Here is a 53,933-nt window from a genome sequence, read left to right as displayed (position 1 = left end):
ATGGCCCATTCATCCTCGGCTTCGGCCGGCAGGGTGCCGTCGAGCAGGGCTTCGGTGACCGCCTTGGCGATACCGGCCTGGGACGCGCCCCAGGTGGCGTTGGCGTGCAGGTCGCCGCCGATCACCGCCTTGTTGACGTACAGGGTCATGGGTTTGACCGGGATGTTCGGCTGGGCGATGACCATGAACGGGCAGTGGCCCTGGCTGGGAGAGGCCAGGCTGTTGGCGAAGGCCTGGCCGGCCGGGCCGTTGCGTGGCCCCATCATGATGTTGATGTGCGCGGCGTTGACGCCGGGGCCTTCGAAACCTTCGCCGATGTACAGGGCAAGTTGCTTCATGAAAAAACCTCGATCACTCACAGGAGAACGAAGCCTCGGCGGCACCTGCCGCGCGAGGCGCGAAATCAGGTGCTCGTTACGCAACAAGGGCGAAGGGGTATCTGCAATGCAGGCATGGTGCGACGCTCTTTGTTGTTGTTGGGCGAGCCGTGCTGGCGGGGCCAGTCGTGAGGATTTGTATCAGGCGGGGAGCGCGGGGCAGTAGGGAGAAGAAATCAAGGGGGTATGAGGGCAAGTCATAGCGCCGGTTTTACTGGCACGAGGGCAACGGCAAGTGATCGATGCCGAGGTGAATTCAGCTGGCGCTGAGGCTGACGCGGTTGCGGCCGCTGTGCTTGGCCGCATACAGGGCGCGGTCGGCCTTGCTCAAGGCGTCTGTTGGGTCGTCCTCGCCGCCAGGCCAGCAGGCGACACCGAGCGAGATGGTCACGGCACCGACCGGTTCGAAGGGGGTGTCCTGCACCACCCGGCGCAGGCGTTCGGCAACGCTTTGCGCGACCTCCAGGCTGGCACTGGGCAGCAGCATGAGAAACTCCTCGCCACCGGTGCGGCACAGCACATCGCCTTCGCGGCAACAGGTGCGCATCAGCTCGGCCAGCGAGCGCAGCACCTGGTCGCCAACATCGTGACCGTATTGATCGTTGATGCGCTTGAAGTGATCGATATCCAGGACGATGACACAGAAGGTGCGATTATCGGCCTGCAGCAGCGACAGGCTCAGGTCCAGGCGGCGACGGTTGCCAAGGCCGGTGAGCGGGTCGGTCTGCGCATCGCGGTTCAGGCGCCCGATGCGCTCCTGCAACAGGTTCAACCCGAACAGCAGGGCGCGCTTGAGCTCGGCAGCCTCGAAATACCAGGCTCGCACGGCATGGATGCGTTCGTGGGTGTCGGCCTTGTCCAGGCCGCGGGCGCCGGCAGCCAGTTGCCAGAGTGGCCGGGTGATGGTCAGCGCGAGCGACCACAGGGCAAGGCCGCCGAGCAAGGCGAGGGGGACGGAAATGCCGACCACGTTGAGGATCAGCCGTTGCGACGGTTGCACGGTCTTGGTCAGCGGCTGCTGGGCGACGATGGTCCAGCCGCTGACTGGCACCGTGGCGAAACCTGCGACCATCTCGACCCCCAGGCTGTTGGTGAACTGCTGGGTGCCGCTGTCTTTGTTGTGCAGTTGATCGATCATGGGGTTGTCCTTAACCACCGTGCCTACCCGTTCGGCGTCCGGGTGATAGAGCAGGCGGCGGTTGTGATCGACCACGTAGAGATAGGAGCCATCCTGGTAGAAGTGTTCGCCCAGCAGGCTGTTGAGGATGTTGTGTTGGCGCAGGTAGAGGCTGCCGCCGACATACCCGAGGTAGCGGCCGTCCTCGGCGAAGATCGGCTGCGAGGCGACCACCACGAGGTTGTTGGCCTTGGAAATGAACGGCGTCGAGATCAGCGCCCGGCGTTCGCGCAGCGCTTCCAATGCCCCCGGCGTCTCCATGCGCTGTCCGAGCATGGTGCGCAGGGGCGCGGGCGAGACCGCTCGCAGGATACCTTCACTGTCGACGAAGAAGGTGGAGTTGAAGGCATTGCTCTGGGCCAGCAGGCGTTCACTTTCGCGTTGCAGGCGGGCCGTGTCGTCAAGCATCCCTTCGCTGTTCTCGGCACTGAACGCAAGCTGCTTGAGCGCGCCTTCCAGGAACAGTTCGGTGATCGATGCCAGCTTGGCCGCATACACCCAGTTCGATTCCAGCGAGTGATCGATCAGCAGTTGGCGCTGCACCCGGTAGCTGGCGAAATAGCTGGTCAGCAGCATTACCACGGCGGTGAGTGTCGACAACAGGAGGATGAGCGTGCGCAGGTCCAGGCGCAGGCCTTTCTTGGCGTGTGGCAATCTGGAGCTCACTGGCAGGTCGGTTGCAATAACCTTACTCGGAATGTGCGCAGTCAGCTACGGGGCGAAACGATTGGTACAGTTGCCGGCGTCAGCTGCCTGGTGGGCTCAGCGCCGACAGATCGTCTTCTACCTGCTGCATGCGCTCTTCAGCCAATGCCTGCACGTGCTTGTCCTGCGCTGTGGCACGCATCAAACCGGTAAGTTTCTCGCTCAGGCGCTTGCCTTCCTCGCTCTCACCCAGTTGCCGGGCTTTCTGCGGGTCCTGGGTGGCCGCCACGATGGTGTCGAACTCGGCATCGCTGAAGTTCTTCTCGCTGTAGAGCTTGAACAGGTCCTTGCGTTGGTCCTCGACGGTCAGGTGCTTGTGCAGCACCTCCTTGATCTTGTCCTGCGGCACCTGCGGGTGAGTCATCGCCAGCAGTTGGGCCATGCGCTCGATGTTGTGGTCGTAGGCTTCCTGCAGCGGCAGGTTGGCCAGGATCCGCTCCTCGCGGGTGGGTTTCTGATCGCAGGCAGCGAGGGTGGTGAGCAACAGCAAGGGCAGCAGCAGTTTCGGCAGGCGAGGCATGGAGGGTGGCTCTGGAGGTTCGAGGGAATGAGTTTACTGCAAGGCCTGCGGGCACGGCAGTGTAGGAAATGGCCTAGGCAAGCGTCCTGCGGTGTCACGTTGAGGCTCAACACAGCGTTTTTGACGCGGGGCCTGCTGCACTCGGTTAATACGGGGCGGACCTACCAAGGAGACCTCCATGCATATCGACCATCTGATTGGCGACATCGTCCCAAGACTGCCCTTCGCCTCGTCCGAAGACGCCCAGGCATTTTTGTCGAACTTGGCGGCCGAGGATCAGATTGCCCTGATCTCGGCGCTGTACTTCGGCCGCTCGCATCTTCACAGCGATACTGTCAACGAAGACTACCTGCCGTACCTGCTTTCCGGTGACATGAATCGGTTCTGGGAGCAGGGCAATATTTCACCGAGCGACTTTGCCACCATCCTCTATGAAAAGGGTAGTAACCTGGTCAGCTACTACGACGCGTTCATCCGCGCAACTGACGGATCGGGCTACGACCGTTCGAACTACTGAGCCCTGGGTTGCCCGGGATCAGCTTTTCATCGGATTGCGCAAGCGCACCCAGACGATCGCGGGCAACGCCATCAACAACCATTTGAGGTACTGGTTCACGCCAAAGTGTTCGCAGAGCGTGCCGATGGCCGTGCAGAGCACGACCACCACCACGAACTGAATCATCCTGTTCATCTCGGGGGTTTCCGTCGTTGGGAAGGGCGATGGTAAACGATTCGGGCGCTTTCGCTCACAGATACTTGAGCCAACGAATGTCTCGGCGGCGGGCCTTGAATCCGGCGAACTTTCGCACCGGCCAGTACAGGGCCGCCGCCAGCAATGTGGCGACCAACCACAGTGCGCCGACGCTATCGAAACCGAAATACTCGCCCTGGTTGTGCCCGAACAGGCCGACGCTGGCCAGATAGAAGACTTTCAGCGCGTACAGGTGCAGCAGGTAGAAGAACATCGGCGCGCTGCCGAACACGATCAGCACGCCGATCCAGCGTGCCTGGTCGGCGCGTTCGAAGGCGCGCAGCAGCAACAGGCCGACACCCAGGGTCAGCAGCAGGAACAGCAGCGACGGTGGATACTTGGTGATGTTGAGCAGGCTCATCAGGGTCTGGGTCAGGTCAGGGTAGAGCTGCCACTGGGCCTCGCCATAGCCGTTGACCAGGCGCAGAGCCAGGAAACCAAGCAGCGAGCCGGTGCCGGCGAACAGCAACCGGCGTTGGCGCTGTGCGGTATCGCTACCTTGCGCGAACCATGGCCCCAAGGCGTAGCCCAGGGCGATCACACCGATCCAGGGCAGCAGCGGGTAGGAGGTTCGCAACCGCAGGTTCTGTGACACCTCCAGCCAACCGCGGTCATGCAGGATCGCCCAAGGGGCGTGCATCATTGTGCCGGGTGCGAAGTGCAGGCTGTCGAGCAGGTTGTGGCCAGCGATGATGGCCATACCCAGCGCCATCAACAGCGGGCGCGGCAGCCACACCAGCAGCGACAGCACGATCATGCTCAGGCCGATGGCCCAGATCACTTGCAGGTAGATCACGCTGGGCGGCAGTTGGAAGGTCCAGGCGAAGTTGACCAGGGTGAACTCCAGCACCACGAGAAACAGGCCGCGCTTGAGCAGGAACGCCGAGACATCGCCACGGCCCTGGTGTTTTTCGCCGTAGAGCCAGGCGCTCAGCCCGGTCAGCATGACGAACACCGGGGCGCACAGGTGGGCGAGGGCGCGGCTGGCGAACAGGGCGGGCTCGGTGGTGTCGATGGTCATCGGGTCGCTGACCTGACGATGCAGGAAGAAGGTTTCGCGCACGTGGTCCAGCAGCATGAACAGGATGACCAGGCCGCGCAGGGCGTCGATGCTGTGCAGGCGGGGAGAGGGTGGTGTGGATGGCATGGGTCTGGGACAGAGTTGAGTAAGATTTGGAATGTTATCTTATATCTTTGTTGTTGTGGTGATGTTGATGGCCCTATCGCGGGACAGGTCGCAGCGGCGAACCGCCGCTCCCACGGGTGCTCCACCAGTCTTCAGGAGGGTGATTACCTGAGGGAGCGGGCTGGTCCCGCGATAGGGCCGGCGAGGCCTACGGCATCAGAAGCTGTAGTCCACCGTCGCGAAGTACGAGCGCGGCGCGCCCAGCAGCCATTGTTCGCCACTGTGCGCGGCAACCACGTAGTCGCGGTTGAACAGGTTGTTCAACTGCAGGCCAAGGCGTACGTCGGGCAGTACCTGCCAGCCGAGATTGGCATCGACCACGGTGTAGCCAGGGACGCTGTAGGCGTTGGCGGTGTCGGCATAGCGCTGGTCGACGTAGCGCAGGCCAATGCCGGCGTCGACGGTCTGGCCGAAGCCTTTGTTGAGCCAGAGGTTGGCGGTACGGCGCGGGACGTTGACGGGGCGGTTGCCGGCGCGGTCCTGGGCGATGCTGCCGACGATCTCGTCGAAATCATCGTACTTGGCGCGGACCACCGAGGCGTTTGCCGATACCTGCCATTGGTGGCCCAGATCCAGCTCCAGCGCGGCTTCCAGGCCGTCGGAGGTCTGCTGGCCTGCCTGTTGTTTCTCATGGCTGATCGGGTTGTCGACCAACAGCTTCTTCTTGACGATGTGATAGGCGGCCAGGGTCCATTCACCGCGCCCATCCCAGAAGCGCTGCTTGAGCCCCAGCTCGGTCTGCTTCGATTCGGTCAGGTCGTAGTTGATCTGGCTCGGGCTGAGGCTGATGAGGTTGTTCACGCCGTCTTCGCTGGTGGAGTACTGGCCGTACAGCGACAGGTTGTCGGTTACCGCGAACACCAGGCCGGCGCGCCAGTTCCCGCCTTGCAGGCTGCGGTCGACGCGAGTGTCGTTGGTCAGGTTGTCACGGTCAATGTGGTTCTGGTCGCGGCGGATACCGGTCACCAGCGACAGGCGATCGGTCAGTTGGGTGCGGTTCTCGGCGAACAGGGCGAAGGTGTGGGTCGTCGAGAGGGTCTGCGCACGTGTGACGTTCCGACTGTGGAACCAGCCCGGTGCCGGATTCCAGGGATCGACGTAGTCGCCGCCGAGATCGCTGTACGGCGAGTTGCTGTCGACATTGAAGCGGATCTTGTTGTACTCCGCGCCGAGCACGGTCTTGCTGTTCAGCCCGAACAACGAGTGATCGATGGTGAAGCTCTGGCGGTCGCCGATCTGCTCCTGGTTGTGCTTGATCTCCAGGTAGCTCGCGCGCTCCAGCTGCTCGCGGCTCGGATCCCAGGTGTAGTCCTCGGCATTGCGCCAATGCCGGCGGCTCTTGATGTAGTACAGCTGGTTGCTGGCAGTGACGCTGTCGCTGAGGGTCCAGTCGGTGTTGAAGCGGGTCCATTCGTCATGGTAGCGCTGCACGTCGTTCTGGATGTTGTAGTTCTTCTTGCGCAGGCTGTCGCGCAGGTGGCCGTCGATCAGCGGCGTGCCGAAGTAGTTCGATGGCTGTGCGTCGCCACGTTCATGGGCCAACGTGAAGCTAAGGTCGTCGGTGGCATCGAAGCGCAACGCAGCACTCAAGGCCAGGCTGCGAGAGTCGGTGCGGTCGACCCAGCCATTGCCTTCCTGCTTGTTCAGGGTCAGGCGGTAGCTCAGGCGTTCGCTCAGGCTGCCGCCGCTGTCCAGGCCCAGTTGCTGGCGATCCCATGAGCCATAGCCCAGGCGCAGGTGATTGCGGATCTCGCCGTCGAAGGGCTTTTTCGGGATCACGTTGATCACCGCGCCCGTGGCCCCTTCGCCATAAAGTACCGAGGCGGGGCCTCGGATCACGTCGATGCGCTCGACCATCCACGGGTCCACCGGAAAGGTCTGGGTGCCAGCGCCGGTGTACAGGCGCGAACCGTCGAACAAGGTCATCACCGAAGAGTGTCCGCTGAAACCACGGGCGGAGAGCGCAGTGTTGCCGTTGCCCGGGGTGCCGACGGAGGTGATGCCGGGCGAGCGGGTCACTGCATCCTGCACCGTGAGGTTGGCGCGCTGCTGGATCTGCTCGGCGGTGATGCTGGTGGTGCTGGCCGGGGTTTCCAGGGCGCTGAGGTTCAGGCGCGAACCGGCTTGGGTAGGGGTTGCCAGGTCGACGATCTGTTCGTCGCGGGTCTCGGTGATCGCCGTCGAGGGCAGGTCGAGGACCTTGCCTTGCGGCTGCTCGGCCAGCGCCGGCAGGGACACGGCCATGCAGGCGGCCAGGGTGTGAAGCTTGAAGTGTCGGGACATGTCGTTCCAGGGGTTCAGGAATGAATGGATCCCGGTGGAAACAACGCAAAGACGAGCAGACACGCACGCAGGCGCGCACGCGAACACCGGCCTGCGCCCGCCCACCGCGGGTTTGCCAACAGAAGCGTCAGGCCGGTCTCCGGGCTTGCGAGGGTCGTGAAGCCTTCACCTTCCCATGCATGAGCACAGTGGTGTGTCGAAGGATTCGCTCGCTTACCGTTGCGGGGGCAGCGCCGGACTTGTCTGCAAAGACGCACCGGCTTCCCGTTTCACCCTGCGCACGGCGGCGCAGGACACCTGAAACTGGCGCGCATCTGATCATCGAACGCAGAGGGAGTCAATCGTTTGGATGGGCGAAAAAACGTGATGGGTTGCAGGGTTGCGCGTTTTTATTGGATTTTTTTCGAACTTTTCCTACTGACGTTGTCTCGAACCGCTCGTTCGCCCTTTTTTATTCAACGTCATGGAGACTTTTGCGAATGTTCACTGGAAAACTGCTGCGTCACACTTGCGCCCTGGCTCTCCTCGGCGCGCCGCTGGCAGCGATGGCAGCTCCCAGCACCGAGCCCCTGTTCACCTTCGGCCTGCTCGGTTCCTACGACAAGTTCAAGTTCGAAGGCGGCGGCGACTCCGACAAGGAGCACCTGGGCCAAGGCGGTGTGTTCGCCAACTTCGGCAACAAGATGACGGCCGAGTCCGGCTTCATCTACCAGATCGGTGCCGAAGCCAAGTACGGCAAGAAGAACGACAACAAGCTCAAGGAGGCACAAGCCGACCTCGACCTTGGCTGGCGTGCCGCGCTGGATGCGCGCAACTTCGTCGATGTGATCGTCGGTGGTGGCTACAGCTGGACCCGTTTCGAGCCCGAGATCAACGACCTGGATACCAAGCTGACCTACAAGTCGCCGTTCGCCAAGGCGGCGCTGGGTTACAACCACCAGTTCGACGCCTCGACCCTGCGTGTCGAGGTCGGCGCCCGTCATACCATCGATGGCCGTGCACGCCTGAAGGTCGACGACTTTGGCAGCGACAGTGTCGACATGAAGGACCGCACCAACCCGTATGCCGAAGTCACACTGCTGATGAACCAGCAGGGCGGCATGCCGATCCAGGCCGGCGTGTACTACACCCGTACCGAGTACAAGATCGACGAGGACTCGCCGGTTGCCGACAACAACAAGCTCAAGCGTGACGAGTTTGGTGTGAAGGTCGGCCTGGCGTTCTGACGCCTTCTATGGTTGTACGCCGTTTGTAAGGGCAGCCTCGTGCCGCGGTTGCGGCACGAGGCTGCCCCTGCAGGCTCAAGGGCGCCTAGCGGCCCCGGCGCCGCGACACCCGCGCCTCGATGTTCTTGCGTCCGATCAGCAGCGCCGGTTTCTCGGTCACTGGCTCATCGGCCAGCCACTTGTACATCACCAGGCAGTCCACCAGCCCCAGTGCTGCATGACGAAATGCCTTGGGCAGGCGCCCGACGGTCTCGAAACCGAGCTTATGCCACAGCGCCACGGCCACCTCGTTGCTCGCCACTACCGAATTGAACTGCAAGGCCAGAAAACCCTCCTGGCGCGCCAGCTTCTGCGAGTGCTCGCACATCAGCCGTGCCACGCCACGTCCGCGTGAACGGGGTGTGACCATGTATCCGCAATTGCCCACGTGCGCGCCCGGGCCTGCGGCATTGGCCTTGAGGTAGTAGGAACCGAGCAGCTCGCCATCCTCTTCGGCCACCAGGGTGTGCAACGGAAACTCCAGCCACAGCGTGCGCGCCTGCTCCTGCGACATCTGCGGGTCGTATGCGTAGGTCTCGCGCGCCTGGACGATGGCCTGGAAGGTCGGCCAGAAACGTTCGAAGTCTTCCGGGGTCATGGGGCGAATGTGGATCATGTCGGTTCCTGCTCGGGCTGGGCCGGCAAGTCTGGGTGTATGGGCGCCGTCATGCAAGTGCTGCGGCGCCCGAGCGCCTCAACTGCCGGCCTTGCCGACCGCATCCAGCGCCCGTGCCGAATACACCAGGGCAGCGCCCGCGTTCATGGCCACGGCCACGCCCAGGGCTTCTGCGATTTCCTCGCGGGTGGCACCGTGCTTGACCGCCTGCTGCGAGTGCACGGCGATGCAGCCGTCGCAGCGGGTGGTCACTGCCACGGCCAGGGAAATCAGCTCGCGGGTCTTGGCGTCGAGGTGGTTGGTCTTGGCGCCGGCAGCGCTGGCGGTGGCGTAGCCGGCCACGGTGTCGGGGGAAAGCTGCTTGAGATCGCCGATGCCGGCCATCAACTGCTTACGGTAGGCGTCCCAGTCCATCATGCTCATCGTCTTCACCTTGTCAGGTTGGCAACAGGAGCTTTCAGGCTAGTCGAAGATGGGGGGAAGGGCGGGCCTCTTCGCCGAGGGGCTAGGAGGCCGCAGGAAGTGTCAGATGTAGATGAACAGCAGCACCAGTGCTGCCACCACGGCCCACTTCTCGAGGTAGTAGCGGGTGCGGTTGCGTTTCTTCATGGCCTTGCCACGTTCGCGGATCTTGTAGATGCGCGTGAACAGACGGTTGATGCCGCCTGTCTTGTCGTTGGCATCGTTGGGTGCGGCAGCTGCGGCCATGACGTTGCGGCTGAACCAGCGGTTGAAGGCGCTTGCCCAGCGGTATTTCAACGGGCGCTCGACGTCGCAGAACAGGATGATACGGTTGTGCTCGGTGGTATTGGCCGCGTAGTGGATGTAGGTCTCGTCGAAGATCACCGCCTCGCCGTCGCGCCAGGAATACTTCTCGCCGTCCACGTCGATGTAGCAGCCATCGTCGTTCGGCGTGTCCAGGCCCAGGTGGTAACGGTACGAGCCGGCATAGGGGTCACGGTGGCGAACCAGCTTGGCTCCCGGCGGCAGGGTGGCGAACATCGCCGCCTTGACCGTGCCGATGCCTTGCAGCAGTTCGGTGGTGCGTGGGCACAGGGTCATCGCCGAGGGATGGCTCTCGCCGTACCACTTCAGGTAGAAGCGCTTCCAGCCGGTCTTGAAGAAGGAATTGAAACCGACATCATCGTAGTTGTCGGATTTCTTGATCTCGCCAGCGTGCAGCAACTGCTGGGCTTCTTCGCGGATTTCCTGCCAATGGTCCTTGAGCGGCTGCAGTTCGGGGAACGATTCCACGGGCAGGTAGGGCTTTGCCGGGTGCTTGGAAAACAGGTACAGGAAACTGTTGACCGGGGCGAGGAAGCTCGAGTGGTCGCCCAACTGACGAGTCAGCTTGTGGCGAACGCGACCGCGCAGGTGAACATAGGCGATCGAGAGGACGAAGATCAGTACGAGTGCGATTTTCATGGACGGTTACTTGTCGAATAAAAATGGCCATGCGCCATGGCTGTAGCCCGCCAGCATAAACAATCGAGTCGCCAGTTTGTACATAATGTTGTTACATCGCTTTGGACCAAGGTGGAATGGTCGGCAGTCTGCGCAAACGATTCAACCCGGCGGCTTGGTGAATCGACACGTCACCCGGTTCTTTGGCTTATCAAGGAGTTTCCGATGGTTCAGGATGCACGCCCAAGCGGTGCGCCCTTCAAGCGCCTTTTCTTTGCCCTGGATTTGCCCGAGGCTCAGCGCCGGGCCGTTGCCCAGTGGCGCCGTGAGTTGGGGTTGCGGGCCGGCAAGCCGGTACCGGCCGAGAATTTTCATGTGACGTTGCTGTTCCTGGGCGATGTGGATGCCGCCCTGGTGCCGGCGCTGTGCGCTGCGGTAGACGGCATGACGCCCCGTGGGACCGGGGCGCCGATACGCCTGCTGCTCGACCGTCTGCAGGTGTGGCGACGTGCTGGTGCACTGGTGCTCGAACCTGGCGAGACACCCGCCAGCCTGCGCCAGCTGGTCTACGGCCTGGAGCAGCGGGTACTGCCGCTGGGCATCGCCGGGCAGGCCCGTGACTATCGTGCGCACCTGACCTTGTCGCGGGACTTCCAGGGGCCGCCGCCCGAGGCTGGCCAGGCGCCGGAGTTTCTTCTCGATGCCCGCCGGTTCGGTCTTTATGAATCGCGCAAGGGGCGTTACTGGCCGCTGGCAGAGTGGCCCTTGGGCGCCGCCGAGGCATTGTCACAGGCAGCGGCCTCGGGGAGGTCGAGCCAGGGCTGGCCAAAGCGGAACTGAGCGCCGGCATCGTGGCGATGGTCCGTCGCCAGGCCTGAGAGCCGGGTCATACCGGCAGGCTGCGGTAGGGCAGTTCGTCACCTGGGCTGCGGGCGAATTCGCGCTTGTACTCGCGGCTGAACTGCGACGTGCTCTGATAGCCTACGCGGTGCGCCACCTGGGCCACACCCAGGCTCTCGCCGATCAGCATCTGCTGCGCCTTGAGCAGCCGCAGGCGCTTGAGGTACTGCATCGGCGCCAGTTCGGTGCAGCGCTTGAAGTGTTCGTGGAAAGTCGAAACGCTCATGTTGGCGCGGCTGGCCAGCGCTTCGACACTCAATGGCTCGGCGTAATGGTCGCGCAGGTAGGCGAGCACGACGCCGATGCGGGCAAAGTGCCCCTGCTGTTCGACCAGTGCCCGCAACACGCCGGCCTGCGGGCCGCGCAGGGCGGTGTACAGCACCTCGCGCACCCGTGTCGCCCCCAGCATTCTGGCATCCAGTGGGTCCTGCAGGCATTCGAGCAGCCGCTCGACGCTGGCGCGCATCGGTTTATCCAGCGCCGCCGAACTCATCGACTGCGGCGTCTGCGCCTGTACTGCCGGGTCTGGTGGCAGGGCCATGTTCTGCACCAGTTCGCTGAGCACGTTGCGGTCGATGCTCACGGCCACGCCGAGCATGGGTGCCTGGGGTGTGGCGAAGGTTTCGCACATGAAGGGCACTGAAAGCGCCTGGATCAGGTAATGCCCGGCACCGTACTCCAGCGTGCGCGGCCCCAGGCGTGCGAGCTTGCTGCCCTGGGCGATGATGATCAGGCTCGGCTCGTAGATCTGCGGGCTGCTGGCCACGTAGTGGTCCCACGACAACACCTGGACCTGGGGCAGGTAGGTGTCGACGAATCCGGGGCGCGGGGCGAGGGCGCGAATCAGCGAGCAGAGGGGGGCATTGGCGTCGACGTGTTGGGTCAGTTGCATGGCAAACCAGTGACAGAGAATCAGACACTGGCATCTTCGCAGATTGACAGTCCAGCGCCAGATTGCTTCGACCAACTCCGGAGAATCAGGCACGAATGCCGGAGGATCGGCTGTGGGCCTGGCCCGTTTCGATGCGCAGAATGCGTGGCCTGAATCGTTTCAACATTGCGAGGTCCAGAGCATGTACACCGCCATCGGTTATGCCGCCCAGTCTTCCACCGCGCCCCTGGCGCCCATGACCTTCCAACGCCGCGGCCTGCGCCCGGACGACGTCGCCATCGAGATCCTCTACTGCGGCGTATGCCACTCCGATATTCACCAGGCTCGCAATGAGTGGGGCATTGCCGTCTACCCACTGATGCCCGGCCACGAGATCGTCGGCCGCGTCACCGCTGTGGGTGAGAAGGCCGGCAAGTACCAGGTCGGTGACCTCGTCGGTGTCGGCTGCATGGTCGACTCCTGCCGCCATTGCGAGGCTTGCCGACAGGACCTGGAGCAGTATTGCCTGGAAGGGCCGACCCAGACCTACGCCACTCCCGACCGTATCGACGGCAGCAATACCCTGGGTGGCTACTCCAGCAGCATCGTGGTCAGCGAGCACTTCGTTCTGCGTATCCCCCAAGGGATGGACCTGCCGAGCGCCGCGCCGATCCTCTGCGCGGGCATCACCACTTACTCACCGCTCAAGCACCACGGTGTGGGGCCTGGGCACAAGGTCGGCGTGCTGGGCATGGGCGGCCTGGGCCACATGGGCATCAAGTTCGCCAAGGCCCTGGGCGCCGAGGTGACACTGTTCACCCGCTCCCCGGCCAAGGCCGAGGAAGCCCGCCGCCAGGGCGCCGATCATGTCATCGTCTCCACCGACGAGGCGCAGATGCGCGAGGCAGCAGGTCGTTTCGACTTCCTGCTCGACACCATTCCGGTGCAACACGACCTGAATCCCTACCTGGAAACCCTGAAGTTCGACGGTGTGCACATCCTGGTCGGCCTGATCGAGCCGGTCGATCCGCCCGTGCATGCGGCCAACCTGGTACTCAAGCGTCGGGTGCTGGCCGGCTCCTTGATCGGCGGCATCGCCGAAACCCAGGAAGTGCTGGATTTCTGCGCCGAACATGGGATCAGCTGCGATATCGAGATGCTGGATATCCGCGATATCAACGAGGCGTTCGAGCGGATGATCAAGGGTGATGTGAAGTACCGCTTCGTGATCGACATGGCGACCTTGCAGGCCTGATCCGGGCGGTTATCCCCATCGCGGGACGAGTCGCAGCGGCGAACCGTCCCGCGATTGCGGCCACTACCGGGGCTACCAGACCATTGCCTTCTCCCACCCTTTCCAGAACAGCCAGCGGCGCAATTCGGCATGTTCGCCGGTGCCGATCTGCCAGGCAGGTCGTTTGCTGTCCAAAGCGATCAGCGAGATGAAGCCGGCATGGCTGGCCGCGACCAGGGTGCTGCCATCGGCGCTGATGTCCATGGCGCTGATGGCCGACCCCAGGTAATGCTGCCAGTGTGCACCACCGTCTTCGCCGAAGCCGCGCAGATAGCCTTGGGCATCGCCGACGATGTACTCACCTTCGCGTGCGACGCCAGCATGAATCTGCACGCCTTCCTGCAGCATCGAGATCTGTGGGTCGGTTGCAAGATTGGCGAGCGTTACGCCAAGGCTGGCCCCGCCGTCGCCCTGGCAGGCATTGAGCAGCAACTGGTCGCCGCGGTGGTTGAACAGGGCAAAGTGCGGATACTCGCCCGCCGGGACGATCTCGGCCAGCGGCTCCAGGTGCTCGTCGAGTAGCTGGTGGTTGCCGCGTTGCTCGCCCAGCACGATCCTTCGGCCATCCGGCGACAGTGCCGCATGGGCCAGGGTCAGGGTGAGCGCGATGTCGTCAGGGTCGGTGCCCTCGGCCAGTTGCGCCAGGATATCTGCTTCGCGGCGCAGCAGGCGGGTGGCACCTTGAGGTGCGAGCAGGAAGATGCCCTCGCGGCTGACCAGCAGCACCCGTTGGCCATCCGGCAGGGGGAGAAGCTGGGTTGGGGCGGGTGGCAGGTCGAAGGGATCGAACGGGTAGCCAGGTGGCAGGCCTTCCAAACCATGGGGCCAGGACAGCCGGGCGACCTGCGGGCCGCCCCAGCCGTCGGTGATGCGTACGCCCTCGGCATTGGCCAGGGCGAAGTAGCGTCGTCGCGGGCAGCGACCGAAATACTCGACGCTGATCATCGGGGTCACCCCGTTGCGGTCGATCTGCACCACCTGGCCCTTGTCGTGGGGCATGCCGATGCGTGCCAGCAAGCGGCCGTCATCGAGCAGCAGCACATTGGCGATACCTTGGCCATGGCTCTGGAGCAGTGGCAGCAAGGGATCATGGGCGGGCGGCCAGGCTTCGCGAAACAACTGACGCTGGTGCTCGTCGATGCCAGGCCTGTTGATCGCGTGCAGGGCGAGCTGCCAGGCCTCGAGCAGGTGGTCGATGGCCGGTGGGCAGGGCGCTTGTGCTGGGTCGTGCCCTGGTGCGCGACCTTGCGCAACATGGCGGTTGACGGCCTCGGCGTAGGCGGTGATCGCCTGTTGCCACTGCTGCTGAGGGTGTTGCTTGTCCATGAGCGGATCGAACTCCTTGTTCCGCAGGTTGCTACAGTGCGTCATGGTACTCCGTGCGCGCGCGGTTGTGAGGCCCGGCCTTGACGCGTACCATGCCGAGTACTCCTATCAATAACAAACCGTGCATCCGCGTCCTTAACCTGGGCACGTGGGGCGCGTCCTATCGCTTTGCCTGCGGAGATTGCATTGGCCTCGATGAATGGACCCCTACCTGATTCCCTTCCTGCACCGGCAGGCGGCGGCAGCTGGCTGAGCGTGATCGCGCTGGCACTGGCGGCCTTCATCTTCAATACCACCGAGTTCGTGCCGGTGGCACTGCTCAGCGACATCGGTCGCAGCTTCGACATGACCACCGCGCAGGTGGGCCTCATGCTGACCATCTACGCCTGGGTAGTGGCGCTGGCTTCGCTGCCGATGATGCTGATGACCCGTAACATCGAGCGGCGGCGCCTGCTGTTGTTCGTGTTCCTGGTGTTCGTCGTCAGCCATCTGCTGTCGTGGATGGCACAGAGTTTCGCCATGTTGCTGGTCAGCCGCATCGGCATCGCCTTGTCGCACGCGGTGTTCTGGGCGATCACCGCGTCGCTGGCGGTGCGCGTGGCGCCGGCCGGCAAGCAGGCCAAGGCGCTCGGGTTGCTGGCCACCGGAACTACCCTGGCGATGGTTTTGGGCATCCCGCTCGGGCGGGTGGTGGGCGAGGCGCTGGGTTGGCGCATCACCTTCCTCAGCATCGCGGGTGTGGCGCTGGCGACCATGCTGTGCCTGATGAAGTCGCTGCCCTTGCTGCCGAGCCAGAACTCCGGTTCGTTGCGCAGCCTGCCGATTCTGTTCCGCAGGCGCGCCCTGGTCATCACCTATCTTTTGGTCACGCTGGTGATCACCGCACAGTTCACCGCCTACAGCTACATCGAACCGTTCGCCCTGCATGTGGCGCAGATCAGTGGCGAGCACACCACCTTGATCCTGTTGCTGTTCGGCGGGGCGGGGGTGCTCGGTTCGGTGCTGTTCAGCCGTTACAGCGACCGCTTCCCGCATGGTTTCCTGGTTGGGTCGATCGGTTGTCTGGCCGCTTGCCTGTTGCTGCTGTTGCCGCTGTCGGGGAGCTTCGCCGCCTTCGCCGTGTTGAGCATGTTCTGGGGCGTGGCGATCCTGAGCTTCAGCCTGTCGCTGCAATCGAAGACGCTCAAGTTGGCGTCCGACGCCACCGATGTGGCCATGGCGCTGTTCTCGGGGATCTACAACATCGGTATCGGCGGTGGGGCGTTGCTGGGCAGTATCGTAAGCAGCCAGATCGGCGTGGCCAATATTGGCCTGGTCGGCGGCGTTGTGGCGGTGCTGGGCTTGGGCCTGGCCTTGGCCAGCAGCCAGCGCTTTCGCGATGCTCTGGCGACACCCCCGGCGCCTTGAAGCTTCACGCCAGCAAAGCCGACCACGCTGACACCAGCAGCAACAGTGCCAGCAACTGGTTGAAGCGCTGCAGGTGCCGGGGTGAGCGCAACCAGCGGGCACTGCCGATCCCCAGCAGCGCCCAGGCGCCCATGCAGGGCAGGGCGACGATCAGAAACACCAGCGCCAAGTGCCACACCGGCGCTCCTGGCGCGGCAAACACCCCGATCACCGCCACCGCCATCAGCCAGACCTTGGGATTGACCAGTTGCAGCGATGCCGCGCTGACAACCCCGAAGCGCTGCCGTGCCGTTGCATGCAAGGGCTCACCAGCGGCGCGGAACAACTGCCAGGCCAGGCGGCTCAACCACAGCACGCCCAGCCCGCTCATCACTTGCTGCGCCAGCGGGTGGCGCAGCAGCACCTCTCCCAGCCCCAGGCCTACCACCCAGACGATCGCTGCCGCCGCTGCGCAAGCCGCGAAGATTGGCGCCAGGCTGGCACGCAGGCCGTTGTGTGCACCGTGGGCGAGAATCAGCAGGTTGGTCGGCCCGGGGCTGATGCTGGCGACCAGGGCAAAAAGGATGAAGGGCAACAGCGATGACGACATGGTGAGGCTCCTGTGGTTCGGAGCACCATGGTCAGGCTTGGGGGCGGTTCAGTCTGGAAGCTTTGAGCAGCGTCGGCGGTAGTCGGCCGGTGTCAGCCGGTAGGCACGACGGAACCACCGGCCCAGGTGGCTCTGGTCGGCAAAGCCCAAGGCCATGGCCACTGCGCTGGGTGTGTCGCCGCGAGCCAGCAGGCGCCGGGCGCGGGCCAGGCGCAACTGAATCAGGTAGGCGTGCGGCGCCAGGCCGAACGCGGCCTTGAAGGCGCGGGTCAGGCGAAAGCGATCGACGCCGCAGGCCTGTGCCACTTCGTTCAAGCTGATGTCCTGGTCGATGTGGGCGTGCAGGTAGTCGCGCGCGCGCTGGGCGCACAGTGGCAGGCGTGGATCGGGGTCAAGGCGCTTGCGCCAGTGCAGGTGCCGGGTCAGGCAGGCGAGCAGGTCGTCCATGGCGGTCTGGCGCACGATTCGCATTTCGCCGCCGTGCATGGCCTGGAAGGCGCGCAAGGTGGTGCCCGCCAGTTGCGGGTCGGCACACAGGGTGTCGGCGAAGGCCGGCAGGCTGCCGGTCGGGGCCTGTTCGAACAGTGCATGCAGCTCATTTTCCAGCCACTTCGAGTCCAGGTACAGCGTGGAATAGGTGAAACCTTCGTGGGTGGGGGCGTCGCCATCGTGAAGGTCGCCCGGCTCCAGCAGGAACACCTGGCCCGGTGTGCTCTGGTGCCGAACCCGGCGGCAATTGAACTGCTGCACACCCTGTTCGGTGACCCCGACCAGAAAGCTGTCGTGCCAGTGCGGGTCGTAGGCATGGCCGACGAAATGGGCGCGGACCGACTCGATGCCGGTGTCGGCGTCCTGCTTGAGGTCGATCCAGTTGGACATGGGCGGGGCCTGCGAAAGGGAGTCTTCACCTTAGCTCAAAAGCGCTGCGGATTTTAGAACGAATGTGCACGGGATGGGCTGGGTAGTGGCACTGAGCCGGTATACTGGGTGTTTTTGCAGGAAGCTGTTGCTCTGATGAAAGACATATCTAAAAAATGGTTGCGGGCGCTACTGGTCATAATCGTCACTGCGATGGTTGCCCAAGTGGCAGCGATCTTGATACTGGTTCCCCTGGTCCAGAACATGGGCGCCACGGGCGACTGGCTGTTGGACGCCTACCTGGCGTTCGTCGGCTTATGCACCCTGGTGTGCGTTGGCATATCCTTGCGAGCGTCTACGGTGGGGTTTGCTCATGACTGGAAATTCTTCTCGCTGATTGCCTCCAGCAAACTCATGCTTCTGGTGACGGTGGCCCTGAGCGTCGTACCGCTGGCGGTCGAAGTGTTCAAGCTGGCGGGATATATCCAGCAAATGCCCTTCAGCTTGTTCATGTATTGGTTGAGCGGTTTGAGCCTGCTGGTGTTTTCCATTCTTTATCACCTGTGCGCGCCCGGCGCGTATCGGTATCCGACCTTTGAAGACCTGATCAGGCGTGAAGGCAGTGCCAGGGTGCTACGTGGCGAGGCTGGCAAGGCATTGGAGGGCTTGCGCGCCGGGAAACCGGCGAGCGGGGCTGCTGGTGCGACGCCCTTCACGAGCCAGGACGAGCATGTTCTGGAAGTGCTCGCCCAGGGCCGCGTCATTGACGATGCCCAGTGTTATTTCGTCATGCGCGAGCATAGCGCCAACGACAATTGGAAGGTGCGTTGGGCGTTGACGCTGGCGTTGCTGATTCCCGCCTATGTCATTCCCACCGTGACCGTGGGCAAGATGTTCGCGGTCGTGGACACCGCTCGACAGCAGGTGCATGACCGGGGTGGCTGGTTGTGCGCCATCTATGGCGGCGTACTGACGCTTGGCAAGGAGCCGGCCGAGTCTTCCTGCAAAGCGCACTAACCAGGGTTGGGCTGCAACTGTGCAAACTTGCCCTGCAACCACTGGTGCAAGCGCGCCACCGCCGGCGACAGCTGCTTGCGGTGCGGGCACACCAGGGTCAGAGGGCGCAGGTCGCCGGGGAAGTCCGGCATCAGCACCTCGAGCTCGCCGACGGCAACATTGGCACGCACGTCCAGCCATGACTTGAAGGCGATGCCTTCGCCAGCCAGTGCCCAACGCCGTACCACGTCGGCGTCGTCGCAGAACAGCGGCCCGCTGACCTGCACCGTCTGCTCGCCCAGTTGCCAGCGGTCGAACACCCGCGACTGCTGCAGGTACAGCAGGCAGTCGTGCTGTTGCAGGTCTTGCGGGGTGTGCGGTCGGCCGCGGCGGGCGAGGTAGGCGGGGGCGGCGACCAGCACCCGGCGGTTCCACGGCGCCAGTGGCAGCGAGATGTAGTTGGCGGTGTCGTCGATGCCATAGCGGATGCCGACGTCCACCGGGTCGCGGTACAGGTCGGCGAGTTCGTCGGACAGGAAGAAGCGTAGGCTCAAGCCCGAGTGTTCTCGGCGAAACTCGGTGAGCCAGGGCAGCACCAGGTTGCGTCCGACATCCGAAGGCGCCGACACCTGTAGTACACCGCGCAGTTCACTGTGGTCGCCATGCAGGCTTTCGCTCCCTTGACGCAGGGTCTCCAGCACGCTGTGGGCGGTGGGCAAATACAGCTCACCCTCGGCGGTCAGGCGCAGGCTACGGGTGGTGCGGGCAAACAGACGCACGTCCAGCTCACGCTCCAGGCGCTTGATCGCTGCTGCCACCTGGCCCGGTAGCAGGCCGGCTTCCAGGGCGGCGGCGGTAAAGCTGCCCAAGGCGCTGGAGCGAATGAACAGGTTTAAATCGTCAAGGCGCAGCATTTTCACTCCTGGAATGAAAGTGTTGCTGCATTGTGCTGCTTTTTCTTTCCTGTAGGAAAGATAAGATACGCGCCATCACCTTCCCTGACAGGAGCAGTTCCGATGGATACCGTCACCCTGGCCAAGCGCCGCTATACCACCAAGGCCTACGATGCCAGCCGCAAGATTGAGCAAGCCACCATCGATGCACTGCTGGAGCAATTGCGTCATAGCCCGTCGTCGGTCAATTCGCAGCCTTGGCACTTCATCGTCGCCGGCAGTGCCGAAGGCAAGGCACGCCTGACCAAGGGCACCGAAGCCTTCGCCTACAACACACCCAAGATTCTCAATGCCTCGCACGTGATCGTGTTCGCGACCCGCACCGAAATGACCGAGGCGCACCTGAACGCCGTGCTGGACCAGGAAGCCGCCGATGGCCGTTTTCGCGATGACCAGGCCCGTGCCGGCCAGGACCTGACCCGCCGCAGCTTTGTGAACCTGCATCGCTACGACTTCAAGGACACGCAGCACTGGATGGAAAAGCAGACCTACCTGGCCCTGGGTACCGCATTGCTCGGCGCTGCCGCCCTCGGGCTCGATGCGACCCCGATCGAGGGCTTCGACAGCAAGGCGCTGGACGCTGAGCTGGGCCTGCGCGAGCGTGGCTTTACCAGCGTCGTGCTGCTGAGCCTTGGGTATCGCAGCGAAGATGACTTCAATGCCGGCCTGAACAAGTCGCGGCTGCCGGCCGAGACGGTGTTTACCTTCCTCTGAAAAAAGCGGGGCAGGCCATTACGGTCTGCCCCGGTTTTCAATTTTCCTCCAGCGCCCGCTCGACCACGTCGCGGCTGGCGTCCAGCACTTGTTGCTGCACCCCTTCGCTGGCCAGCATGCGCCCGACCACCAGGGCACCGACGCACTGACTGATCAGCGCCCAGGCCCTGCGCTCGTCCCCAAGCGTTTCACTCCAGGCTGCCTGCAGTTCGAGCAACCAGTGCTCGGCCTGTTCACGCACCGGTGGCTCGGCCCGGGCAATCTCGACCCCCAGTGGCGGCAGCGGGCAGCCACCCTCGGGATTGTGCAGGTGGGCCAGGCTCAAGTACTGCTTCAGGCAACGACGCAGGCGCTCGCGGTCGGCGCCCTGGCTGGCCAGGCGGGCGAGCGGGCTGTTGCACAGCTCTCGGCGTACCACCTCGCTGAACAGGTCATCCTTGGACGGGAAGTGATTGTAGAAGGCGCCACCGGTGAGGCCGATAGCCTTCATCAACTCAGCGACCCCGGTACTGGCGAAACCACCGCGCTTGGCCAGGACGCCACTGCTGGCCAGCAGTTTCTCGCGGGTCTGTTGCTTGTGATCGGTGGAATAGCGCATCCGCGAACCTCGGTATGCTGGCTTGACGGTGCAGCGATCATAGCATAGCGTTCGTTTACTAAATGATCGTTCACTAATGGGGTGCCGATGACAGAACAACGAAAAGCGGTCCTGGTGATAGGGGCGGGCGATGCCACCGGCGGCGAGATCGCCAAGCGTTTTGCCCGCGAAGGTTATATCGCCTGTGTGACCCGTCGCGACGCTGACAAGCTGCAACCGCTGGTGGACGAGATCCGTGCGGCCGGCGGCCAGGCCTACGGTTTTGGCTCCGATGCACGCAAGGAAGAGGCGGTGGCCGAGCTGGTCGAAACCATCGAGCGTGATATCGCCCCGATCGAGGCCTTCGTGTTCAACATCGGTGCGAACGTGCCCTGCAGCATCCTCGACGAAACGCCGCGCAAATACTTCAAGATCTGGGAAATGGCCTGTTTCGCCGGTTTTCTTACTGCCCAGGCGGTGGCGCGGCGCATGGTCACCCGCGAGCGCGGCACCCTGATCTTCACCGGCGCCACTGCCGGCACTCGCGGCGCCGCCGGTTTCGCTGCCTTCGCTGGCGCCAAGCATGCCTTGCGCGCACTGGCCCAGAGCATGGCGCGCGAGCTGGGGCCACGAAACATCCACGTGGCGCACGTGGTGGTCGACGGCGCCATCGACACGGCGTTCATTCGCGACACCTTCCCCGAGCGCTACGCCCTGAAGGACCAGGATGGCATCCTCGACCCTGCGCATATCGCCGACAGCTACTGGTACCTGCACACCCAACCCCGGGACGCCTGGACCTTCGAACTGGACTTGCGCCCCTGGATCGAACGCTGGTGATCCGCTGTGCCCAACCACCTTCCGCCACAAGGAGTGCTGCATGAGCAAATGCGTCGAGTTCTACTTTGACCTGGGTAGTCCGGCCAGCTACCTGGCCTGGACCCAATTGCCCGCCCTGTGCGCCCGCCGAAGCGCCACCCTGGCGCTGCGGCCAATGCTGCTGGGCGGCGTGTTCCAGGCCACCGGCAATGCCTCGCCGGCGACGATACCGGCCAAGGGGCGCTACATGATCGGCGACCTGAAACGCTTCGCTGCCCGTTATGGCGTGCCGTTCAGCCTGCCGACGGGGTTTCCGGTCAATACCCTGAACCTGATGCGAGGCGTACTCGGCACGCAGATGCGCTCGCCCGAGCGCCTCGAGCCTTTGCTCAAGGTGTTGTTCGATGGGCTGTGGGTGCAGCAGCGCAATCTGGCGGACCCCGAGGTGCTCGATGCGACGCTGCGCGAAGCAGGCCTGGATCCTGAGGCGTTTCGTGCCCTGGCGGCCGACGTCGAGGTCAAGGAACGGCTCAAGCAGGTGACCCAGGAGGCGGTCGAGCGGGGCGTGTTCGGCGCGCCGATCTGTTTTGTCGGTAGGGAGATGTTCTTCGGTCAGGACCGCTTGGACTTCATCGAAGAAGCATTAACCTAACAGCCGTTCCAACTGCTCGCGCTCCCAGATGCTGAGCAGCTCGACCGGGTCGGTGCCATAGCGTTGCCAGTGGCCGCGCTCGGCCTCACGGCCATCGGGGGCGCGGCATTCGCTGCAATGGGCGAGGCCTTCGTCGTCGAGGGTCAGGATCAGTTGCCAGTGGCCGATCTGTACCCTGACCCGACCATCGCTCAGGCGCTCGTGCACTTCCAGCGCCTGGACGCCGAGGGCGGCGTCACGCAGGCACTGGTAGATCTCGCGGCTGTTGGGAGCGGGCATGAACGATCAGAAGTTCGCCGGGGTGTTGGCGCTGATGATTTCTGCTTCGTCCGGGCCGATGTTCTTGAAACTGTGCGGTAGCGTGGTGGGGATGTAGTAGCCGTCGCCAGAGTTGAGCACGCTGACCTGGCCATCGACCCACAACTCGACCGTACCCCGGGTGACCAGCCCGCATTCCTCGCCTTCGGCATGCACGATCGGCTCGCCCGAGTCGGCGCCCGGCGCGTAGAGCTCACGCAGCATGCGCATCTGGCGGCCTTCGACACTGGCACCGACCAGCAACATGCGCAGGCCGTTGCGCCCCAGGTCAGGTTGCTCGCTGCCGCGGAACACGTAGCGCTCTTCGCGTGCAGGTTCATCGAAGCTGAAGAACTCGGCGAGGCTCATGGGGATGCCTTCGAGAAGTTTTTTCAGGGAACTGACCGAAGGACTGACGCGGTTCTGCTCGATCTGCGAGATCGTCGAGTTGGTCAGGCCGCTGCGGCGGGCCAGTTCCCGCTGGGAGAGGTTGTTGCGTTCACGCACCAGTTTGAGTCGTGTCCCAGTGTCCATAGCCGCCTTGAGTAGTGAGTGATCATAGGTGTCAAAAATAATGGGCAGCGCATTAAAACACACTCTGACCGGCAACGCGCTGTGCTTGTCAGGTGCGCTGGGCGGCGGGCGCAGGCCACAGCCCGACCAGGAGCAACAGCACGGCCACGGCCAGGAACGGCAAGCGCGGATCGAGGGCGTAGACCAGGGTCCCGGCGAGGGGACCGACTACCGCGCCCATGCCCTGTGCCGCGCTGATCGAGCCCGCAGTGGCGCCTTGCTCGCTGGCTTGCATGGCATTGGCGGCCAGCGCCGAGAAGGCAGGGAAGACGAAGCCCATGCCGGCGGCGGCGACGAAGAAGCACGCCCACAATGCCGGAGCAGTGGTGGCCAAGGCCCCGGCGGCAAAGCCCAGCGCGCTGATGCTGGCGCCCACGCGGATCATCTTCAGCGGTGGCCACTCCAACTGGCGCAGCAGAATCTGCGAGCCAATCAGCGCCACGCCCACTGCGGTCAGGGCGATGCCTGCGGCCTGGGCGGCATCGGCACTGTTCAGTTGCAGACGGTCGAGGGCGAAAAAGCCCACGGTGATCTGCGACACGGTCACGCTGAGCATGGCGCTGAAGGCCACGATCAACGGTCGACGCAGGCGCGGATCGCCCAGGCGTGCGGAGCTCGGCGCATAGTTGTGGGGCAACGGCTGCGGCTTGAGCTTGAACAGCAGTACGAGAAATGCCGTGGCCGGCAGCAGCGACATGATGAAGAACGGTGCGCTCAGGCTATGGCGCGCCAGCAATGCGGCCAGGGCCGGACCGAGCACGAGCCCCACGGCATTGGCCGCGCCCAGCAGGGCCATGGCGCGGGCGCGGCGTTCGGGCTCGACATGATCGGCGATCAGCGCATTGCCGCCCACCGGCAGCGCGGCATAGAAGGCGCCGATCAGGCCGCGGGTCAGCATCAAGCCGAGGAAAGCCAGGGTTGCGCCCGGCAGCCAGCGCAGGGCGCCATCGATGAACAGGCACATCAGCCAGTAAGCGACGGTGAATCCGGCACTGCCCATCAGCAGGATGCGTCGCCGGCCCAGACGGTCGGCTGCGCGGCCCCAGGGGCGCGCAAGAATGACCCAGACCACGCCCGCCACGGTCACGGCAGCCCCGGCCTGCCAGGTGGCCATGCCCAGCAGGCGGGCGATGGGGCCGATCAAGGCGACGAACGCCATCATCGACATGGTGCAGGCCATGTTCACCAGCAACAGCGGGCGTAGATCGAGGGCGGGGGCGTGAAGCGGGGTGGGAGAAGCAGCGTCCTTCGCGGTGGTCATTGAAACATCCATGGCAGGCGGAAAGGTATCGGCCCCGTTCCGCCTGCAGGCGTTTTTCAGTCGCTGCGGCGCAGGGGCCCTGGCCACATGCTACGCAATACGCCGTCACGGCGCACCAGTTCATGGAACAGCGCTGCGCCGAGGTGAGCCAGGATGGTGACGAACAGCAGGTAGCCCGCCCAGCCGTGCGCCTGGCGCAGCACGGCATACAACTGCAGGTCGTGAGGCATGATCGCCGGCAGTTGCAAGGGCCGTGGGTAGCCGCCTGCCGAGAGCATCGCCCAGCCGAGCAACGGCATGGCCAGCATCAACCCGTACAGTGCCAGGTGCGAGGCGCCGGCTGCGAAGCGCTGCAGCGGTGGCAGGTCGGCGGGCAGTGGCGGATGCGGCAGCGTCAGGCGCAGGATGATGCGCAGTACCACCAGTGCCAGCAGCGCCAGGCCCGTGGCCTTGTGCAGTTCCACCAACCAGGGGTGACGTGGCGACAGGTCGCCGACCATGCTCACGCCAATGAACAGCATTGCCAGGATCAGGATCGCCATGAGCCAGTGCACCAGGCGGGCCAGCGGGTGGAAGGCGGACGGTTTCATGGGCGGGCTCCTGCGCCGAGACTTTCGCGGCTGCGGCGATTGAACGATTCCGAATAGGCGGCCGAACGCGCGGCGAGGATCGGGTCGGCGGAGGCTTCGATGCCGCTGGGCAGAATCAGCGGGTCGAAGTTGAGGTCGCGGCAGGCGCCTTGTTCAGGTGCATCGACGTGGTCGATCACCAGGGTGCCGGCATCGATGCTGCGGCGCGAGTCGGGCCATTGGCTGGCCGGGTCGTCGATGGCGTCACCGGGTTCGGCGAGGGACAGGCGCAGTGTCCAGCGCAGCGGCGCCTGGCTCAGGCGTTGTTGCAGATCGTGTTGCAGGTACAGGTTGTCCTCGACCTGGGCGGGCAGGGCGGCAAAGGGTGTTTGCGCGACCATGCGCCAGCGCACGGCTTGCGCCTTGCCGCTGGCATCGATCAGGCGAAAGGCGTTGATGCTGTTGTAGTCCGTGTTGGCGAAGCTGTCGCTGGGCTTGGCGCTGGCGGCCCACTGGCGGAAGGCTGCGCTTTCCGGGTGGGCGGCGAAGAAGGCCTGCAGCTTGGCCGGGTCCGGCTTGCCGGTGCTCGGGCTCGGGCCGCTGGCCAGGACCAGATCGTAGAAGCCTTGCGCAGTGCTCACCGCCAACACTGGCGGATTGTTCATGCCGGTACGCCAGACCTGGCCGTCGTCGGTGCTCAGCTGGATCGCCAGGCTGCGGGTCGGTACGCCGGCGTCGGGGCTGTAGGGATTGGCACCGCCGATGGCGAAGCGGCCGATCACCGGCACCCGTGCCTGGCTGAATACCCGCGCACTCGACAGCGCCTGCGCCTGGCCGCTGCTTTCGAAGTAGCCGCTGACGCACAGGCCCTTGGCGTGGTTCTTGCGATAGCCGGGATGGTGGCCGGCCTGGGCTTCGAAGGTGTCGATGATGCGCTGCGGCGTCAGGGCAGGGGTGCCGATCCAGCCGGCGGCATAGGCGAAGCCTGCACCCAGCGCCACGACCGTGGCGCCTATGGCGGCCAGGCGCAGGGCCTTGGCAGGGCCTTGCAGGGGTGTGTTCATGATGACGTTCCGGGTCAGTGAATGAGTCGGTATGACGTGGCAGCGAAAAATTTATTCCCCAGGCGGGAATAGATTTCTTCGCGCCCCGTCTGCCCATTACACTGACAGCCCATGGGGCCGGAACCTGACCATGCATGACCTGGATGAACAACAATGGCGCGAACTGCTGCAGAGCCTGCGGCGCTTCGCCTTGTGGCTGACCCGCGAAAGCGGCAGTGCCGACGACCTGGTCCAGGCCACCGTGGAGCGTGCGCTCACCCGCAGCGCCCAGCAGCGAGAGGAACAGAACCGGCGTGCCTGGTTGTTCACCATCCTCTACCGGCTGTTTCTCGACGGCAAGCGCCGCGATCGCCTGCACTCGCGCTGGTTGAACTGGTTCGGTCGCGGCGGGCAGGCCGAGGAGCCGCTGGGCTACGAGACCGAGAGTATCGTGCTGGCCCAGGCCGACCTGCAGGCCTTCGCCCGCCTGCCCAGCGAGCAGCGCGCGCTGTTGCTGCTGGTCAGCGTCGAGGGCTTGAGCTACAAGGAGGTCGCTCAGGCCCTGGATATTCCGATCGGCACAGTCATGTCGCGCTTGTCGCGCGCCCGTGCCGCGTTGCGTGAACTGACCGAGGGCAAGCCATCGTCCCCGGCCTTGCGGAGACTGAAATGACTCGCCTGATTCCCACCGAGCAAGAGCTGCATGCCTACGTCGACGAGCGCCTGGAGCCGGTGCGCCGGGCCGAGGTCGAGGCCTGGCTGGCGGCCAATCCGGAGCAGGCCGCACGGATCGAGGCCTGGCGCAGCGATGCCCGGCGCCTGCGTGCGGCGCTCGCCGGTTTCAACGACATGCCACACAATCCGCAACTGGAACTGGCCCATCTGCGGCGGCGTATGCGTCAACGCCGCCAGCAGCGCTTCGCGTCGGCTGCAGTCCTGTTGCTGGCGTTGGGGGTTGGCGGGCTTGGGGGCTGGCAGGCACGTGAATCGACGATGCTGGCGGGCGATATGCCGATGGCCGACGCGGTGCAGGCACACAAGCTGTTCGCCGATGCCAAGGCCCTTGATGTCCAGGCCGATGACCCGGCACAGTTGCAGTCGTGGCTGGGGCGGCATTTCAACCGGGTCGGCCAGGTGCCGGACCTCAGCGGATACGGCTTCCAGCCGGTGGGCGCACGTCTGCTGGCCAACGAGGACGGCCCGGCGGCATTGCTGGTGTTCCAGGACGCAAAAGGCGAGCGCATCAGCCTGTTCATGCGCTCGCCAGGCGGGCGTTACGAGCAGATGCCCAGCGGGCAGCGGGTCGATGGGCAGCTCGAGGCGCGCTACTGGTCCCATGGCGACTACAATTTCGCCCTGGTCAGCGCGGCGGATGATACCCGTAGCGAGCAGGTGCGCAAGGTCCTGGGGGTCAGTCTCTAGCGCCGATGGCCAGGGGAGGCGAACATTCATTTGAAAGCGCTATGCTTGGCCCATGTCCAGCACACCTGCCTTGCGCCAACCTTGCCCTCCCGGCGCCTGTGATTGCGGGCGCGAGCAGTTGCACGCGCACCCACCCCAGGCCCAACGTATCCTCCTGCTGACCCGCCAGGAGGAAAAACGCCTGCTCGAACGTCTGGAAAACCTCAAGAGCTTGGAAGACCTGCAGCACCTGCAGTCACGCCTCTTTGAGCAATTGGGCATTGGCGTGCATATCGCACCAGGCTACAACGAGGTACGTACCATGCGCGGCTTCGTCATCGAGCTGGACGACCAGCCAGGCCTGTGCCGCAAGACCCGCCAGTCGATCCCGGCTGCCATTCGCAAGGGCCTGGAGCGCAATCCGGAAGTGGCCTTCCGGCTGCTCGATGCCCATGACCTGCTCGGCGGCGCCTGAGTCTCAGCGCATCGCCGCCAGCTTGATGCCAAACCCGACCAGGCAGGCACCGGCCAGTCGCTCGAGCAGGTTGGACACCCGCGGGTTGGCGCGCATACGCTCGGCCAGGTGGTGGGTCAGCAGCACCGCGACCAGGCCGTAGAGGAAGGTCAGCCCGGCGACCGTCACTGCCATGAAGGCGAAGGTGATGAAGCCCTGATGCTGCACCGGATCGATGAACAGCGGGAAGAAGGCCATGTAGAACATGATCGCCTTGGGGTTGAGCAGGGTGATCATCATGGTCTGGCGCAGGTAGTGGCCGCTGTCCATCCGGCTTTCACGCGGCGCAGTGCCGGGCTTGCTCAGCACCATGCGCAGGCCAAGCCAGGCCAGGTAGGCGGCGCCCGCCCACTGCACGACGTGAAAGGCGGCCGGGTAGGCGGCGAGCAGGGTGGCGACGCCAGCAACGGCCAGCCACATCAGCACCTGGTCGCCAAGAATCACCCCGAGAGTCGCCGCCAGGCCACCCTTGATCCCGCCCTTGCCGGTGGCGGTGATCAGGGCGAAGTTGCCGGGGCCGGGAATGGCCAGGAGGACGATGAAGGCGATGACGAAGGCGCCGTAGTCGGTTACGCCGAGCATGGGGCAGTTCTCCTGGGGATGGGGATGCCAGGATATATGCCACTTTCCGCTCGGCTTGCATAGCGGCCGATCATGAATGGCGCCCTACCGTGCAGGAGCGTGTCGGCTCTATCAGAACGTCGCCTTGACCTGCAGCCCTACGACCAGTGCGTTGTCGATGGCTTCCCCGGAGAAGGCGCCAGGTTCGATGATGTACTGCACATCCGGACGCAGGTTCAGCCATGCGGTGGCCTGGTAGCCATAGCTGAGTTCGATCAACTGCTCGGCGCTGTCCAGGTTGGGGAAGTCGCGCCCGGCATCGAACGCGGTCGCTTCCAGCAATTGACGGCTGCGCGGGTTCGGCACCGCCCGTCCATAGCCTAAAGCCAGGGTGTCGCGCGGGCGTCCTTCGAAGGGCTTGTACAACACCACGCCTGCGCCATACCAGCGGGTGAAGGGCGAGGCGGCCTTGCTCGACGCCGAATATTGGCCGAACGCATGCAGGCTACGACCCGCGGAGGCTGGGTCGTTCCACAGCGCCTGGTCGACCAGCAGGTAGTGGCCGCTGCGTCCGGCCACGTCCTGGTCGCTGCCGATACGTTTGACGTTGGAGCTGTCGTAGTAATAGCCCAGCTTGTACTCGCCCGGCAGTTCGCCCAGGTGCTTGTACACCAGCTCGACTGGCACCACGGTGCCTGTGCTGTGCTTGGGCCCCAGGTGCCAGGCGCGGCTGGAGTTGCCGTTGCTTTGCGGATCGACGTTGAAGGCCGCCACGCGCAGTTGCCAGGAGGGCGAGAGATCGTATTTGACCCGGGCGCCGAGGTGCGCGTTGGGGTAGTTGGTCCAGCCGCTGCCACCGGACATGTTCAGCGGATGGCCGCAGAAACCGGCATTCATGAAATTGCACAGGATGCCGCTGTCCAGGCCGCCGAGATCGTTGCCCATGGCCATGTAGCCGAGCTTGAGATTCAAGGCCGGGGTGAACAGGCTGCGCTCGTAGCTCAGTTCGGTGAGGCGGGTATAGAGACCGCCGTAGTTCTCCTGGATCGGCAGACGGTTGCCGACCAGGTCTTCGGAGGCGCTGTTGCCACGGCGGTCGTTGACCGTCAACTGGACCTTGCCGCCGTTGTCCAGGCCATACAGTTTCGACAGGTCGAACTGCACGCCGAACTTGAGGTTCTGCGAGTAGCGCGCCGAGCGGTGCAGGCCGCCGTGGGCGTTGTAGGCGGTTTCGCCGCTGTAGTCGCCGGTGATGTGGATGCCGTCTTCTTCCAGTTGCTGGCGCAGGCCGCCCCAGTCACCGGTCAGGGTGTTGTCGGCGGCGAGCGAAGCGGTGCTGGTCAGGGCGAAGACAAGAGGGGTCAAGCGAAAAGCGGGTGACATTGCAGGGTCTCGGATGGTCTGTGAGGGCCCCTTCGCGTGCAGGCCGCAGCGACTTGCACGCGAAGGGGGCAACGCGGTCTACGGCAGGGCGTACGAAATCACATAGTCGCCACGGTCAGTCGACTGCCGCGCGCCACCGGCAGTGATCACCACGTACTGCTTGCCGGTCTTGGGCGATACGTAGGTCATCGGCCCGCCCTGGCTGCCGACCGGAAGGCGCGCCTTCCAGATCTCGTTGCCGTTGCTGCTGTCGTAGGCACGCAGGTAGAAATCCTGGGTGCCGGCGATGAACACCAGGCCGCCCTGGGTGGACAGGGTGCCGCCCAGCGTCGGCAGGCCGATCTTGATCGGCAGGTGCATGCGGATGCCCAGGGGGCCGGTGTCCTCGACGGTGCCGACCGGCACCTGCCAGGCGATCTGTCGGGTCTTCATGTCGATCGCGGTGAGGGTACCGAACGGCGGCGCCTGGCAGGGGATGCCGGCCACCGACAGGAAGCGGTTCTTGTTCACCGCGTAAGGTGTGCCCTTGAGCGGCACGGCACCCATGCCAGTGTTCAGCGCCTCGCCACCGGAGGCTGCCTGGCCACTGTTCTGCGAAGGGATCATCTGGATCCACAGGCCCAGGCGCATGTCATTGACGAAAATGAAGCCGTGCACCGGATCAGTCGAAAGGCTGCCCCAGTTCATGCCGCCCAGCGAGCCTGGGAAGCTCAGCGACAGGTCGGTGCCCGGTGCGGTGTACAGGCCGTCGTAGCGCATCTTCTTGAAGTCGATGCGGCACAGCAGTTGATCGTACGGGGTGGCGCCCCACATGTCCGACTCGGTCAGGGTCTGCGCGCCGATCTGCGGCATGCCGACAGACTTGGGTTGGGTCGGGGAATAGGGCTCGTTAGGGATGTTGCTCGGCTTGACCGGGACTTCATCGACCTGGGTCAGCGGTGTGCCGGTGGCGCGGTCGAGCACGTAGATCTGCCCGGCCTTGGTGCCGATCACGACGGCCGGCACGGTACTGCCGTCGTCCTTGGTGAAGTCGATCAGGCTGGGTTGCATCGGCAGGTCGAAGTCCCAGAGGTCGTTGTGCACGGTCTGGTAGACCCACTTCTGGTTGCCGGTGGTGGCATCCAGCGCCAGCACTGAGGCGCCATAGGTGTGGTCGAGCTTGCTGCGCTCCACGCCATAGATGTCGGTGGAGGAGGAACCCATCGGCAGGAATACCGTGTTCATCGCCGGATCGTACGACATCGGTGCCCAGCTGTTGGGGGTGCTGCGCACGTAGGTGCTGCCGTCGGCAGGGGCGTTGCGGTCCTGCGGATTGCCTGGGTCGAAGGCCCAGCGCATCTGCCCGGTGATCACGTCGAAGCCGCGCAGTACACCGCCGGGCATGTCGGTCTGGACGTTGTCGGCGACCCGCCCACCGACCACCACGGTGGTACCCGCCATCAGCGGCGCGGAGGAGAGCTGGTAGTAGGAATCCGGGACATCGCCAAGGCCGGCCTTGAGGTCGACCTGGCCGTTGTTGCCGAAGCCTTCGCAGAAGGCGCCGGTGTCGGCATCCACCGCGATCAGGCGGCCGTCGATGGTGTTGGTCAGCAGGCGACGCTGGCAGTTGGCACCCGCCGGCAGCGTGGCAACGGTGATCGGCGAACTGTGCGGTTGGGTTGGCTGGACGATCGGCGCGGTGGCATCGAAGTAGGCCAGGCCACGGCAGCGCTGCCAGACCTTGGACTGCGCGTTGATGGCGTTTTTCCAGAGTTCCTTGCCGGTGTCGGCATCCAGGGCGATCAGGTTGTTGTGCGGGGTGCAGATGAACACCTTGTCGCCGACCTGCAGCGGGGTGAGCTGGTCTTCGGCGCCGTTGCCGTCGCTGATCGCGACATCACCGGTGTGGTAGGTCCAGGCCACCTTGAGCTTGTCGACGTTGGCGCGGTTGATCTGATCCAGCGCGGCGAAACGGCTGCCGCCTTCGGTGTTGCCGTAGTGCGCCCAGTCCTTCTGCGCCTTGCCCGGTTCCACGGCGGTCAGGCCCGGACCATTGCCGGTCGGTGCGACGCTGGGGTGAGCGACGAACATGTTGCCTGCGGCAATGGCCAGCACCACTGCCAGTGCTGCAGCCAGGGCATAGGCGCGACGACCGGCACTGCCGCCATTGGCACGCACCAACAGTGGATAGACCAGCGCGACCACCAGGCCGATGACGCCGAACATGAACAGCCGCGAGAACAGCGGCCAGAATACCAGGCCCGCATCGGCCAGTGCCCAGATGAAGGTGCCGAGCAGAAACACGGCGTAGAGCCAGGCGCCGGCTGGCTTGCGACGGGCGATGAGCAGGCCGGCAATGGCCATCACCAGGCCGCCGATCAGGAAGTACCAGGAGCCGCCCAGGCCGGCCAGCTTGACGCCGCCCGCGGCCAGGAGCATGCCGAGCAGGGCGATGATGACGCCCAGCCCGACCAGAAGGAATGTGGAGGCGCCAGAGGCGCGGGGTGTGTCGTTCATGCCAGGGATCTCGCAGGTGGAATGCGCGAAGTCTAAGCCCTTAGCAAGCTAATTAACAAGTTGGTACATTTTATTGGGTGACGGATTGTCGCAGGTGTTTACAAGCTTTTTTCTGCGATTTGTCGTGAATATGGCGGTTATATGCAGATAAATTCAGGCAATTGGCATTGCTTGCGCATTCGACCAAGGTCGTATTCGCAAGTCAGCGGTACGTCGGAATCAGCGCCTGGGTTCGTGTTGCTTGCGGTAGGCACCCGGTTGCATGCCGATTGCCTTGGCGAATGCCCGGGTGAAGGCCGCCACCGATTGGTAGCCCGCCTGGGCGCCGACCTGTTCCACGGTATTGCCTGCGCGCAGCAACTGGCAGGCATGCCGCATGCGCAGGGCCAGCAGCACCTGGCCCGGCGATTGCCCGGCCAGTTCGTTGAAACGCTTGAAGAACGCCGAGCGCGACAGCCCGGTGCAGGCCGCCATGCTCTCCAGCGACCAGGCCTGGCCCGGGTCTTCGATCAGGCGTTCGAGCAGGCCGGCAAAGGCCGGCTGGCGGGCGAGGGCGATCAGCCCGCCGAGCGACTGGCCGCCATTGACTTGCTGACGCAGCACGTAGAGGAACAGCAGGTGGGTCAGGCGTTCGAGCAAGGTCTGCGAGGGTGTCGGCTGGCGGCGACATTCTTCCAGGATCAGCTCGAAGAGCGCTCGCGCGGCGCTGCCGGCCGGATCGTCGGCCCGCAGCAGGATCCAGTCGGCCAGCCCTTCGACGATCAGCGACGACAGCCCCGACTGGAACTGGAAGAAGCCGCACACCAGGCCCACGCCATCCCCTGCGTCGAGGTCCAGCGCCTGCATGGTGCGCCGCGGCTGGGCGCAGGCATCGACGGGGTCGGCGTCGCTGGAGAGCCTGTAGGCCAGGTCGCGCAGCAAAAACACCGCATCACCGCTGTCCAGGCGGATCGGCTCCGGTTGCCCGTCGATGTGCAGCCAGCAGTGCCCCTGAACCACCAGGTGGAAGCTGGCCCGGCCCATGCCCTGGGTGCTGGCGTGCCAGCCGCCGCAGTAGCGGCCGACATGAAAGAGGCTGGCGTCGAGCTCCAGGCCCTCTAATAACCAATCGACAAGATGGCTGGACGAAATCATCTAATGCAAAGACTCAGGAGCAAGGAAAGGCGACTGATGAATATGGATGCTACTTCTTATAACCAACAGACTGTACGGACACACATCAAAGGAGACTACTCCATGTCCTCGCGCATTACTCTACACACTCTGCAGAGCGCCCCGGAAGCTGCACGTCCCTACCTCGAAAACGCCCAGAAGAACTCCGGCTTCATCCCCAATCTGCTGGGTATTCTGGCCAACGCCCCGGCGGCCCTGGAAACCTATGTCACGGTTTCGGCCATCAACGGCAAGTCCGAGCTGACCCTGGCCGAGCGCGAAGTGGTGCAACTGATTGCGGCCACCAAGCACGGTTGCGACTTCTGCGTTGCCGGCCACACGGCAGTGGCCCTGAACAAGGCCAAGCTGCCGCAAGAGGTGGTCGATGCCCTGCGTGCGCGTGGCGAGCTGCCTGATGCACGCTACGAAACCCTGGCCGAGTTCGCCCGTGAAGTCATCGCCACCCGCGGCAATGTCAGCGATGCCACCTACCAGGCCTTCCGCGATGCCGGCTTTACCGAAGGCAATGCCCTGGAAGTGATTCTGGGCGTGAGCCTCGCAACCCTGTGCAACTTTGCTAATGTGTTCGCCCAGACGCCGCTCAACGACGAGCTGAGCAAGTACCGCTGGCAGCCTTCGGCGTAATCCACGCCCGGTGCCGGCACGCCGGCGTTTTAAAAGGAGTAGGGACATGCTTGATTCTGCATTTCGACAATGGCTGGATGCCAATGCCGAGGCAATCGACCAGGGCCAGTGCGACCCGCACCTGGTGCTGGCCCACATCGCCGAGTCGCAGTTGCTGCGGGTTGGCGTCGATCCGGCACTTGGCGGCTCGGGCGGTGACGTTACCGACGCGGTGGAGGCCATCGCCGCCATCGCCAGTCGCTCGCTGGCCTCGGCCTTCGTCTGCTGGGGGCAGCGGGCCTTCATCGAATACCTGCTGCACAGCCCCAACCAGGCCTTGCGCGAGAAGTTGCTGCCTGAGCTGCTGACCGGCGAACTGGCCGGCGCCACCGGCTTGTCCAACGCCATGAAATTCCTCTCAGGTATCGAAGCCTTGCAAGTGCAGGCGCGTGCCGAGGGCGAAGGCTGGGCCCTCGAAGGCCGCCTGCACTGGGTGACCAACCTGCGCAAGAGTGGCTTCGTGGTGGCGGCGGCAATCGAGGCCGAAGAGGGCCAGGCGCCCTTCGTGCTGGCGATTCCGTCCGACAGCCAAGGCCTCGAGCGTTCCGACGACCTGCAACTGATGGGCCTGCAGTCGAGCAGCACCGCCGCGCTGGCCTTCCACCAGGTCGCGCTGGACCGCAGTTGGCTGTTGCACGAGAACGCCCGCGAGTTCCTGCCTCGGGTGCGTCCGGCATTCCTGGCGCTGCAGTGCGGCATGTCCATCGGCCTGACCCGTCGCGCCCTGGACGAAGTGCGCGAGCACCTGCAGGGGCGCGGCTCGTTCCTCGCCGAAGCCGAGCAGGTGCTGCGCGAGCGCCTGGAGAATACCGTCGGCGAGCTCAAGCAGGGCCTGCTCGACGGGCGTTTCCTCAAGCAGCCAGCGGCACTGTTCAAGCTGCGCATCACCCTGGCCGAAAGCGCCGCCGATGCGGTGCAGATGGAGCTTCAGGCCAGTGGCGGCAAGGCCTATCTCACCGCCTATGGCGAAGGCTTCGCCCGGCGTTGGCGCGAGTCGGCATTCGTGCCGATCGTTACGCCGAGCCTGGTGCAACTGCGCGCCGAACTGCAACGCCAGGCGGCGAACGTATGACCGACGTGTTACTCGAAGCCCGCGCCATCAGCCTGGGCTACCCTCGCGAGGGCGGCTGGCAGGCGGTGCTGGAGCAGTTCGACCTCAAGCTGTCGCCGGGCGAAGTGGTGACCATTCTTGGCCCCAGCGGTGTCGGCAAATCCAGCCTGCTCCGCGTGCTGGCTGGCCTGCAGCAGCCTGGTGGTGGTGCGGTGTCCCTGCATGGCGTGCCCCTGCAGGGGCCGCATCCGCGTCTGGCCGTTGCTTTCCAGGATCCGAGCCTGTTGCCCTGGCTGAGTCTTGAAAAGAACGTTGCCTTCGGCCTCGACTTCGCCCGTCAGCCTGCGCTGGCGGCGGCCGAGCGTCGTGCTCGGATCGACCACGCCATCGAGGCGGTGGGCCTGAACCATGCGCGCAGCCAGTACCCGGCGCAGCTGTCGGGCGGCATGGCGCAGCGCACGGCGCTGGCCCGTTGCCTGGCGCGCCAGCCGGAAGTGCTGCTGCTGGACGAGCCCTTCGGTGCACTCGATGAAGTGACCCGCGCCGACATGCAGCAACTGCTGCTGCAACTGATCGCCACCCACAACACCGCGGCGGTGCTGATCACCCACGATATCGACGAAGCCCTGCTGTTGTCCGATCGCGTGCTGCTACTGGGCAACCACCCGGCGCGCACCCTCGGCCAATGGCACATCGACCTGCCGCAGCCGCGTGCGCAGCGGGTCGAAGAGCTGGGCGCGCTGCGCATCGAGATCCTGAAAACCCTACGGCAGGCGAGCCGCCCCACCTCAACGTCCTCTTCCCCTCTGTCGTCGGAGCCTGCCCATGTGCATGGATGATTGCTGCTCTTCCACCTCGCGTCGCGATTTCATCAAGCTCAGCGCCATGCTCACCGCCGCCGGCGCCTTGCCGATGCTGTCGAGCCTGCAGGCGCGCGCCGCCGCCGAGCCGGACGCGCCGGTACGCATCGGCTACCTGCCGATCACCGACGCCACGCCGCTGCTGGTGGCGCACAACAATGGCCTGTTCGAGGCCGAAGGCATCAAGGCCGAGCGTCCGGTGCTGCTGCGCAGCTGGGCGCAGGTGATCGAAGCGTTCATCTCCGGGCAGGTCAACGTGATCCACCTGCTGTCACCGATGACGGTCTGGGCCCGCTACGGCAGCAAGGTGCCGGCCAAGGTCGTGGCCTGGAACCACGTCGGCGGCTCGGGCCTGACCGTGGCACCGGACATCACCGACATGAAGCAGCTCGGTGGCAAGACCGTCGCCATTCCGTTCTGGTACTCGATCCATAACGTGGTGCTGCAGCAGATGCTCAGTGACAACGGCCTGAAGCCTGTGTCCAAGCCTGCCACCGCGCAACTGGCGGCCAACGAGGTCAACCTGCTGGTGCTGCCGCCTTCGGACATGCCGCCAGCACTGGCCAGCAAGCGCATCGCCGGCTACATCGTCGCCGAACCCTTCAATGCCCTGGCCGAGAACCTCAAGGTCGGGCGCGTGCAGCGCTTCACCGGCGATGTCTGGCGCAACCATGCATGCTGTGTGGTGTTCATGCACGAGCACGACCTGAACAACCGCCCGGAGTGGTCGCAGAAGGTGGTCAATGCCATCGTCAAGGCGCAGCAGTGGACCCGTGATCACCGCGCCGAGGCCGCCGCCTTGCTGTCCAAGGCCGGCCCCAATAAATACACCCCGCACGAGCCGGCGGTGCTGACCAAGGTCCTGGCGCCTTCGGTCGAAGACCGCGCCGGCTACATCGCCAGCGGTGCGATCCAGCATCAGCAGTGGGACGAAAAGCGCATCGACTTCCAGCCGTACCCGTTCCCCAGCTACACCGAGGAGTTGGTCAAGCGCCTGAAGAACACCCTGATCGAGGGCGAGAGTGGCTTCCTCGCCGGACTGGACCCGGCGCAGACCGCGCGCGACCTGGTGGACGACCGCTTCGTGCGCAACGCCATCGCCGCCGTGGGTGGCGCGTCGGTGTTCGGCATCGCCGACAACTTCGAGCGTAGCGAGGAGTTCGCGGTCTGATGCGCAAGCATGTCGTACATGGCGCCCTGGGCCTTGCCGGGCTGGCGGTGCTGTTGCTGTTGTGGTGGGCGGGAGTGCGGGTGTTCGGCGAGGCCGATGGCCTGTCTGCGCGCTTCTCGCCCCAGGCGACGCTGGAGAGCCTGGTCGAGCTGCTCGGCCATGGCGAGGTCTATGGGCACATCTGGGTGAGTCTCAAGCGTATCCTCATCGGCCTGCTGCTGGCGCTGCTGATCGGTGTGCCGCTGGGTTTGCTGGTGGGCAGCTACCGGCACCTGGAGGCGGCGACCACGCCGGCGTTCCAGTTCCTGCGGATGATCTCGCCGCTGTCGTGGATGCCGGTGGTGGTGATGCTGATGGGGGTGGGCGATCAGCCGATCTACTTCCTCCTGACGTTCGCCGCACTGTGGCCGATCCTGCTCAACACCGCCGCGGGTGTGCGTCAGCTCGACCCGCGCTGGTTGCAGTTGTCGCGCAGCTTGAGTGCCACGCGCTGGGAAACCCTGTGCAAGGTGATCATCCCCGGGGTGATCGGCCATGTGCTGACCGGCGTGCGCCTGGCGATCGGCATCCTGTGGATCGTGCTGGTGCCGTGCGAGATGCTCGGGGTCAGCGCGGGCCTGGGGTACTTCATCCTCGACACCCGTGACCGCCTGGCCTATTCGGAGCTGATGGCCATGGTGCTGCTGATCGGTGTGCTGGGCTTCATGCTCGATGCACTGGCGCGCGGGCTGCATCGGCGCTGGGTGCATGCCTGAGGTGTTCGGGCGTGCGGGCGCCTGCAGCTTCGGCGCGGCAACCATGCAGCCGACAACGATGTTAGCCGCATAAAACCACGGCGCCGCCGGCCACGGTGCTAGTCATGCAAGGACTGCGCAGGCGTGTAGACGCTGGACAAGGCACGTGCGCCCACACAAAAGGGTGTGGGCGCAGCTTAGCCTTCGTACCCCAGATTCGGTGCCAGCCAGCGCTCGCTCACGCTGACATCCTGGCCTTTGCGGGCGCTGTAGCTGTCGATCTGGTCCTTCTCCACCTTGCCGACGGCAAAGTACTGCGCCTGCGGATGGGCAAAGTACCAGCCGCTGACCGCCGCCGCCGGGAACATCGCGAAGTGTTCGGTGAGGAACACGCCGCTGGGGCCGGTTTCGCCGATGGCCGTGCCATCGAGCAGACGGAACAGGGTCTCTTTCTCGGTGTGATCCGGGCACGCCGGATAGCCCGGGGCAGGGCGGATGCCGCTGTACTGCTCCTTGATCAGCGCATCGTTGTCCAGTTGCTCGTCCTTGGCATAACCCCAGTAGTCCTTGCGCACCCGCTCGTGCAGCCATTCGGCGCAGGCCTCGGCCAGGCGGTCGGCCAGCGCCTTGACCATGATCGAGCTGTAGTCGTCGCCTTTGTCCTGGTAGGCCTTGGCCACTTCCTCGGCACCGATGCCAGCGGTGGTGATGAAGCCGCCCACATAGTCGCTGATGCCGCTGTCCTTGGGTGCGACGAAGTCGGCCAGCGACCAGTTCGGCTTGCCGTCGGGCTTGATGGTCTGCTGGCGCAGGTGGTGCAGGGTGGCCAGCGGCTTGCCGTCGTCGCCATAGACTTCGATGTCATCATGCGCGACCTGGTTGGCCGGCCAGAAACCGAACACCGCGCGGGCGCTGATGAGTTTTTCACCGATCAGCTTCTCGAGCATGTCGCAGGCATCCTGGTACAGCGCGGTAGCGGCTTCGCCGACCACCTCGTCGGTGAGGATGCGCGGGAACTTGCCAGCCAGGTCCCAGGAGATGAAGAACGGCGTCCAGTCGATGTACTTGGCGAGTTCACGCAGATCGATGTCTTCCAGCACCCTGACGCCGGTGAAGGAGGGCACCACTGCCTGGTAGCTGGCCCAGTCGTACTGTGGCTTGGCCGCGATCGCCTGTTCGTAGGTCAGGCGCTCGGTGCGGGCACTGCGGTTGGCGGTGCGCTCGCGCACTTCCACGTACTCCTGGCGGGTCTTCTCGACGAAGCCAGGCTTGAGCTCCTTGGACAGCAATTGCGTGGCCACGCCCACGGCGCGCGAGGCGTCGGTGACGTAGACCACCGCGTCGTTGGCGTACTTGGGTTCGATCTTCACCGCCGTGTGCGCCTTGGAGGTGGTCGCGCCACCGATCATCAGCGGCAGGTGGAAGTCCTGGCGCTGCATCTCGCGGGCGACGTGGACCATCTCGTCCAGCGACGGGGTGATCAGCCCGGACAGGCCGATGATGTCGCACTTCTGCTCGCGGGCGGTCTGCAGGATCTTCTCGGCCGGGACCATCACGCCCATGTCGACGATGTCGTAGCCGTTGCAGCCCAGCACGACGCCGACGATGTTCTTGCCGATGTCGTGCACGTCGCCCTTGACCGTGGCCATGAGGATCTTGCCCTTGGCTTCGGGCTTGTCGCCTTTTTCGGCCTCGATGAACGGGATCAGGTGGGCCACCGCCTGCTTCATCACGCGTGCGGACTTGACCACCTGGGGCAGGAACATCTTGCCCGCGCCGAACAGGTCGCCGACCACGTTCATGCCGCTCATCAGCGGCCCTTCGATGACTTCGATGGGGCGCGCCGACTGCTGGCGGCACTCCTCGGTGTCTTCGACGATGTAGGCGGTGATGCCCTTGACCAGCGCGTGTTCCAGGCGCTGGTCGACGGGCATCGAGCGCCACTCTTCGTTTTCCACTTCCTTCGCTGCGCCGCCGCCCTTGTAGTCGTCGGCGATGGCCAGCAGGGCGTCGGTGCCTTCGGGGGTGCGGTTGAGTACCACGTCCTCGACCTTCTCGCGCAGTGCCGGCGGGATCTCGTCGTAGATCTCCAGCTGGCCCGCGTTGACGATACCCATGGTCAGGCCGTTCTGGATGGCGTGGTAGAGGAACACCGAGTGGATCGCCTCGCGCACCGGGTTGTTGCCGCGGAACGAGAACGACACGTTGGACACGCCGCCGCTGGACAGCGCGTAGGGCAGGTGGTCACGGATGTAGGCGCACGCTTCGATGAAGTCGACGGCGTAGTTGTTGTGTTCCTCGATGCCGGTGGCAACGGCGAAGATGTTCGGGTCGAAGATGATGTCTTCGGGCGGGAAGCCTACTTCGTTGACCAGGATGTCGTAGCTGCGCTGGCAGATCTCGCGTTTGCGCGCGGCAGTGTCGGCCTGGCCGACCTCGTCGAACGCCATCACCACCACGGCGGCGCCGTAGCGTTTGCACAGGCGGGCGTGATGCTTGAACTGCTCGACGCCTTCCTTCATGGAGATCGAGTTGACGATGCCCTTGCCCTGGATGCACTTGAGGCCCGCTTCGATCACCTCCCACTTCGAGGAGTCGATCATGATCGGCACGCGGGAGATGTCCGGCTCGCCGGCGATCAGGTTGAGGAAGCGGACCATGGCGGCCTGGGAGTCGAGCATCCCTTCGTCCATGTTGATGTCGATCACCTGGGCGCCAGCCTCGACCTGCTGCAGGGCGACTTCCAGGGCTTCGGTGTAGTTCTCCTCGCGGATCAGCCGGGCGAACTTGGCGGAACCTGTGATGTTGGTGCGCTCGCCGACGTTGACGAACAGCGACTGGCGATCGATGGTGAATGGCTCCAGGCCCGACAGGCGGCAAGCCTTGGGGATGTCCGGAATGGCCCGTGGCTTGTACTTGGCCACGGCCTCGGCGATGGCCTGGATGTGCGGCGGGGTGGTGCCGCAGCAGCCGCCGATGATGTTGAGGAAACCGCTGGCGGCGAATTCCTCGACCACGGCGGCCATTTCCGCGGGGGTTTCGTCGTATTCGCCGAAGGCGTTGGGCAGGCCGGCGTTGGGGTGCGCGGACACATGGGTGCCGGCCTTGGTCGACAGTTCTTCCAGGTACGGACGCAGGTCCTTGGCGCCCAGGGCGCAGTTCAGGCCGACCGAGATCGGGTTGGCGTGACGCACCGAGTTCCAGAAGGCTTCGGTGGTCTGGCCCGACAATGTGCGGCCGGAGGCATCGGTGATGGTGCCGGAGATCATGATCGGCAGTTCGATGCCGTCATCCTCGAACACCTGCTGCACGGCGAAGATCGCCGCCTTGGCGTTCAGGGTGTCGAAGATGGTCTCGATCAGGATCAGGTCGGCGCCGCCTTCGATCAGGCCGCGAGTGGCCTCGATGTAGTTTTCCACCAGCTCGTCGAAGGTGACGTTGCGGTAGCCAGGGTCGTTGACGTCCGGGGAGATCGAGCAGGTGCGGCTGGTCGGGCCGAGCACGCCGGCGACGAAGCGTGGACGGTCCGGCGTTTCCAGTGTCTTGGCGTCGGCCACCTGGCGGGCGATGCGCGCGCCCTCGACATTGAGCTCGTACACCAGCGCTTCCATGCCGTAGTCGGCCTGGGAAATCTGCGTGGCGTTGAAGGTGTTGGTCTCGAGAATATCGGCGCCAGCGTCCAGATAAGCCTTCTCGATGGCGGCGATGACATCGGGCTGGGTGAGCAGCAGCAGGTCGTTATTGCCTTTCACATCGCTTGGCCAATCGGCGAAGCGCGTGCCACGATAGTCGCCTTCCTCCAGGCGGTAGCTCTGGATCATAGTACCCATGCCGCCGTCGAGGATCAGGATGCGCTCCTTGAGGGCATGCTGGAGTGCTTGGAGACGAGCGCTGCGGTCGGACATGAGAACTACCTGGTCGGACAAATATCGGAAGTGCGGAATAATAACAAAGCTGCACGGATTTTAGACGTATCGCCCGATAGCATGAATTTGATTCATGTTGGCGATGCCAAGACTCAGGCCCAGGGACAGAAAGGCAAATCGTGACAGCTATCAAGAACCAGGACATACGGCACATGGTGCATCGTTTTATAGCCGCCATCTTCGCCCTGCTCGTCAGCGGCGCAGTGTTGGCGCAGGCCCCTCAATCGAGCTCGGCCATCTCCTATACCCGTGACATCCAACCGATCTTCACCCAGAAGTGCGTGGCCTGCCACGCCTGCAACGACGCCGCTTGCCAGCTCAACCTGGGCAGCGCCGAGGGGGCCGAGCGCGGCGCCTCCAAGGTGCCGGTGTACCAGGGCGAGCGCGGCCAGGCAGTCGCCACCACGCGGCTGTTCTATGACGCCCAGAGTGAAGAGGGCTGGCGCAGGAAAGGCTTCTATTCGGTACTCGACAACCAGGGCAGCCAGGCCGCGCTGATGGCGCGCATGCTCGAACTGGGCCACAAGACGCCGCTCACGCCCAACGCCAAGCTGCCTGAAGAGATCGTCCTGGGCCTTAACCGCAACAACATGTGCCCGCTGCCCCACGAGTTCGACGCCTATGCCGGTGCGCACCCGAAAGAGGGCATGCCGCTGGCGGTCACCGGGCTGACCGACCAGGAGTACTCGACCCTGCAGCGCTGGCTGGCGGCCGGTGCACCGGTCGAGTACCAGCCGATCCAGCCGAGCCCCAGCGAAGCGAAGCAGATCGCCGACTGGGAGGCGCTGCTCAACCGCCCCGGCTCCACCGAGGCGCTGGTGGGGCGCTGGCTGTACGAGCACTTGTTCCTGGCGCATATCTATTTCGTCGGCGGTGAGCAGGGCCACTTCTTCCAGTGGGTGCGCTCGCGCACGCCGAGTGGCCAGCCGGTCGACGTGATCGCCACGCGCCGCCCCAACGACCCGCCGGGCAATGACTTCTACTACCGGTTGATCCCGGTGCAGGGCGTGATCGTGCACAAGACGCACATCACCTACCCGATGGGGCCGCAGAAGCTCAAGCGGGTCAAGCAGCTGTTCTACAGCGGCGACTGGCGCGCCACCTCGCTGCCGGGCTATGGCCCGCAGCGCCGCGCCAACCCGTTCGAGACCTTCGAGGCGATCCCGGCGGTGGCGCGCTACCAGTTCATGCTCGACAACGCCGAGTACTTCGTGCGCACCTTCATCCGTGGCCCGGTGTGCCGTGGCCAGATCGCCACCGACGTGATCCGCGACAACTTCTGGGCGCTGTTCCAGGAGCCGGCCCACGACCGCTATGTCACCGATGCCGCCTACCGTGGCCAGGCCACGCCGTTGCTGGCCATGCCGGGGCAGATCGACGATGTCGGCAGCGTGCTGAGCCTGTGGCGTGCCTACCGCGACAAGCGCAACGACTACGAGACGCTGCGCCGCGAAGCCTACGCCGAAATGCCGCCGCCGAGCTGGTCGACGCTGTGGGCAGGCAACGACAACGCCTTGCTCAGCATCTTCCGCCACTTCGACAGCGCCTCGGTGAGCAAGGGCCTGATCGGCGACGTGCCGCTGACCATCTGGCTGTTCGACTATCCGTTGCTGGAGCGCACCTACTACCAGCTGGCGGTCAATTTCGACGTGTACGGCAACGTCTCGCACCAGTTGCAGACGCGCCTGTACTTCGACCTGATCCGCAACGGTGCCGAGGTCAACTTCCTGCGCCTGATGCCGGCCGACAAGCGCGGCGCGATCCTCAGCGACTGGTACCAGAACAGCGGCAAGGTGAAGATGTGGCTCGACTACACCGACATCGATACCGATACCCCAAGCGCCCTGCATCTGAACGAGCACAATGCCACACGCGACTTCGGCCTCAAGTTGCTGCAACGCACTGGCAGCCTGAACGCGGCGCCCGATCCGATCAACCGCTGCACCGGCGCCTATTGCTCGCGCCCGCAAATGAGCGAGGAGTTCCGAGATGTGGAGCAGAGCCTGAGCCGCCTGGTGTCGCGTCCGGCCGCAGGGCTGAAGGTGATCGGCCAACTGCCCGAGGCAACCATGCTGCGCATCGAAGGGCAGGGCGGTCAGCGTCAGGTCTACAGCCTGCTGCGCAACCGCGCCCACAGCAACGTTGCCTTCCTGCTGGGCGAGGCCTACCGCTACCAGCCGGGGCTGGACACCTTGACCCTGTATCCGGGGGTGCTGAGCAGTTATCCGAACTTCATCTTCAACATTCCGGCCAGCGACGTGCCGGAGTTCGTCGAAGACATGGAAGCGGCGCGTGACGACCAGGGCAAGTTCGAGCGTATCGTCGAGCGTTGGGGCGTGCGCCGCAGCCATCCGCAGTTCTGGCAGTACTTCCATGACCTGAACACCTACATCAAGGAAACCGAACCGGTGGAGGCCGGCGTGCTGGACATGAACCGCTACGAGAACCTCTGATCGATTGCCGGGAAAGGCGTGCGACCTTTCCCGGCATTCTGCGGTCGGACCTGTGGGTGGCCCCGGGGATGCGTTGCAGCCCATCGCGGGCCTGAATGCACCAAGAACCGCAGGACAACCCATGTTGTATTCGCTTCAGGCTCTCCGGGCGTTCGCCGCCTGGGTGGTGGTTTGCCACCACTTCATGCAGATCTTCTTCGATTTCAATGCCAAAGGCCCCGTCGGCCGCCTGCTCGCCGAGCGCGGAGCGGTGGGGGTCGATATCTTCTTCGTCATCAGCGGTCTGGTGATCTACCTCTCGACCCGCGACAAAGTCATCGCCCCGCGCGAATTCCTGCTCAACCGCGCCTTGCGCATCGTCCCGGCGTACTGGTTCTACACCTTGCTCATGGCCCTGCTGTTAATAGTGGCCAGCCGCTGGATGCCGCACCAGGTGTTCGAGTGGCAGCACCTGGTGCTGTCGCTGTTGTTCGTGCCCGCGGAAAACCCGGGTGGCTACGGGCTTTATCCCACGCTCAATGTGGGCTGGACGCTGAACTTCGAGATGTTCTTCTACCTGTTGTTCGGCCTGGCGTTCCTGGTGCGCCAGCGTCATCACCTGGTGCTGGTCACTGCGGCGCTGCTGCTGGTCAGTGAGGTGCTGGGGCGCCTGGGGGTGCTCAGCCGCTTCTACAACAACGACATCATCTACGAGTTCCTGCTGGGCATCGGCCTGGGTGTGCTGTATCGGCGCGGGCTGATCCGCGAGGGGCTGTGGCTGCCGCTGGCGGTGCTGGCGGCGGCGGGGTATGCGCTGTACCAGCTCGATGCTTCGCAGCGCCTGCTGCATTGGGGCTTGCCCAGTGCGATGGTGGTGCTGGCCTTTGTCGCACTGGAGCCGTACTTTCGTGGCAATCAGGTGCTCAAGGCGTTGGGCGACTGTTCGTACTCGGTGTATCTCACCCATGTGCTGGTGCTGTGGGGAGGCTGGTTCATCAGCCAGCGGCTGCGGCTCAATCCGTATCTGGTGTTCGCCTTCTGCGTACCGTCAATCGGACTAATGTCGTGGTTCAGCTACCAGTGGCTGGAGCGCGGCCTGTACCGCCGTCTCAAGGCCTGGTTCGGGGTGCGGGGGATGCGCCAGGCGCAACCGGCACTATCCCGAGTCAATTACTAGGACTTTGTTCGAGGCTTGGCATGACGTACACTGGGCGGCAAGTCTGTGAGGAACTTCCATGAGCGCTATAACCATTACCGACGCCGCCCATGATTATCTGGCCGATCTGCTCTCGAAGCAGAACACGCCCGGGATCGGCATCCGCGTTTTCATCACCCAGCCGGGCACCCAGTACGCCGAAACCTGTATCGCCTACTGCAAGCCGGGCGAAGAAAAGCCTGACGACACCGCCGTGGGTCTGAAGAGCTTTACCGCCTACATCGACGCCGTCAGCGAGCCGTTTCTCGAAGACGCACTGGTCGACTACGCCACCGATCGCATGGGCGGCCAGCTGACCATCAAGGCGCCGAACGCCAAGGTGCCGATGGTCAACGAAGACAGCCCGATCAACGAGCGCATCAACTACTACCTGCAGACCGAGATCAACCCCGGTCTTGCCAGCCACGGCGGTCAGGTGAGCCTGGTCGATGTGGTCGATGACGGCATCGCCGTGCTGCAGTTCGGCGGTGGCTGCCAGGGCTGTGGCCAGGCGGACGTCACGCTCAAGGATGGCATCGAGCGCACGCTGCTCGAGCGCATCCCGGAGCTCAAGGGTGTGCGTGACGTGACTGACCACACGCAAAAAGAGAACGCCTACTACTGATAGGCCCTATCGCGGGGCAAGCTCGCTCCTACAGGTACGGCGTCGTGCCTGTAGAAGCGGGTTTGCCCCGCGATTGCATTCGCTGCCCGCCAAAAATGTCTTCGCCTAGCAACAAAGTGTTACTGTTTCAAGCCCTGCGACAACAGGCCGCAGCCCGTAAATCAAGGGCTGCAGCCCGATCTGCCAGAGGTCGTCTGGATGGTGCGGGGGTGTCATGCCAGAATGCCCCGGTTTATCGACCGGCCCTGCTCGAGGGCCGGCACCTTCCCTGTAAAGGATGGTTCCATGACTGATCTACTGACCCGGCGCGCAGTTGTCGCCGGGATGGGCGTACTGGGGCTTGGCCTGCTGGCGGGTTGCAACCCGGCCCGGGGCCTGGACTTCAAGTACGGCAAGAACATGAGCAACGAGATCCTCGGGCGCAAGTTCAAGCTCAAGGATCCTCAGGGTAACGAGCGTACCCTGTCGAGCTTCTACGGCTCGATGCCGATGATCTTCTTCGGTTTCACCCAGTGCCCGGCGGTCTGCCCGACCACGCTGGCACGCGCCGCGCAGATACGCAAACTGCTCAAGGGCCGTGACCGCGACTTGTTCCAGGTGGTGTTCATCACCCTGGACCCGGAGCGCGACACCCCTGAAGTGCTGGACGCCTACGTCAAGGCCTTCGACCCCTCGTTCGTCGCCCTCACCGGCACCCCGGAGGAAATCGACGAGGTGGCCCGGGAGTTCAAGGTGTTCTACGAGAAGGTCCCTGCCGGCGACACCTATACCATTTCCCACTCGTCCACCAGCTACGTCTACGATACGCGTGGCACCTTGCGCCTGAGTCTGGGCCATTCCCTGAATGCTCAGGAATGCGCCGAAGACCTGCGCACCCTGATGGAGATCTGCTGAATGTCGATGCAACCGATCAAGCGCGGCCTGGCCGCTCTCGCCCTGCTGGGCCTGGCACTGCCGGCGCTGGCCGACACCACCGTAAGCGACGCCTGGGTGCGCGCCAGCGTACCGCACCAGCAGTCCACCGGTGCCTTCATGACCCTGACCGCCAGCACCGACAGCAAGCTGGTGGGCATGGCTTCGCCGGTGGCCAAGACCGTGCAGGTGCACGAGATGACCATGAATGGCGATGTGATGGGCATGCGTGAAGTGAAGGCGGTGGAGCTGCCGGCTGGCAAGCCGGTCACCCTCGACCCCAACGGTTTTCACGTGATGTTGATGGGCCTGAACGACCAGGTGAAGGAAGGCCAGCAAGTGCCGCTGACCTTGACCATCGAAGATGCCAAGGGCCAGAAGCAGACAATTGAGGTGCAGGCGCCGGTCAAGCCGCTGACCGCCGAGATGGACGCCGGGCACGACCACATGCACATGAAGCACTGAGTACCTACAGGGGCCGCGAAAGCGGCCCTTGTTCTTTCAGCCTGCTGTCGCTCAGCTACGGAATCGCGGCAGCGGCCGATCGATGGTCAGCGAAGTCAGGGTCTTGCGAACCTGGGCTTCGTCGGCCTCCAGGGCCTTGAGGCTCGCGCGGATCTTGCCGGCCGAGGGCACATCGCCCTGCCGGTCGATCCAGTCGGCGATTTCCTTGCAGGCGCTGCTCAGGCAGGCCTGGCGCTGGTTCATCAGCGTGATGAGGGTGGTGAGCTCTCGTTCTGACATGGCAGGATCCTCCGTTCAGCCCTCTCAGTGTAGCAGCGGCTGGCGGTCTTGCCGGGCGATGGGTCAGTGGTGCAGGCAGGCGAGACGGTAGGCGCCTGGCGTCACGCCGAAGGCCTGCTTGAACTGCCGGCTGAGGTGGCTCTGGTCGGCGAAGCCCAGCGCAAAGGCCACTTCCGAAGCTGGCAGGCCACGGCGCAGGAACTCTCGGGCGCGGGCCAGCCGACGCTGCTTGAGCCAGGCATGGGGCGGCAGTCCGGTGGCCTGGCGAAACACCCGGGCAAAGTGGAAAGGTGACAGGTTGACCGCCGCAGCCAGAGCCTCCAGCGAAGGCGGATCGGCCAGTTGGCTTTCCAGCAGTTCGCGGGCCCGTGCCACGGCCACCGGCTCGTGACCGGGGGCAGCAGGTTCGCTGCAATGGCCATGACGTTGTACCAGCGCCAGGACCGCATCGCGCCAGGCGGTTTGCTGCTCCAGCGCGCTCGCTCCGGCCTCCGACAGGCGGTGCACGCGGCTGAAGGCCGCCGCCAGGGTCGGGTCCTGCACCACGCTCTGCCTGAAGTGTGGCAAGCCGTGGCGGCCCAGTTCCAGCTCGTCGAGCACCCCCGTGACACGTTCGTGTTCCGGATAGAACGCACGGTAGCGCCAACCTGCCTCGTGGGCCTTGGCACCGGTGTGCAATTCGTCGGGATTGATCAGCACCACGCTGCCGACCGGCGCCAGGTGATCACTGCCGCGGTGCCAGAAACACTGGGCGCCGGACTCTATCACGGTGAACACATAGCCTTCGTGCACATGCGGCGCAAAGCGCTGCTGTACATAGCGGGCGTGCAGCATCTCGACATCGCCGAGGGCTGGCGCCTGCCACAGGTGGATTTGTTCGCGCAGGGGCGTGCTCATGTCAGCCAGCTGCGCAGGAGAAAGAAGATCAGCATGCTCGCCAGCATGCTCAGCAATACGCTGCGGGTCAACAGCACCAGGGCGATGGCCACCAGCGAGCCAAGCAGGTAGGGATTGAGCGGGTCGAGGTTCAACTGATGCTCGGGCAGGAAAATGATCGGCCCGCAGATTGCCGTGAGCATCCCTGGCACGGCGAAGCCGAGGAACTGGCGCACGTTGGAGCCCAGGCGCAAGGGCAGGCGCGGCTCGAGAAAGACATAGCGATTGAGGAACACCACCACGCCCATCGCGACGATCAGCAGCCAGATCATGAGCTGCTCCCAGCGAATTTCTGACAGACAAAACCCGCAGCCATGCCCAGCAGGCCGGCGGCGACCAGCGCCGTCTCCCAGTGCCAATGGCTGAACAGCACCGAGCAGAACAGCGACACCGCCACGCACACCAGGGTCGGCACGCTGCGTACCAGCGGCGTGATCAACGCGACGAAGGTGGCGACGATCGAGAAGTCCAGGCCGAGCTGGTCCAGGTGCGGGATATTCTGGCCGAGGATGATGCCGGCCAGGGTGAACAGGTTCCAGGCCACATAGAAGGTCAGGCCCACGCCTAATGCATACCAACGGTTGAACTGTTGCTGGTCGTGGTGGCTGGTCAGGGCGAAGAGTTCATCGGTGAGCAGAAAGCCCAACCCCAATCGCCAGCGGGTCGGCAGCCCCGACACCACCGGGCGCATGGACAAACCGTAAAGCAGGTGCTGCGACGTCAGCAGCAGGGTGGTCAGCAGGATCGACAGCAGCCCGGCGCCGCTCTTGAGCATGCCGATCGCCACCAGTTGCGCAGCCCCGGCGAAGACGATCGCCGACAGCCCTTGGCCTTGCCAGGCGCTGAGGTTGGCTTCGATGGCCATGGAGCCTGCGAGCAGCCCCCAGGGCGCAACGGCGAGCGATAACGGCAGGATGGCGACGGTGCCTTGGGTGAAGGCGTGGCGGGCGAGCGGCGGACTGCTGGACATGGCGGCTACGGACAAAGGCAGGGATGGGCAGCATGCCAGAGGAAAAAGCTGCCTGGCTTGAACGATCTTGCTCGTTTACCGGTGCGATGCGTTCTGTCACGACATTTTTTTCACATCCCCTTGCTAGGATCGCCGCGACAGTAAGGAGCGATCGATGATTCAAGTGTTGCGCAAGCGTGGCGTCAGGCTGACTTTGGCCGCGACAGCCGGGGTCGTCACCTGTGCCCTGGGCTTTTTTGCCTGGCAGACGTTCTACCCGGTGCAGGCCTCCGAGGGCTGGCACGTGCAGGTGCTCCACCGTGACGTGGCCAAGGCCGCCTCACTGCTGCCGCTGGCCGATGGCAGTCTGCTGGTCAGCCGCGAGCTGGACGATGGGCTGGGCAGCATTCTCAAGATCACCCCACAAGGGGAGCGGGTGGTGGTGGTCGATGGCCTGTCCAAGCCTGACGGCATGGTTGCGGTCGAGGGTGGCTGGGTGTTCAGCCAGGAGGGCGGGCTGGCCCCGGTCAGCCTGTCTCGCGATGGCCGGATCACCGCCTTGTTCAACGGCGAAAGCGTGCAAGGCCTGTGGAACGACGGCGACCACCTCTACGCCATCGAGGACCGCAAGGGCGATGGCCGCCTGATGCGGTATGACTGGCAGAGCGGCCAGGTCCAAGTGCTGCGCTCGGCACTGACTGAAACCGAAGGGCTGACACGCTGCAGCGGTGGTCAATTGCTCTATACCGAAAAGGCTGCCGGCAAGATCCGTGCGCTGAACGAAGGGGGTGAAGACCCGGTAGTGGCCGAGGGACTGCGCAATCCCACCTTCCTGTTCTGCGACCAGCGCGGGTTGTGGATCAGCGAAGACTCCACGCATCGCGCGCGTCTGCTGCGCATTGATGCCGAGGGTAAGCGGCATACCGTGTTGTCCTTCCTCAAGGCGCCGCAGTCGATCGTGCCCGATGGCAAGGGCGGCTACCTGCTCGCCGAAGGCGGTCGCAATCGCGTCCTGCACCTGTCGCCGCCCGCGCAGGAACTGGAAGCGCATGTGGCCAGCCTCTACGCGGAAAAGCCCTGATCCGTCTCAGTGGCCGACCAGCGTTTCACTTGGGTTGCGCGATCAGCAGCAGCGACTGCGGCACCGGGCTCTGGGGGTGTTGCGGCTCCTGCAGCGTGCACAGGTTGAAACCTGCCATGTCCAGTGCGGCAAGCCAGCTGGACAGCGTGCGGAAATACCAGGGCATGGGCTCCCAGTTGCCCTCGAAACCTGAAAAGGACTCTACCCGCCAGCCATCCTGGTAGTTTCCCGCAGCCGCACTCCACGGGTGCAGGGTCTGGATCACCAGTGCGCCGTCTGGTGCCAGCAGCGGCGCCAGGGCAGCGAGCAGCGGGATTATGTCCTGGTGCAGCAGGGCGAAGTTGGCACAGATCACCGAATAATCCCGACCGATCTCCATCTCGGCGCTAATCAGTTGCGTGTAGCTGGCCAGGTGCACCTGCGTCGAGCCTGCCGCCCTGGCCGACTCGACCAAGGTCCTGTCGCCGTCTACTCCCACGGCCTCGATTCCCCGGCCCTCCAAGGCGCGCAGCAGCCAGCCCTCGCCACAACCGAGGTCGAGCACGCGCTCCGGCTGGCAGCCGAGGATCGCCAGCAAGATCGCCTGGTCGGTGACCTGGCGGCGCGAGGCGATGCTGCCGCTGCGCACGGCCTCGATCCAGGCCTTGGCATTGTGCTGCCAACTGTCCAGCAACTGGGGGGTGGGATTGGGCATAGGTTGGCCTGCGTGCAGTGGGCGATGCACAGCATTCTAGTGCAACGCTGCCCCGAGACTTGTGCATCGGCCCATGCCCCCGCCACACTGGCTTCCCCGGACAAGGAGCAGCGCATGGCACTTTCGACGACGGATTTCACCACCCGGTTGCTGGTAGACGCGGGCATCGGCCCTGGCATGCGGGTGCTGGATGTCGGCTGTGGAGCGGGTGATGTGAGTGTGCTGCTCGCCGAGTTGGTCGGGCGTGACGGGGCGGTGGTCGGGATCGACCAGTCCGTGGCTGCGCTTGAGCTGGCACGCCAGCGGTCGCCTGTTTCGGGCCATGCCCTGGTCGAGTTCGTCGCGTGCGACCTGCATCGATTGCCCGAATCCTTGGGGCTGTTCGACGCCATCGTCGGACGGCGGGTGCTGATGTACCAGCCAGACGCCGTTCTGGCCGTGCGCAGGTTGTCCAGGTTTTTGCTGCCTGGCGGCGTGCTGGTGTTCCAGGAGCACGACAGCACCCTGACGCCCGCGAGTCTGGAACCTTTCCCGCTGCATCGCCGCGCCCAGCAGTGGCTCCAGCGAATGCTCGCCCATGAAGGGGCAGACCTGCACATCGGCTTCAATCTGCATCGCATCCTCACTGAAGCCGGATTGCAGGTGCAGAGCCTGCGCGCCGAATGCCTGTTGCAGACCCCGGACAGCCCCTACGGGCTGGCAGCGATCATACGGGCGTGCCTGCCACGAATCCTCGAGCACGGCATCGCCACGGCGCGCCAGGTGGGGATCGAAACGCTACAGGCACGGCTGGATGCCGAGCGCATGCAGTCGCAAGGGATCTATATCGGCGACATGGCATTCGGGGTCTGGGCGAACAAGCGCTGACGCAGTGGGAGAGGGGGCTTGCCAATCGCTAATGATTCTCGTTAATGTAATGTTATTACGTTATCAATCGTCGTATCGGAGTATCGCCATGCAAGTCTTGTCATCCCTCAAGCACGCCAAACTGCGCCACCGCGACTGTCAGGTGGTCAAGCGCCGCGGCCGCCTGTATGTCATCTGCAAGTCGAACCCGCGTTTCAAGGCGCGCCAAGGTGGAGTGAAGAAGAAGCGCGGTTGAGCAGCAGGCCTGTTTTCAAGGGTGTTAGCAAGACGGTTGCTCCCATCCGCGAATGTGCGGCGGTATACTCGCCGCCCGTTCGACTGTTATCCGAGTATTTCAATGGGTTTTTCCGCTACCGTCACACCTGAGCCGCGCCGCCTTGGCGCGCCGCTGATTGCCCTGGCCCTGCTGCTGGCAGGCGCCTGGTTCCTCAACCTCAATGCCGGTTTCAAGCAGGTGCTGTTGCTGCTGGTCGGCGCGGCGCTGGGCCTGACCCTCTACCATGCCGCCTTTGGCTTTACCTCGGCCTGGCGGGTGTTCATCAATGAACGCCGTGGCGCGGGCTTGCGGGCGCAGATGGTCATGTTGGCGCTGGCGGTCCTGTTGTTCTTCCCGGCGCTGTCGGCGGGCAGCTTGTTCGGCAGCCCTGTCACCGGCCTTGTGGCCCCTGCCGGGGTGTCGGTGGTGTTCGGCGCGTTCATCTTCGGTATCGGCATGCAACTGGGCGGCGGTTGTGCCTCGGGCACGCTGTTCACTGTCGGGGGCGGCAATGCGCGGATGCTGGTGACGCTGCTGTTCTTCATCATCGGCTCGGTCACCGCGACCCACCATGCCGATTGGTGGTTCGCCCTGCCTTCATTTCCGGCCACCTCGATCGTCCAAGCGTGGGGCATGGGGCCTGCGCTGGTGGCCAGCCTCGCCCTGTTCGCGGTGATCGCCTGGGTCAGCGTGGTGCTGGAGAAGCGTCGCCACGGCGCGCTGGAAGCGCCCGTGAGCAGCGAGCATCAAGGCCTGCGCCGTTTCCTGCGTGGGCCCTGGCCACTGCTGTGGGGCGCAATCGCGCTGGCGTTGCTCAACTACGCCACTCTGGCGCTGGCCGGACGCCCCTGGGGTATCACCTCGGCCTTCGCCTTGTGGGGTGCCAAGACTTTGAGCGGGCTGGGCGTGGACGTGGGCAGTTGGGTGTTCTGGCAGTCGCCGGCCAACGCCAAGGCCTTGGCTGCACCGCTGTGGCAGGACATCACCACGGTGATGGACCTGGGGATCGTGCTGGGTGCCTTGCTCGCTGCCGGTCTGGCGGGACGCTTCGCGCCGAGCCTGAAGATCCCGATGCGCTCGCTGATCGCCGCGGTGATTGGTGGCCTGCTGCTGGGGTACGGTTCGCGTCTGGCCTATGGCTGCAACATCGGCGCCTATTTCAGCGGCATCGCCTCGGGCAGCGTGCATGGCTGGCTGTGGTTGGTGGCGGCCTACGCCGGCAACCTGATCGGTGTGCGACTGCGCCCGCTGTTCTTCGCTGGCGAGCGACGAGCAGCAACCCTGACCGGTTGCTGAGGTGCTTTCAGGGCGCTGAGGCGTAAGCGA

56 protein-coding genes and 1 riboswitch (1 of these 57 only partly in view) are annotated in these 53,933 nt (G+C 64.5%); of the genes, 26 read left to right on the top strand and 30 right to left on the bottom strand.

Features of this window, described 5'->3' with window-relative positions:
* The 3 genes from fae to AC2CGW_RS09410 all read right to left on the bottom strand — a co-directional run.
* Positions 1–338, bottom strand: partial view of a formaldehyde-activating enzyme gene (gene fae, locus AC2CGW_RS09420; protein ID WP_484573929.1) — the 5' portion only. It extends 175 nt beyond the left edge of the window; the window shows 338 of its 513 coding nt (coding positions 1–338); its start codon is at positions 336–338; the stop codon falls past the left edge of the window.
* Positions 339–633: 295 nt separating this feature from the next.
* Positions 634–2,208, bottom strand: a complete 1,575-nt coding sequence (locus tag AC2CGW_RS09415) for a sensor domain-containing diguanylate cyclase (protein ID WP_484574016.1) — start codon at positions 2,206–2,208, stop codon at positions 634–636.
* A gap of 91 nt (positions 2,209–2,299) precedes the next feature.
* On the bottom strand, positions 2,300–2,779 hold the full coding sequence (locus AC2CGW_RS09410; RefSeq protein ID WP_288376805.1) for a hypothetical protein: 480 nt from the start codon (positions 2,777–2,779) through the stop codon (positions 2,300–2,302).
* 178 nt (positions 2,780–2,957) lie between these two features.
* Here AC2CGW_RS09410 and AC2CGW_RS09405 point away from each other — a divergent pair, with 178 nt between their 5' ends.
* Complete coding sequence (locus AC2CGW_RS09405; protein ID WP_186665182.1) at positions 2,958–3,296, top strand: hypothetical protein; 339 nt, start codon at positions 2,958–2,960, stop codon at positions 3,294–3,296.
* Between the two features lie 18 nt (positions 3,297–3,314).
* Here the strand turns inward: AC2CGW_RS09405 and AC2CGW_RS09400 are convergent, their stop codons facing one another.
* The 3 genes from AC2CGW_RS09400 to AC2CGW_RS09390 form a co-directional block, all read right to left on the bottom strand.
* A complete protein-coding gene (locus AC2CGW_RS09400) occupies positions 3,315–3,470 on the bottom strand; it encodes a hypothetical protein (protein WP_186665180.1) in 156 nt (51 codons plus the stop codon).
* Positions 3,471–3,525: 55 nt separating this feature from the next.
* Positions 3,526–4,677, bottom strand: a complete 1,152-nt coding sequence (locus tag AC2CGW_RS09395; protein WP_484573928.1) for an acetyltransferase domain-containing protein — start codon at positions 4,675–4,677, stop codon at positions 3,526–3,528.
* A 195-nt stretch (positions 4,678–4,872) separates the two neighbouring features.
* On the bottom strand, positions 4,873–6,999 hold the full coding sequence (locus AC2CGW_RS09390; RefSeq protein WP_484573927.1) for a TonB-dependent receptor: 2,127 nt from the start codon (positions 6,997–6,999) through the stop codon (positions 4,873–4,875).
* A 113-nt stretch (positions 7,000–7,112) separates the two neighbouring features.
* A riboswitch (cobalamin riboswitch) is annotated at positions 7,113–7,315 on the bottom strand.
* A gap of 163 nt (positions 7,316–7,478) precedes the next feature.
* Here AC2CGW_RS09390 and AC2CGW_RS09385 point away from each other — a divergent pair.
* Complete coding sequence (locus AC2CGW_RS09385; RefSeq protein WP_125929724.1) at positions 7,479–8,225, top strand: outer membrane beta-barrel protein; 747 nt, start codon at positions 7,479–7,481, stop codon at positions 8,223–8,225.
* Between the two features lie 85 nt (positions 8,226–8,310).
* Here the strand turns inward: AC2CGW_RS09385 and AC2CGW_RS09380 are convergent, their stop codons facing one another.
* The 3 genes from AC2CGW_RS09380 to lpxO form a co-directional block, all read right to left on the bottom strand.
* Positions 8,311–8,880, bottom strand: a complete 570-nt coding sequence (locus AC2CGW_RS09380; protein WP_125929725.1) for a GNAT family N-acetyltransferase — start codon at positions 8,878–8,880, stop codon at positions 8,311–8,313.
* A gap of 78 nt (positions 8,881–8,958) precedes the next feature.
* Positions 8,959–9,303, bottom strand: coding sequence for a carboxymuconolactone decarboxylase family protein (locus AC2CGW_RS09375; protein ID WP_054890878.1), 345 nt, complete (start codon positions 9,301–9,303; stop codon positions 8,959–8,961).
* Positions 9,304–9,405: 102 nt separating this feature from the next.
* The gene (gene lpxO / locus AC2CGW_RS09370; protein ID WP_054890877.1) at positions 9,406–10,305 is read right to left on the bottom strand and encodes a lipid A hydroxylase LpxO; all 900 of its coding nucleotides are present in this window, start codon (positions 10,303–10,305) and stop codon (positions 9,406–9,408) included.
* A 204-nt stretch (positions 10,306–10,509) separates the two neighbouring features.
* Between lpxO and thpR the strand changes: the two genes are divergently transcribed.
* Positions 10,510–11,124 carry an RNA 2',3'-cyclic phosphodiesterase gene (gene thpR, locus AC2CGW_RS09365; RefSeq protein WP_186665173.1) on the top strand — a complete coding sequence of 205 codons (615 nt, stop codon included), beginning with the start codon at positions 10,510–10,512 and terminating at the stop codon, positions 11,122–11,124.
* 46 nt (positions 11,125–11,170) lie between these two features.
* Here the strand turns inward: thpR and AC2CGW_RS09360 are convergent, their stop codons facing one another.
* Positions 11,171–12,076 (bottom strand): AraC family transcriptional regulator, encoded by a 906-nt coding sequence (locus AC2CGW_RS09360; RefSeq protein ID WP_186665172.1) that lies wholly within the window; start codon positions 12,074–12,076, stop codon positions 11,171–11,173.
* Positions 12,077–12,257: 181 nt separating this feature from the next.
* Here AC2CGW_RS09360 and AC2CGW_RS09355 point away from each other — a divergent pair, with 181 nt between their 5' ends.
* Positions 12,258–13,310 (top strand): NAD(P)-dependent alcohol dehydrogenase, encoded by a 1,053-nt coding sequence (locus AC2CGW_RS09355; protein ID WP_186708495.1) that lies wholly within the window; start codon positions 12,258–12,260, stop codon positions 13,308–13,310.
* Between the two features lie 72 nt (positions 13,311–13,382).
* On the opposite strand, the gene AC2CGW_RS09350 is transcribed toward AC2CGW_RS09355, so the two are convergent.
* Positions 13,383–14,675 (bottom strand): hypothetical protein, encoded by a 1,293-nt coding sequence (locus tag AC2CGW_RS09350; protein WP_484573926.1) that lies wholly within the window; start codon positions 14,673–14,675, stop codon positions 13,383–13,385.
* Between the two features lie 195 nt (positions 14,676–14,870).
* Here AC2CGW_RS09350 and AC2CGW_RS09345 point away from each other — a divergent pair, with 195 nt between their 5' ends.
* Complete coding sequence (locus AC2CGW_RS09345) at positions 14,871–16,082, top strand: sugar transporter (protein ID WP_186708497.1); 1,212 nt, start codon at positions 14,871–14,873, stop codon at positions 16,080–16,082.
* A 4-nt stretch (positions 16,083–16,086) separates the two neighbouring features.
* Here AC2CGW_RS09345 and AC2CGW_RS09340 read toward each other — a convergent pair whose 3' ends face one another.
* Both AC2CGW_RS09340 and AC2CGW_RS09335 read right to left on the bottom strand, forming a co-directional pair.
* Positions 16,087–16,671 (bottom strand): LysE family translocator, encoded by a 585-nt coding sequence (locus tag AC2CGW_RS09340; protein WP_484573925.1) that lies wholly within the window; start codon positions 16,669–16,671, stop codon positions 16,087–16,089.
* A 48-nt stretch (positions 16,672–16,719) separates the two neighbouring features.
* Positions 16,720–17,550 (bottom strand): AraC family transcriptional regulator, encoded by an 831-nt coding sequence (locus tag AC2CGW_RS09335; protein ID WP_186665166.1) that lies wholly within the window; start codon positions 17,548–17,550, stop codon positions 16,720–16,722.
* A gap of 135 nt (positions 17,551–17,685) precedes the next feature.
* On the opposite strand from AC2CGW_RS09335, the gene AC2CGW_RS09330 reads away from it, so the two are divergent.
* Positions 17,686–18,546: a hypothetical protein gene (locus tag AC2CGW_RS09330; protein ID WP_484573924.1), complete on the top strand. Its 861-nt coding sequence runs from the start codon at positions 17,686–17,688 to the stop codon at positions 18,544–18,546.
* Here AC2CGW_RS09330 and AC2CGW_RS09325 read toward each other — a convergent pair.
* Positions 18,543–19,439, bottom strand: coding sequence for a LysR family transcriptional regulator (locus AC2CGW_RS09325; RefSeq protein WP_484573923.1), 897 nt, complete (start codon positions 19,437–19,439; stop codon positions 18,543–18,545). The two genes, AC2CGW_RS09330 and AC2CGW_RS09325, sit on opposite strands and share 4 nt — an antisense overlap.
* A 102-nt stretch (positions 19,440–19,541) precedes the next feature.
* Between AC2CGW_RS09325 and nfsB the strand changes: the two genes are divergently transcribed.
* The gene (gene nfsB, locus AC2CGW_RS09320) at positions 19,542–20,192 is read left to right on the top strand and encodes an oxygen-insensitive NAD(P)H nitroreductase (RefSeq protein ID WP_186665163.1); all 651 of its coding nucleotides are present in this window, start codon (positions 19,542–19,544) and stop codon (positions 20,190–20,192) included.
* A gap of 37 nt (positions 20,193–20,229) precedes the next feature.
* On the opposite strand, the gene AC2CGW_RS09315 is transcribed toward nfsB, so the two are convergent.
* Complete coding sequence (locus AC2CGW_RS09315) at positions 20,230–20,790, bottom strand: TetR/AcrR family transcriptional regulator (protein ID WP_186708502.1); 561 nt, start codon at positions 20,788–20,790, stop codon at positions 20,230–20,232.
* An 87-nt stretch (positions 20,791–20,877) separates the two neighbouring features.
* Between AC2CGW_RS09315 and AC2CGW_RS09310 the strand changes: the two genes are divergently transcribed.
* Entirely contained in the window at positions 20,878–21,609 is a 732-nt protein-coding gene (locus AC2CGW_RS09310) for an SDR family oxidoreductase (protein WP_186708503.1), read from the top strand.
* Positions 21,610–21,649: 40 nt separating this feature from the next.
* Complete coding sequence (locus tag AC2CGW_RS09305) at positions 21,650–22,240, top strand: 2-hydroxychromene-2-carboxylate isomerase (protein WP_484573922.1); 591 nt, start codon at positions 21,650–21,652, stop codon at positions 22,238–22,240.
* Here the strand turns inward: AC2CGW_RS09305 and AC2CGW_RS09300 are convergent.
* From AC2CGW_RS09300 to AC2CGW_RS09280, 5 genes are all read right to left on the bottom strand, one after another.
* Positions 22,232–22,519: a DUF7693 family protein gene (locus AC2CGW_RS09300; protein WP_186719152.1), complete on the bottom strand. Its 288-nt coding sequence runs from the start codon at positions 22,517–22,519 to the stop codon at positions 22,232–22,234. The genes AC2CGW_RS09305 and AC2CGW_RS09300 overlap by 9 nt on opposite strands.
* A gap of 6 nt (positions 22,520–22,525) precedes the next feature.
* Positions 22,526–23,071, bottom strand: a complete 546-nt coding sequence (locus AC2CGW_RS09295; RefSeq protein WP_063545119.1) for a cupin domain-containing protein — start codon at positions 23,069–23,071, stop codon at positions 22,526–22,528.
* A gap of 88 nt (positions 23,072–23,159) precedes the next feature.
* Complete coding sequence (locus AC2CGW_RS09290) at positions 23,160–24,371, bottom strand: MFS transporter (RefSeq protein WP_484573921.1); 1,212 nt, start codon at positions 24,369–24,371, stop codon at positions 23,160–23,162.
* Between the two features lie 56 nt (positions 24,372–24,427).
* Positions 24,428–24,961 carry a cytochrome b gene (locus AC2CGW_RS09285; protein WP_484573920.1) on the bottom strand — a complete coding sequence of 178 codons (534 nt, stop codon included), beginning with the start codon at positions 24,959–24,961 and terminating at the stop codon, positions 24,428–24,430.
* Positions 24,958–26,004 (bottom strand): catalase family peroxidase, encoded by a 1,047-nt coding sequence (locus tag AC2CGW_RS09280; RefSeq protein WP_484573919.1) that lies wholly within the window; start codon positions 26,002–26,004, stop codon positions 24,958–24,960. The genes AC2CGW_RS09285 and AC2CGW_RS09280 overlap by 4 nt, the downstream gene beginning before the upstream one ends.
* Positions 26,005–26,134: 130 nt before the next feature.
* Here AC2CGW_RS09280 and AC2CGW_RS09275 point away from each other — a divergent pair, with 130 nt between their 5' ends.
* The 3 genes from AC2CGW_RS09275 to AC2CGW_RS09265 are packed head-to-tail and all read left to right on the top strand — an operon-like array spanning position 26,135 to position 27,859.
* The gene (locus AC2CGW_RS09275) at positions 26,135–26,656 is read left to right on the top strand and encodes a sigma-70 family RNA polymerase sigma factor (protein ID WP_186665152.1); all 522 of its coding nucleotides are present in this window, start codon (positions 26,135–26,137) and stop codon (positions 26,654–26,656) included.
* Complete coding sequence (locus AC2CGW_RS09270) at positions 26,653–27,405, top strand: anti-sigma factor family protein (RefSeq protein WP_288376793.1); 753 nt, start codon at positions 26,653–26,655, stop codon at positions 27,403–27,405. The genes AC2CGW_RS09275 and AC2CGW_RS09270 overlap by 4 nt, the downstream gene beginning before the upstream one ends.
* Positions 27,406–27,457: 52 nt before the next feature.
* Positions 27,458–27,859 (top strand): hypothetical protein, encoded by a 402-nt coding sequence (locus tag AC2CGW_RS09265; protein WP_186665150.1) that lies wholly within the window; start codon positions 27,458–27,460, stop codon positions 27,857–27,859.
* A gap of 3 nt (positions 27,860–27,862) precedes the next feature.
* Here AC2CGW_RS09265 and AC2CGW_RS09260 read toward each other — a convergent pair whose 3' ends face one another.
* The 4 genes from AC2CGW_RS09260 to AC2CGW_RS09245 all read right to left on the bottom strand — a co-directional run bounded on the left by AC2CGW_RS09260 (position 27,863) and on the right by AC2CGW_RS09245 (position 33,472).
* Positions 27,863–28,480, bottom strand: coding sequence for a LysE family transporter (locus AC2CGW_RS09260; protein WP_186708510.1), 618 nt, complete (start codon positions 28,478–28,480; stop codon positions 27,863–27,865).
* A 111-nt stretch (positions 28,481–28,591) separates the two neighbouring features.
* A complete protein-coding gene (locus AC2CGW_RS09255; protein ID WP_186708511.1) occupies positions 28,592–29,842 on the bottom strand; it encodes a carbohydrate porin in 1,251 nt (416 codons plus the stop codon).
* Between the two features lie 78 nt (positions 29,843–29,920).
* Positions 29,921–32,338 carry a glucose/quinate/shikimate family membrane-bound PQQ-dependent dehydrogenase gene (locus AC2CGW_RS09250; protein ID WP_288376792.1) on the bottom strand — a complete coding sequence of 806 codons (2,418 nt, stop codon included), beginning with the start codon at positions 32,336–32,338 and terminating at the stop codon, positions 29,921–29,923.
* Between the two features lie 219 nt (positions 32,339–32,557).
* Positions 32,558–33,472, bottom strand: a complete 915-nt coding sequence (locus AC2CGW_RS09245) for an AraC family transcriptional regulator (RefSeq protein WP_186665146.1) — start codon at positions 33,470–33,472, stop codon at positions 32,558–32,560.
* 102 nt (positions 33,473–33,574) lie between these two features.
* On the opposite strand from AC2CGW_RS09245, the gene AC2CGW_RS09240 reads away from it, so the two are divergent.
* From AC2CGW_RS09240 to AC2CGW_RS09220, 5 genes are read left to right on the top strand one after another with little or no spacing between them, the layout of a single operon-like run.
* Positions 33,575–34,135 carry a carboxymuconolactone decarboxylase family protein gene (locus AC2CGW_RS09240; protein ID WP_186719165.1) on the top strand — a complete coding sequence of 187 codons (561 nt, stop codon included), beginning with the start codon at positions 33,575–33,577 and terminating at the stop codon, positions 34,133–34,135.
* A gap of 46 nt (positions 34,136–34,181) precedes the next feature.
* Positions 34,182–35,246 (top strand): acyl-CoA dehydrogenase family protein, encoded by a 1,065-nt coding sequence (locus tag AC2CGW_RS09235; protein ID WP_186708513.1) that lies wholly within the window; start codon positions 34,182–34,184, stop codon positions 35,244–35,246.
* Positions 35,243–36,064, top strand: coding sequence for an ABC transporter ATP-binding protein (locus AC2CGW_RS09230; protein ID WP_186665141.1), 822 nt, complete (start codon positions 35,243–35,245; stop codon positions 36,062–36,064). The genes AC2CGW_RS09235 and AC2CGW_RS09230 overlap by 4 nt, the downstream gene beginning before the upstream one ends.
* A complete protein-coding gene (locus AC2CGW_RS09225) occupies positions 36,051–37,256 on the top strand; it encodes an ABC transporter substrate-binding protein (RefSeq protein ID WP_484573918.1) in 1,206 nt (401 codons plus the stop codon). The genes AC2CGW_RS09230 and AC2CGW_RS09225 overlap by 14 nt, the downstream gene beginning before the upstream one ends.
* Positions 37,256–38,011 (top strand): ABC transporter permease, encoded by a 756-nt coding sequence (locus AC2CGW_RS09220; RefSeq protein ID WP_411384324.1) that lies wholly within the window; start codon positions 37,256–37,258, stop codon positions 38,009–38,011. The genes AC2CGW_RS09225 and AC2CGW_RS09220 overlap by 1 nt, the downstream gene beginning before the upstream one ends.
* A gap of 176 nt (positions 38,012–38,187) precedes the next feature.
* Here the strand turns inward: AC2CGW_RS09220 and metH are convergent, their stop codons facing one another.
* Entirely contained in the window at positions 38,188–41,895 is a 3,708-nt protein-coding gene (gene metH / locus AC2CGW_RS09215) for a methionine synthase (protein WP_484573917.1), read from the bottom strand.
* 173 nt (positions 41,896–42,068) lie between these two features.
* Between metH and AC2CGW_RS09210 the strand changes: the two genes are divergently transcribed.
* From AC2CGW_RS09210 to AC2CGW_RS09190, 5 genes are all read left to right on the top strand, one after another.
* On the top strand, positions 42,069–44,369 hold the full coding sequence (locus AC2CGW_RS09210; RefSeq protein WP_484573916.1) for a fatty acid cis/trans isomerase: 2,301 nt from the start codon (positions 42,069–42,071) through the stop codon (positions 44,367–44,369).
* Positions 44,370–44,490: 121 nt separating this feature from the next.
* Entirely contained in the window at positions 44,491–45,525 is a 1,035-nt protein-coding gene (locus tag AC2CGW_RS09205) for an acyltransferase family protein (RefSeq protein WP_186665127.1), read from the top strand.
* A gap of 58 nt (positions 45,526–45,583) precedes the next feature.
* Entirely contained in the window at positions 45,584–46,168 is a 585-nt protein-coding gene (gene nfuA / locus AC2CGW_RS09200; RefSeq protein ID WP_063545100.1) for a Fe-S biogenesis protein NfuA, read from the top strand.
* A 285-nt stretch (positions 46,169–46,453) separates the two neighbouring features.
* Positions 46,454–47,062, top strand: coding sequence for an SCO family protein (locus AC2CGW_RS09195; RefSeq protein WP_054890835.1), 609 nt, complete (start codon positions 46,454–46,456; stop codon positions 47,060–47,062).
* Positions 47,063–47,545 carry a copper chaperone PCu(A)C gene (locus tag AC2CGW_RS09190; RefSeq protein ID WP_484573915.1) on the top strand — a complete coding sequence of 161 codons (483 nt, stop codon included), beginning with the start codon at positions 47,063–47,065 and terminating at the stop codon, positions 47,543–47,545.
* 51 nt (positions 47,546–47,596) lie between these two features.
* Here AC2CGW_RS09190 and AC2CGW_RS09185 read toward each other — a convergent pair whose 3' ends face one another.
* The 4 genes from AC2CGW_RS09185 to AC2CGW_RS09170 all read right to left on the bottom strand — a co-directional run bounded on the left by AC2CGW_RS09185 (position 47,597) and on the right by AC2CGW_RS09170 (position 49,730).
* The gene (locus AC2CGW_RS09185; RefSeq protein WP_054890833.1) at positions 47,597–47,824 is read right to left on the bottom strand and encodes a hypothetical protein; all 228 of its coding nucleotides are present in this window, start codon (positions 47,822–47,824) and stop codon (positions 47,597–47,599) included.
* Between the two features lie 63 nt (positions 47,825–47,887).
* Positions 47,888–48,721 carry an AraC family transcriptional regulator gene (locus AC2CGW_RS09180; RefSeq protein ID WP_186665123.1) on the bottom strand — a complete coding sequence of 278 codons (834 nt, stop codon included), beginning with the start codon at positions 48,719–48,721 and terminating at the stop codon, positions 47,888–47,890.
* Complete coding sequence (locus AC2CGW_RS09175; RefSeq protein WP_065862729.1) at positions 48,718–49,032, bottom strand: AzlD domain-containing protein; 315 nt, start codon at positions 49,030–49,032, stop codon at positions 48,718–48,720. The genes AC2CGW_RS09180 and AC2CGW_RS09175 overlap by 4 nt, the downstream gene beginning before the upstream one ends.
* A complete protein-coding gene (locus tag AC2CGW_RS09170; protein WP_484573914.1) occupies positions 49,029–49,730 on the bottom strand; it encodes an AzlC family ABC transporter permease in 702 nt (233 codons plus the stop codon). The genes AC2CGW_RS09175 and AC2CGW_RS09170 overlap by 4 nt, the downstream gene beginning before the upstream one ends.
* A gap of 154 nt (positions 49,731–49,884) precedes the next feature.
* Between AC2CGW_RS09170 and AC2CGW_RS09165 the strand changes: the two genes are divergently transcribed.
* On the top strand, positions 49,885–50,790 hold the full coding sequence (locus AC2CGW_RS09165) for an SMP-30/gluconolactonase/LRE family protein (protein WP_484573913.1): 906 nt from the start codon (positions 49,885–49,887) through the stop codon (positions 50,788–50,790).
* Positions 50,791–50,815: 25 nt separating this feature from the next.
* On the opposite strand, the gene AC2CGW_RS09160 is transcribed toward AC2CGW_RS09165, so the two are convergent.
* Entirely contained in the window at positions 50,816–51,484 is a 669-nt protein-coding gene (locus AC2CGW_RS09160; RefSeq protein ID WP_484573912.1) for a class I SAM-dependent methyltransferase, read from the bottom strand.
* 114 nt (positions 51,485–51,598) lie between these two features.
* Between AC2CGW_RS09160 and AC2CGW_RS09155 the strand changes: the two genes are divergently transcribed.
* The 3 genes from AC2CGW_RS09155 (at position 51,599) to AC2CGW_RS09145 (ending at position 53,903) form a co-directional block, all read left to right on the top strand.
* Positions 51,599–52,351: a methyltransferase domain-containing protein gene (locus AC2CGW_RS09155; protein ID WP_484573911.1), complete on the top strand. Its 753-nt coding sequence runs from the start codon at positions 51,599–51,601 to the stop codon at positions 52,349–52,351.
* A gap of 88 nt (positions 52,352–52,439) precedes the next feature.
* Positions 52,440–52,586 (top strand): type B 50S ribosomal protein L36, encoded by a 147-nt coding sequence (gene ykgO, locus AC2CGW_RS09150; protein ID WP_054890826.1) that lies wholly within the window; start codon positions 52,440–52,442, stop codon positions 52,584–52,586.
* 102 nt (positions 52,587–52,688) lie between these two features.
* Positions 52,689–53,903 carry a YeeE/YedE family protein gene (locus tag AC2CGW_RS09145; RefSeq protein ID WP_186665111.1) on the top strand — a complete coding sequence of 405 codons (1,215 nt, stop codon included), beginning with the start codon at positions 52,689–52,691 and terminating at the stop codon, positions 53,901–53,903.
* Positions 53,904–53,933: the final 30 nt, after the last annotated feature.

This window comes from Pseudomonas sp. SYWMCR5, from assembly GCF_057197165.1.
Note: the sequence above shows the minus strand (reverse complement) of the source record. Positions and strands in the feature narration are given on the sequence as shown.

Bases quoted from the DNA above. Each gene is read 5' to 3' on its own strand.
- AC2CGW_RS09410 (WP_288376805.1), bottom strand. From the start codon at position 2,779: ATGCCTCGCCTGCCGAAACTGCTGCTGCCCTTGCTGTTGCTCACCACC.
- AC2CGW_RS09405 (WP_186665182.1), top strand. From the start codon at position 2,958: ATGCATATCGACCATCTGATTGGCGACATCGTCCCAAGACTGCCCTTC.
- AC2CGW_RS09400 (WP_186665180.1), bottom strand. From the start codon at position 3,470: ATGAACAGGATGATTCAGTTCGTGGTGGTGGTCGTGCTCTGCACGGCC.
- AC2CGW_RS09395 (WP_484573928.1), bottom strand. From the start codon at position 4,677: ATGCCATCCACACCACCCTCTCCCCGCCTGCACAGCATCGACGCCCTG.
- AC2CGW_RS09390 (WP_484573927.1), bottom strand. From the start codon at position 6,999: ATGTCCCGACACTTCAAGCTTCACACCCTGGCCGCCTGCATGGCCGTG.
- AC2CGW_RS09385 (WP_125929724.1), top strand. From the start codon at position 7,479: ATGTTCACTGGAAAACTGCTGCGTCACACTTGCGCCCTGGCTCTCCTC.
- AC2CGW_RS09380 (WP_125929725.1), bottom strand. From the start codon at position 8,880: ATGATCCACATTCGCCCCATGACCCCGGAAGACTTCGAACGTTTCTGG.
- AC2CGW_RS09375 (WP_054890878.1), bottom strand. From the start codon at position 9,303: ATGAGCATGATGGACTGGGACGCCTACCGTAAGCAGTTGATGGCCGGC.
- lpxO (WP_054890877.1), bottom strand. From the start codon at position 10,305: ATGAAAATCGCACTCGTACTGATCTTCGTCCTCTCGATCGCCTATGTT.
- thpR (WP_186665173.1), top strand. From the start codon at position 10,510: ATGGTTCAGGATGCACGCCCAAGCGGTGCGCCCTTCAAGCGCCTTTTC.
- AC2CGW_RS09360 (WP_186665172.1), bottom strand. From the start codon at position 12,076: ATGCAACTGACCCAACACGTCGACGCCAATGCCCCCCTCTGCTCGCTG.
- AC2CGW_RS09355 (WP_186708495.1), top strand. From the start codon at position 12,258: ATGTACACCGCCATCGGTTATGCCGCCCAGTCTTCCACCGCGCCCCTG.
- AC2CGW_RS09350 (WP_484573926.1), bottom strand. From the start codon at position 14,675: ATGGACAAGCAACACCCTCAGCAGCAGTGGCAACAGGCGATCACCGCC.
- AC2CGW_RS09345 (WP_186708497.1), top strand. From the start codon at position 14,871: ATGAATGGACCCCTACCTGATTCCCTTCCTGCACCGGCAGGCGGCGGC.
- AC2CGW_RS09340 (WP_484573925.1), bottom strand. From the start codon at position 16,671: ATGTCGTCATCGCTGTTGCCCTTCATCCTTTTTGCCCTGGTCGCCAGC.
- AC2CGW_RS09335 (WP_186665166.1), bottom strand. From the start codon at position 17,550: ATGTCCAACTGGATCGACCTCAAGCAGGACGCCGACACCGGCATCGAG.
- AC2CGW_RS09330 (WP_484573924.1), top strand. From the start codon at position 17,686: ATGAAAGACATATCTAAAAAATGGTTGCGGGCGCTACTGGTCATAATC.
- AC2CGW_RS09325 (WP_484573923.1), bottom strand. From the start codon at position 19,439: ATGCTGCGCCTTGACGATTTAAACCTGTTCATTCGCTCCAGCGCCTTG.
- nfsB (WP_186665163.1), top strand. From the start codon at position 19,542: ATGGATACCGTCACCCTGGCCAAGCGCCGCTATACCACCAAGGCCTAC.
- AC2CGW_RS09315 (WP_186708502.1), bottom strand. From the start codon at position 20,790: ATGCGCTATTCCACCGATCACAAGCAACAGACCCGCGAGAAACTGCTG.
- AC2CGW_RS09310 (WP_186708503.1), top strand. From the start codon at position 20,878: ATGACAGAACAACGAAAAGCGGTCCTGGTGATAGGGGCGGGCGATGCC.
- AC2CGW_RS09305 (WP_484573922.1), top strand. From the start codon at position 21,650: ATGAGCAAATGCGTCGAGTTCTACTTTGACCTGGGTAGTCCGGCCAGC.
- AC2CGW_RS09300 (WP_186719152.1), bottom strand. From the start codon at position 22,519: ATGCCCGCTCCCAACAGCCGCGAGATCTACCAGTGCCTGCGTGACGCC.
- AC2CGW_RS09295 (WP_063545119.1), bottom strand. From the start codon at position 23,071: ATGGACACTGGGACACGACTCAAACTGGTGCGTGAACGCAACAACCTC.
- AC2CGW_RS09290 (WP_484573921.1), bottom strand. From the start codon at position 24,371: ATGACCACCGCGAAGGACGCTGCTTCTCCCACCCCGCTTCACGCCCCC.
- AC2CGW_RS09285 (WP_484573920.1), bottom strand. From the start codon at position 24,961: ATGAAACCGTCCGCCTTCCACCCGCTGGCCCGCCTGGTGCACTGGCTC.
- AC2CGW_RS09280 (WP_484573919.1), bottom strand. From the start codon at position 26,004: ATGAACACACCCCTGCAAGGCCCTGCCAAGGCCCTGCGCCTGGCCGCC.
- AC2CGW_RS09275 (WP_186665152.1), top strand. From the start codon at position 26,135: ATGCATGACCTGGATGAACAACAATGGCGCGAACTGCTGCAGAGCCTG.
- AC2CGW_RS09270 (WP_288376793.1), top strand. From the start codon at position 26,653: ATGACTCGCCTGATTCCCACCGAGCAAGAGCTGCATGCCTACGTCGAC.
- AC2CGW_RS09265 (WP_186665150.1), top strand. From the start codon at position 27,458: ATGTCCAGCACACCTGCCTTGCGCCAACCTTGCCCTCCCGGCGCCTGT.
- AC2CGW_RS09260 (WP_186708510.1), bottom strand. From the start codon at position 28,480: ATGCTCGGCGTAACCGACTACGGCGCCTTCGTCATCGCCTTCATCGTC.
- AC2CGW_RS09255 (WP_186708511.1), bottom strand. From the start codon at position 29,842: ATGTCACCCGCTTTTCGCTTGACCCCTCTTGTCTTCGCCCTGACCAGC.
- AC2CGW_RS09250 (WP_288376792.1), bottom strand. From the start codon at position 32,338: ATGAACGACACACCCCGCGCCTCTGGCGCCTCCACATTCCTTCTGGTC.
- AC2CGW_RS09245 (WP_186665146.1), bottom strand. From the start codon at position 33,472: ATGATTTCGTCCAGCCATCTTGTCGATTGGTTATTAGAGGGCCTGGAG.
- AC2CGW_RS09240 (WP_186719165.1), top strand. From the start codon at position 33,575: ATGTCCTCGCGCATTACTCTACACACTCTGCAGAGCGCCCCGGAAGCT.
- AC2CGW_RS09235 (WP_186708513.1), top strand. From the start codon at position 34,182: ATGCTTGATTCTGCATTTCGACAATGGCTGGATGCCAATGCCGAGGCA.
- AC2CGW_RS09230 (WP_186665141.1), top strand. From the start codon at position 35,243: ATGACCGACGTGTTACTCGAAGCCCGCGCCATCAGCCTGGGCTACCCT.
- AC2CGW_RS09225 (WP_484573918.1), top strand. From the start codon at position 36,051: ATGTGCATGGATGATTGCTGCTCTTCCACCTCGCGTCGCGATTTCATC.
- AC2CGW_RS09220 (WP_411384324.1), top strand. From the start codon at position 37,256: ATGCGCAAGCATGTCGTACATGGCGCCCTGGGCCTTGCCGGGCTGGCG.
- metH (WP_484573917.1), bottom strand. From the start codon at position 41,895: ATGTCCGACCGCAGCGCTCGTCTCCAAGCACTCCAGCATGCCCTCAAG.
- AC2CGW_RS09210 (WP_484573916.1), top strand. From the start codon at position 42,069: ATGGTGCATCGTTTTATAGCCGCCATCTTCGCCCTGCTCGTCAGCGGC.
- AC2CGW_RS09205 (WP_186665127.1), top strand. From the start codon at position 44,491: ATGTTGTATTCGCTTCAGGCTCTCCGGGCGTTCGCCGCCTGGGTGGTG.
- nfuA (WP_063545100.1), top strand. From the start codon at position 45,584: ATGAGCGCTATAACCATTACCGACGCCGCCCATGATTATCTGGCCGAT.
- AC2CGW_RS09195 (WP_054890835.1), top strand. From the start codon at position 46,454: ATGACTGATCTACTGACCCGGCGCGCAGTTGTCGCCGGGATGGGCGTA.
- AC2CGW_RS09190 (WP_484573915.1), top strand. From the start codon at position 47,063: ATGTCGATGCAACCGATCAAGCGCGGCCTGGCCGCTCTCGCCCTGCTG.
- AC2CGW_RS09185 (WP_054890833.1), bottom strand. From the start codon at position 47,824: ATGTCAGAACGAGAGCTCACCACCCTCATCACGCTGATGAACCAGCGC.
- AC2CGW_RS09180 (WP_186665123.1), bottom strand. From the start codon at position 48,721: ATGAGCACGCCCCTGCGCGAACAAATCCACCTGTGGCAGGCGCCAGCC.
- AC2CGW_RS09175 (WP_065862729.1), bottom strand. From the start codon at position 49,032: ATGATCTGGCTGCTGATCGTCGCGATGGGCGTGGTGGTGTTCCTCAAT.
- AC2CGW_RS09170 (WP_484573914.1), bottom strand. From the start codon at position 49,730: ATGTCCAGCAGTCCGCCGCTCGCCCGCCACGCCTTCACCCAAGGCACC.
- AC2CGW_RS09165 (WP_484573913.1), top strand. From the start codon at position 49,885: ATGATTCAAGTGTTGCGCAAGCGTGGCGTCAGGCTGACTTTGGCCGCG.
- AC2CGW_RS09160 (WP_484573912.1), bottom strand. From the start codon at position 51,484: ATGCCCAATCCCACCCCCCAGTTGCTGGACAGTTGGCAGCACAATGCC.
- AC2CGW_RS09155 (WP_484573911.1), top strand. From the start codon at position 51,599: ATGGCACTTTCGACGACGGATTTCACCACCCGGTTGCTGGTAGACGCG.
- ykgO (WP_054890826.1), top strand. From the start codon at position 52,440: ATGCAAGTCTTGTCATCCCTCAAGCACGCCAAACTGCGCCACCGCGAC.
- AC2CGW_RS09145 (WP_186665111.1), top strand. From the start codon at position 52,689: ATGGGTTTTTCCGCTACCGTCACACCTGAGCCGCGCCGCCTTGGCGCG.